The organism is Micromonospora sp. NPDC005197 (genome assembly GCF_040608295.1).
Taxonomy (GTDB): domain Bacteria; phylum Actinomycetota; class Actinomycetes; order Mycobacteriales; family Micromonosporaceae; genus Micromonospora.
The window spans coordinates 1-42260 of sequence record NZ_JBEXHY010000048.1 but is presented as its reverse complement, the minus strand read 5'-3'; the positions used below and the strand labels follow the sequence as shown (position 1 = coordinate 42260).

Genomic DNA, 42260 nt, shown 5'->3' with positions numbered 1-42260 from the left:
GCCGCTTCTTCCCCATGCTCTCCATGATGATGGACATCCTCCCGGAGACCCCAGGTCCCCTGTTCTCGGATGTCCGTCAAAACGGGGCAGGCCCAGTTCGGCGTAAGCCTGGGCGTCGTTGCCGCCACCATCGGCTGCGGAACCGCGCCGGAGGCGCAACAGCCACCAGCCCAAGCGTCCGCCAGCGCACTGAGCGAGCGGCCGACCTTCGACCCGCCGCGCACCTTCGACACGACTGATGCCATCTCGCTACCTGACAGCGCTTCGCTGTCGAAGATCAACCTGGGGGGAGAACGCGTCGAGCCGCTACCAGTGCTACTCGAAGGGAAGCGCGTCTGGATCTCATCAGTGGACCGGTTGGAAATCGTTGACGTCACCTCCGGCACGGTCACCGGCACGCTGCGACCCGCGCACGAGCCTGCGCTGTCGCCGTCGACGCAGAACCCGTTCGTCGGCGGCAACCCCGCCCAACCGCCGGTGCTGGCCGACCTCAATGCGCAGCGCCGTGTGGTGACGGCTTTCGCCACCACCGCGCCTGGTCAAGGCACGACACCGCCGCGCCCGGTTATCGAAGTCCTCGCTGCTGATGCCGGCACCGGGCATGAGGCTCAACGCATCGAGATCGAGCCCAGTGACGACGACCAGCACACGTTGACCCGGAAGCACCCGGTCGTCGTCGGCGCGTACGGCCCCGTGGTCGTCGCCCAGGTCGGCACCGACACCGTTGCCGTGAACCTTGATGATCGACGCGAGGTCTGGCGCCGTCCAGACTTCGCCCTCGGAGCCGTCGCTGGCGATGTGGCGGTCGGTACTGACGCCAAGAACGCGGTGGCACGTGCGCTCGCCATCGACAGCGGTGCCGAGCGCTGGCATACCGGGCCGGCGGAGACGATCACCATTAAGCCGGGCAGTCCGAAAATCGTGACCGCGACCGGAGCATCGCGAGGACGCAAGCAGCTCTTCCGCCTCCTCGACGCCGCGACCGGCCGACTGCTGGACGAGTCAGCAGCCACCAGCAGCACTGCCTACAACATCACCTGCCTGCACGACGGCCGCAGCGTCACGATCTGCCAGAACCAATGCCAGGACTGGGCGGGCGCCTTCGACGACGGCGGGAAGTGGCTCTGGGAACTACCCGACAAGAAGGCAAACCGCATCGCCCCCACCGTCACGACCGCCTGGCACGGAGCCGTCTACGGCCGTACGGCGAACGGCCCCGTCATCGTCGACTCCCGCACCGGTGAGGACCGGGAAACCGCTCCCGGCCTCACACCGTGGCTCGTCAACGAACACGCCGCAGTCGCCAGCCCCCCGGATGCCAGCGGCGGGGTGAAGCTCTACCGCGCCACCAGCTGACAGGTGTACGACCCGAGCCAGCCGTAGGTACTGCAGCCCTCGATGCCGTGGCTCAGCGATTGCCTTCGGTGGCCGTCAGTTCGTCTGTCCGGTCGGTAGATGCCGGCCGATGTAGCCGACATAGATCCGCCCGCTCTGCGCCGTATCGTCGTAATAGTGCATCCGGGGGCTGATCATCGCGAACTGAGCGATCTTGAAATGCGCACCCATGAAGACCTCGCCCGCCGCAATGACGGAGACCGGCACGGGTAGAACCCGCTTCCTCCAGAACGCCGGGTTGGTTCGAACCTCCTCACTCTCGTCACGGGCGTGTCGTCGCGTCGGCCACTCGTGGCAGCCATCTGGAGTGTTCTCCAGGAAGCCATGCACGTCCCGAGCCGAGCGCCCGTCTGCCTTCGCCGCTGCATAGTTCTGGAGCACCAACAACGCGTCCCAGGTCTTCGAAGCCCAGGCGCCCAGGGGGTCGTTGCTGTCGAGTTCCTCAGCGCAGTCAGGATTGCCCGTGAACACGACGTGCTGGAGCCTTGGCAGCCAACGGAGCAAATCGCCGAAGCTGTCCGGCCGGGAGACGTCCGCTTCCGATGGCTGCGTCGTCCAGGCCACCTCTGCTTGCCCCATAGAGGCGAGCCGGTGGCGCAGCGTCCGTTCAGTCTCCGCAGACCGGGTCAGGCGGTCGACGACGTCCCGGTTCTCGATCTGCTCATCATCCAGCTGCCATTTGACGTCGTGATACGCCTTCTGCGTCTCATCGAGTTCGGCCTGGAGCTGCGCGAGTCGGGATGCGATGTCTTTCTGCGCCTCCTGCGATGAACGACCGACCTCGATCAGGCGAACGATCTCGTCGATTCGGTCGACGGTCAGGTCATCGACCCCTACCTTGATCTTCAGGTAGTCCAGCAACATGCCTTGCTGCGCGCTGACGTCATCTTGTCGGCGATCGCTCTCTCGCGTCTCGACGGCCGACGCCTGGGGCTGCGACGGAACGAGCGCTGGCCGCTTCGAACCGACATCGCCGAGCCGGTGCACCAGGATGTCGTCGGCGAGACGTTCCAGCATCCGGTGTACCCGTGCCACCGATGCGGGTAGCGGCTGTTCGAGAGCCTGAAGTTGGGCGTTGGATGCGAGGACTCGCGCGAGCCGGGGCTGTTCGTTGTCGTCGGCGATCCGTTCGGCGCTCAGCACTCGGTGCCGCAGTCCGTCGACGGCGGAGTCCGGTTGCGCCTGAGAGCGATAGGTACGCAGCCGGCCGGGCAGTACGGCGTGGGCCTGGCCGAGCCGGGCGTTGAGTAACCGTGTGGCCTCCCCGTCCAGCACGTAGCACGAGGCCATGCCGATGGTGAACCGGGTCAGGTTGGCGATCCGGTTCGTCCATGGGACTGGAGGCAGCGAGTCGTCGTTGCCGGCGACGAAGACGACACCTCGTCGCTCGGTGTCGATGAGGGCTCGGTGGACCTCGTCGACTTCGTCTCCGCGGATGACGATTGGTCGCGTCGTGAGGCGTGCGGCACCGTCCCAGGCATCGATGATTTCGAGCATGGGCGCGAGAAAGCGGGGGGTGCCTGCGAGGCGGGGGCGGCTGCGTGAGTCCTCACTGTCGGGGTCGGGTGATTCGATGTCGATCCAGGCCCACGCCGCCCGCTCTCTCGCGTTGGGCGAGTGTACGGTCAGTTGGATGATCCACTGCCCGTCCGGCTTCGTTTCGACGATCCGTACGCGCGTTGATGTCGATCCATCCTGCCCCTCGTGCTGCAGCAGAAGGGCCCTGACGTTGTCGCCGATGGTCGCCCACCGATTCTCATGAAGCGCAGAAGGATCCCAGCCCTTGGGGCCCGCTATCCAACGGTCGAGTTGTTCCCGTACCAGTGGCTGCAGATGATTCCGTTCGTGCTGGGTCGTGAACACAGATCTGAAACCGAGCATTTGCGCCGTCCCGAGGGGTTACAGGCGAGAGGGCTGCGCCGAACGCGTCGCCGCACTCGCTCGATGCGGCCCCGCTGACCTCCGCCTGCTACTCCAGCACCTGGCCTTGGTTCGGAAGCTGGAGTAGCAGCGGCGGTGTCGAGGTCGACATCTGGACAGGGAGAGGTCAATCCGTTGGCTTGCTGGTTACCGAAATAGAATGTTGATCATGGTGCGGATTCCAGGTCATTGAGAAGCGCGTGCACAGGAGCCCAGCACATCCGCACTGTGTCCAGGTCGGGCACGAGCCCGTAGTCGATCTGGTGACGGGGGTGGACGAAGTTGCGGTAGTCCCGGACCTTCTCCATGAAGTCCTTGGCGTCGGTCTGGACCCAATCCTTCCGATGCGCGTACTCGAGGAGCAGGTGAAGACCCGCCCGTTCGGCCCGAACCCGTCGGCCGTTACGGTCGACCAGGCCGTTCCTTCGCACGGTCTCGTCGCGGTCAGTTACCACGACGTGCAGCAGCCCTTCGACGAAGCTGCCGATGCCGATGATCGCCAGCGCGTAGGCCCCGTTGTTCTGGCAGATCGACGCTTCGTCGGCGCGCGCCATAAGAACGTCGACCGCCTTGCTGTTCCCGGTTAGTCGTCGCACCCGCTCATGGAGATCTGGCGGCGGTCCGTACAGGGGAACGTCGCTGCTCTGGCTGAGCTGCCCGAGCACGGGACGCCCGCCGATGTAGGTGATGGTGAGCTGTTCGGGGGCCAGGATGCGGTTCAGCTCCTGCGCGATCGGTTCGGCGGCCTCGACGCCGCCGTCGTACTCCAGCGGATCACCGCTGCGACAGAGCAGCCGGTCGAGGGCGGCGGCATCGTTGGCATGGGAATTGAGTACTTCTGTCAGCCAGGGGATCCGCGGAGAGCCGTCGTATTGCGGATCGCCAGGCCACCGGACTCGGTGCAGGAATCGCTCGATCTGCGTACCGGTCCGCTCGTAGGGACCATCGACGTCGCAGATCAGGCGAGCGACGCGTTCCAAGGTGAGCGGGTCGAGGGCAATCATCGGGACACCTCCCGGTCGGCGCGCTGCTGCGCGATGTCGAGTGCTTCGGTCAGGCGCTGGAGGATGATTGAGCCCCGCTTACGGAAGCCGAGCTCGGTCATGGCCTCCTGGAGGCGCTCATCCCGATCACGCTGAAGCTGGTCGCTCACCAGCCAGGTGCAGATCTGTACCAGCTGTTCCCGCGTGTAGTCGGTGATCCGCAAACCGATCGGCACGTCGGGGCGTGGGCCACGGCGGGTCGCCGGCGGTGATGGTGGCTGAGCGGGCCGGCGGGCCGGCGGTACGGGGTGGCTCCTCGCGGCGTGGTTGGCGCGGTCGACCGCCTGCTTCCAGCGGGCGACGAGCCGCGCTGTCTGGCCGGCTGGATCCACGTACCAGTCGGTCGACCAGACCCGGTGGAACTCCCACCCGAGTCGCTCCAGGTGTTGCTGGCGTAGCCGGTCCCGGTCCCGGGCGCTGTGTGCCTGGTGGTACGAATGACCGTCGGTCTCCACAGCGAGGACCATGCGGCCGGGCTGGTCTGGGTGGGCGAGGGCCAGGTCGATGCGGTAGCCGGAGACGCCCCACTGCGGCACGGCGTTGATGCCCTGCTGCTGGAGAGCCTTCAGCACGCTGCGTTCGAGGCCGTTTAGCTCGACCCCGGTGTGCTGTCGCGCGCCGAGGTCGCCGCCGAGGTCGACGAACTCCAGGTAGCGGCGGAGCAGTTCGGGTCCGCGGTTCCGTGTCGCCGCGGTCTGGTTCGGGTCCATATCGTGATGGGAGAAGGCGCTCACCACGGTCATCCGACTCCGCGCTCGAGTGACCGCGACGTTGAGGCGCCGCTCACCGCCCTCCTGGTTGAGCGGTCCGAAGCGCAGCGGAAGTCGGCCGTCTCGAGTCTTGGCGTAGCCGATGCTCAGGATGATGGCGTCCCGCTCGTCGCCCTGGACGTTTTCCAGGCTCTTGATGAAGAACCGCTGGCTCGCGGCCTGGTCCTGCGAGAAGAAGTCGTCGAAGTGCTCGTGCTCGCGGCGTCGGCTGCGCAGGGTCGCTTCAATCCGCAGGGCGTGCTTCTGCCCCATGGTGATGACGCCGAGGCTCTCGTCTGGTCGCTGCTCGGCGTGCTCGAGAATCAACTCGACCGCTCTGTTGACCTCCTCGGTTGATGAACCGCCCTGCCCGGGGGCGACACGGCCGTCCACCGTCTCCAAGCGCAGCGGACTGCCAACCTGAACGCCAGGGAACGTGACGAGGGACCGGTTGTAGATCTCGACGTTCGAGAATGCGATCAGACGCTCGTCTCGACTGCGGTAGTGCCAGGTCAAGCGGAACCGGTCTGAGATAAGGCCACCGAGGACGTCAAGAATGGACTCGTAGTCCTCGAGACTCTCGTCGCCGAGATCATCGTCTTCGCCAGCCGGGCTCTGCTGAACGAGGCGCCGGAAGAACGGCGTGGGTGGGAGCTGCTTCGGGTCGCCGGCCACGACGAGTTGAGTGCCACGCATGATCGAGGCGACCGCGTCGTGCGGCTCGATCTGGCTCGCCTCGTCAAAGATCACCACGTCGAACGACCGCTCGGCCGGCAGGATGCGGCTGACCACCAGTGGTGACATGGCCCAGCACGGGAAGGCGGCGAGGAGCACCTCCGGTGCGCTGCTGAGCAGCTTCCGAAGAGAGAGGTGCCGGCTCTTCTTGGCCGCCTCCCGCCGGACGAGGCCGTTCTGGTCGGGATAGGCGTCTCGGGCCTTCCGGAGGTTCACTGCGACGTTGCGACGCACGTGCCGGGCGGCCATCTCAATGTGCCGGCTGTCCGCCACACGGAAGTCCTGAACCACCGCGGCATGCTGCTGCCCGACGAACTGACCGAGGTACGGGACCCGCATGCGCATCTCGTCGAGGACCACCTGCAACCAGGACCGCAGCAGGGTGTCGGCTGCCTCGTCGCTCGAGACCTGCCGGGTGGCCAGGTCATCGAGCATGTGGCTCAGCCCCAACGAGCGGAACAGCTGCTGCTGTTTGTTCAGGTCGGGCATCAGGAACAACGTCTCGCGGTCGGCGTTCAACTCGGCGAGAGTGTTGGTCGCGGTGGTGGTGGTTCCACGCTCAAGGCCGTCGATTCGGGCACATGCCGCCACCGCAGCGAGGTGGTTCCGCACCTGGGTGAAGGACGACATACACAGGTCGGCGCCGGTCAGAGCAGTGGGTGCGCTGTCCTGACGGCTGAGCTTCCGCCACCGCTCACGCTGGTCCAGTGCAGCGACGAGGCCCTGGTACATCTCGGATCGCTTCCGGGGAGCGGCCGGACAGGTTCGCCGCAGGTCGCGGCGCAGTTGGAATCGGCGGAAGATGCCGAGCGGTTCAGGCCGGCGCGGCCGGGATCGCCCTGGTGCTGTTGCGTAAACGAAGTCGTCCAGATCCGGGCCGAAGACCTGCTCGCCATAGCTGGCGATGGCGCGGTCGACCTCGCTGAGCAGGTCGAACAAATCTCTCCAGGCAGCGAGGTCGTCCGGTACGTCCAGCCCCGCCCGGTCTACCAAGTCTCGGATCTGGCGCTGAGCGCCCTGCAGGGCACCGGCCGCGAGTTCGTCGAGATGCACCAGCACCTTCCCGACATCGTCTGGGGTGCGGATGGCAGCCTTCGCCCACGGCGACTCCCCGCGCCAGATCCTCAGGCCGCCACGATCCACGAACGTCCGAAGGTCCTCCCGCGCGGACTCGAGCCTCGATCGGTCGAGGTTCCGCAGCTCGGATGCGCGCAGGTTGTAGCCGCTGACGTCGCAAGTCGGAAGCGCGAGGAGCTGCTCGATGACCTGAAAAGCACTCATGCCCCAGGGCTGCCGTACCTCGTGCAGCTCGGCCGGGTGCCGTCTTGCCGCGGCCCGGCGGCTGTGCAGGCGGCGATGCAGTTCGTTGGTGTCGACAGGTGGTTCGGCGCCGGCTTGGGTGAGGACGTCGGCGATGCGCCGGGCGACCTGCCGCTTATTAATCTTGCGGTCGTGCAGGTCGAACACCAGGTTGTCGAGCCCGACGTCGCCAAGGCGGTTCATCACCGCTTCAATCGCGGCCCGCTTCTCGGAGACGAAGAGCACGCTGCGTCCCATCGCGGCCATGTACGCGATGATGTTCGCGATCGTCTGACTCTTGCCCGTGCCGGGTGGACCCTCGATGACCACATGCCGGCCGGACAGCACCGCGTCGATCGCCGACTGCTGAGACGAGTCAGCGTCGTGGACCAGGAACTCCTTGGCCGGATCGATCCGATCGGCACTGGAGCTGGACCCCTGAGCTTGCTCGGTGCGCAGCTGTTGCCGAGCGTCGCGGTCGCCCGCCATTGCGCCGATCACTGGGTGTGATGCCAGCAGCTCGGCCGAGTTGCGCAGATCCTTGACCATGGCGAGCTTGTCGAAGCTGAAGACGCCGGCAACCACCGCGTGCTCGAGCCGGAGAGACAAGCCGCTGGGAGCGACTGCCTCGGCGATCAGTTCGTAGGCGGAACTCAACTGCTGGTCCGGGTCGGCGATCTCGGACAGCATCGCGCTCAGCTTCTCGCCGAGGGTGCTGATGTCCGCCTCCACGCCGTACTGCCGCTCCAGCGCGTACAGGAGGACGGGGTTGATCTCGGATGATTCCGGCAGCTCCAGCGTGAAGTCGTTCTCGGTCGCCGTTCTGCTGTCCAGCGCAAGCTGCTGCAGGATCAGTGGTGCCCGCAGCGGTTGCATCGGCACGGCGCCGCGGGTGTATGGACCGACCATGCAGAGCAGGCCGCGGGTTACCCAACCGGCCTGGATGCCCTGTTCCTCCTCCAGCTCGACCAGCTTCCGGCGGAGGCTGCGGGCAGTGTTGCAGGCGGTGGTGTGCCGGTCTTGGTCCGGGAACAGCGTCCGCAGGCGAACCTTCTGCCCCCGGAGCAGGTCAGCGACCACACTGGGAGCTGCGTCAGTGAGATCGAGGGTGGTGTTCTGTCGCTCCTTGAAGTAGAGCAGCGTGTTGCGTGGGCCGAAGTCGATCAGTTGGTCTGCCCACCGGCCGGCGGCCTGTTCAACGAGGTGAAGTACATCCGGTTGGGTCAACAGCATCTTGTCTCCAAGTCAGTCGACGTACACCAGTGCTGATCCGCCGGGCCGTCGGCCCGAGGCAAAGCCCTCCAGGATAGGGCGCATGACACGTTCATCTACGCATCGGATTTCTGACAGCGACGTCATCGGAGCGACCCCCATCAGCAACCTCCATAGTTCACTTGGACCCAGTGCCGTGTCGGCTCATCAAGCAGCAGGCCGGGATGCTGCCTGGCCGGTCGTGCGGCTTTGCGTCGGTGCAGGCCAACTCGCACAGGTGGTGGTGCCGGCACAAGGAGAGGCTGGATCAGGCGATCCTGGTGGAAACGGGCCGTCGAGACATAGGTGAGGTGGACAGGTTGTTCTCATCGGGAGGTGACGGCCGGCGGCTTCGGCGGCTCCTGTCCGCGAAGGAAGTTGGTGGCATCGACGGTGGCACTGACCAGAGCGCATGTAGTCGCGGTGAGGGCGAGCCAGAACGCCACGGTGCTCTTCCAGTCTTCGGCGATCTTCACCATCACCACCTCGGTGACCTCTGCAGCCTCAATGGACCGGTTCCGCCGATTGCTTGGGTCAGGCTGACGACGCCAGCCGAAGCGGGCGAAGAACTTGGCCCAGGTGTGGCTCGACCGGCCGCAGCCGAAGATCACCCCGTTGACCTTCCGTCCGCACCGGCCGCCGTTCTGGGTGGTCACGCCGCACGTCGTCGGCGCCTTCACGGCGAGCAGCCAGGCCGGGATGGCGATCGCGATCGACGCCGACCAGGCAAGGCTGATGAGGTCGAGCGTGACGAGGTAGTAGACGACGCCGACGATGGCCAGCGCCTCAACGCCGAGGATCAGCATGGCCTGATCTCGCTTCAGCATGTGGGGGCCTCCGAGTGGTCCAGGAGCGCGACGATGTCGAGGAGTTCGGCGCGGAGCCGGGTCAGCTCGGCTGCGGTGACGCCGAGTTCGTAGTGGTGGTGGTGCCCGGCGCGGGACAGCGCCCACCACAGGTAGCTGGCCCGGCGCCCGAGGTCGGGGCCGGCGTAGTGGGCGAGCAGCAGCAGCTTCGGCCGCTGCACCCGGGTCCGTCCGATCTCCGGACAGGCCCGGGCCCAGTACCGGTCCATCGCCGCTTCCAATTCGTGGCGCAGCAGCCACGCGCACGCACGGGGCCAGGCGCCGCGGGCGCCTCGGATGACGCTGGTGAGCATCAGGTCGGCGGTTGCGAGGTACAGGGACGTCGTCATCGCAACCGCCCCACGAGCGCAGCCGTGTTGGTGACCATCGCCCGGACGGGCATGCTCCGATGGCCGTGGACCGCCTCCGCCACCGCTTTAACCGTCCGGGTGGCCTGCGGGCCGTAGTCACGGTCGAGACGCGCGAAAAGCTCCGGACGGGGTACGACACGGCCGAAGAGCCCGAGACTGAGCCGGTCCTTGACGGTGTGCACCCGACTGAGCCCTTCCAGGATCTCCTGGTAGGGCGTGCCGCGCCGATGCTCGGCGGCCCGGTAGCGATCCATGCTCACCGACTCGATCGCGGACCGGCAGAACCCTGCCACCATCAGGTATTTCGCCTCGTCCGAGATCTCCGCGGCGACCAGGGCGCGGGCATCGTCGAGGTAGCGGTCCGCTGGGTCGCAGACCTTCCGGACCTCGACGATCGAGCCCTCGCGGCGAGTGACCTCCCGGACGTCGGCCTCGATGTCGAGGCGGCGGATCGCTTCCGGCAGCCGGTCGTCGTGCGTGAACACGATGACCTGCCGGGTCAGGGCGACCTCCCGCAACACCTCGGCCAAGCCGTCGATCTTGGCGGGGTCCATGCTCTGCACCGGGTCGTCGATGATCACGAACCGGTACGGGCTGGTCTCGGCGCAGGCACGGGGCAGGAAGACCGCCAGGCCGAGGGCGTGCAGCTCGCCCTGGCTCATCACCGCGAGCGCGTTGGTCTCGACACCGTCGGCGGCCACGGGGAACAGGACCCGGCGAGTGTTGTTCACTCCTTCCATCTGCAGCCGGTGCAGGTCGACGTTGCTCTCCTGCCGCAGCTTTTGCCACACCCGGTCCGACTGCGCGGCGAAGCTGCTCAGCCGGTCGGCCCGAATCGCCTTCTCGGCGGTGTCGAGAGCCGCACGAGCCTTGGTGAGCAGAGCCAGGGCCGGTGCCTCGGCACGGACTACGGTCGCGGCGTCGACCCACCGGCGGATCGCGGCGCCGGGCTCGCGCCAGGCGTCGTGACGCTGGGCGAGCCATTCGGACGCCGCCTTAACGAGGGTGGTGTGCGCCGCGACGACACTGTCCCAAGCGGCCCGATCGGGGCCGAGCCCGAAGAGAGCGTCGCGCATCGCCGCGCACTCCCCAGGGATCTGGGGCGCCAGCGCGGCGGCGGCCGGTTCCAGCAACCGGTGGATGTCACGGAGCAGCCCGTCAACCGTACGGCGGGCGTGCGCGTGAGACTGGTGGGCCGCGCGTGCCGCTGCGGCGACCGCGGCCGTTCTGGCGAGTTCCTCCTCGGCCTGCGTACGCCAGTCCTCGTCCAGGGTCCCGACTCGGCACACCGGGCAAGGGCCGTTCCCACGATCATGGTGCACGTCGAGCGCGGCTCGCAGCAGCCGAGCGCTCCGATCCGCGGCGCCGCTGTCGGTCGTAGTCGCCTCCCGCATCGCCGCGGCAGACTCGGCGAGGGCGACCAGCGCCCCTCCCAAGTCGGGCAAGTCCTGCTCGGCGAGCCGCCGGGCGGCTGCTGCTGCAGGTTCCTCCGACGTGGCAGTGTCGCTGCAAGCGAGGTCGGCCAGCAGAGTCAAGTTTGCGCGGAGCGGACGGGCGCCGAGCGCGCTCAAGGCGTCGCGGGCGCGGTCGTCGTCGATCTGGCCGAGCTGTTCGCGCAGCTCGGTGAAGGCCGCCTTGAGCGCCTTGGCCCGGTCGTCGTAGACCTTGCGCCGCTGCTGCAGCCGGGCGTCGGTGTCGCGCAGCGGGCCCAGACCTAGGATCGGCGCGATCGCGTCGTACAGTTCGGCCGGCTTCGCGGTCATGACCCGTTCGAGGTCGCGGGCAGACAGGAACGGCCGAAACCTGGCGGCCTGGCCAATCCACTGCGGCACCTGACCAGACGGCATGGCGGCGCCGCCCGTGGTCGTGGTGACCGTCGCGAAGGTCAGATCGGTGGCCCCGGCCGGCCAGGTGCGGTGGGTCGTCACCTGCTCGCCGGAGTCGAGCCGAAGGCTGAGGCGGATCTCCGATGCGCCGTCGTGGTGCAGGTTCCGCCAGCCCTCGCGGAAGGCCGGCGGGCGCTGCGCCCAGCGCAGGGAGTCCTCGGTCAGCGCATACTCGACGGCCTCGGCGATGCTGGACTTCCCGGAGCCGTTGCGGCCCACGAACACGGTCAGCCCGGTCTTGGGCAGCCGCCCGACCGTGACCTGCTGGCCGATCCCGCGGAAGCCGGCAAGTCGGACCTCTTCCAGGAATGCCTGCGGCGTTGCACCGCCCGCCTCACCCGGTTCGGGCGACGGCGGTAGGGCTTCACCTCGCAGTACGTCATTGAGAACCTGCTCGCCGTGGAAGGCGGCAAGAACCAGTTCGTTGACCGGGCCGGGCACCTGGGACCGCTGTAGGCGGTCCACAAGCTCCTGGTAGAGCGTAAGCGTGTCGTTCATCAGACCCCCTGATGTCGTTGGCGCATCGAGGGAACCGCAGATTGGCCGCTTACACTGCCCTACACAGTGTTATCCGGGGATAACAGATCTACGTTCGTCTTCGAAACTCCAGGACTCGTACCGTGACCGCCAGAGCGAGGAGGTGAGCCATGGAGGCGGAGTTGATGTCGCAGCGCGAGATCGCGCTGCTCGCGCGAGTCACAAAGCCTGCAGTCACGACTTGGCGCCGGCGGCACCCCGACTTCCCTGCGCCCGTGCCGGGCAACCATGGACAGCTCCTGTTTCCCGCAGACGCGGTCGTGGCTTGGCTACTCCGTAGCGGGCTTGGCCACGCCGACCCGGACACCCTGGGTGCCGAGCGGTCCATGCACACGCTGGCGGCGTACGCCCGGCGGCACGGCGGCCGACGCACGATCGTCGTCCTCGGCGCCGCGCTCTGCCTCCGCCACCTCACCGGCCAGGCACTGCCAGCCGATCCTCTGCCGCTGGCCCGCCGTCTCGATCCCGATGACGAGTTTCTGTTGCACGAGCTGGCTGACGCCCCGGAACCGACCGGGCTCGCCCAACTGGTCGAGCAACTGATCGAGGGAGCCTTCGACCCCTGGCACAGCTGTCAGTTCCTGCTCAACTCCGCCAACCGCCTCGGCTGGCCCGAGCTGACAGCGGACGCACTCACCCCGGAGACGGTGGCCCTAATCCGTCGGGTGGCCGACGTGCCGACCCAACTGCGCGCCCATCGCGCCGTAACCATCGCCGACGGCAACGCGGGCACAGGCGACCTACTGACAGCGCTGGTAAGCGACCAGGACCGCGACAGTCTGCGAGTCAACGCGGTCGTCGCCGACGAGGAACTCGCCCGCCTGGTGCGCAGGCAGCTACTCCTCGCCGAGTTGCCCGAGTTCCAGTTCGACGTGCGCGCCGATGAGTTGAACGAGGAGTTCGCTGAGCCGGACCTCATCGTCACCCGGCTGCCCTACCAGCCGGCGGAGAACCGGAACGCCCTCGCCGACCTCAACCGGGTCGAAGCGATCGCCGATCTGCTCGGTCCGGGCCGCACGGCCATCGTCGTCGGTCCCGCCAGCAGCCTCGTCGACCAACTACGGGACGGGCAGGCGGCGTTGCGCCGGTCGGCGCTGCTGAGCAGCGGCATCGTCGAGGCAATTGTGCAACTGCCGGGCGGCGTCTACCCGGCCAGGCCAGGCCATCCCGCCGCTCTGTGGCTGCTGACCAGGGACCCGATCCCCGCCGCCAAGGGCCGCGTGCTACTCGCCGACCTCAGCGGTCACGCGCTTGACCAACCTGCTGTCGAGTCGGCGGCCGAGGACATCCTCCTCTGGCGCGCCGAGGGTCACCGCAGCGACGGCCACGAACCGCGCACCGGCCGAATCGTCCCGCTGGAGAGCCTCGACCTACGCCGGGCTGCCGCGCTCCGGCCACCCGGTCCAGCGTCAGTCACCCTGCGTGCCCGCCTGGCCGCCGACCGCCCCGCACTCGTCGGCGAGGTCGAGGGTCGTCTCACCGACGCGGAGCAGGAGGCCGTCCGGTACGGGAAGGAGAACGGCTTCCTGAACACCGGAGCGGTACAGCGCGATGGGATCAGGCCGAAGGAGCTCTCTTGCGAGGCGCTCCGAACGGCTCGCCGGGTCCGCCCCCTCACCGGACACCGCCTGAACCCCGAGCATGTCGGACCGCGAGGTCACCACCGGGTTATCGGCGCTGCGGAGGTACTCGCGCAGTCGTCCAAGCGCTGGATGGACCGGCTCACCCTCGCCGCGCAGTATTCGCAGGTCGTCCTCACCGAACCTGGTGACATCGTGGTCACCAGCGTCCCCCGGTTCGGGGTCCTCCTCGACAACGACGGCTTCTCGGTGATCGAGTTCCCCGCCAGCGGCCTGCGCATCTCATTTGGCGACCCGCTCACTCCCCGAGTGCTGGCGGCACTCCTGGGTACCGCCCGCAACATGACACGCAGCCCTGGTGCAGTGCGGGGCCCGAGACTGATGGACGCCACGATTCCCGACCTGGCCCGGGGCGAGGCGGCCCGCCTGGACGACGTGCTGCGCCGTCTGGAGGAACGCGATGACCTGCTGCAGCGGCAGGCCGACCTCTTGGCCACGTTGCGCGAACTCATCGTGACCGGCTTCGCCGACGGCACCCTCACGACTCTGTACGGTACGAACTCCTGAACGAGAGAACGGAACACACAGTGCCCCCACGTAAACGCGCCAACGGCCAGGCCGAGCTGTTCGGCGTGTCCAGCACCAAGCAAATCCAGGACATCCTGTGGAAGGCCGCCGACAAGCTGCGCGGCTCCATGGACGCCGCACAGTACAAGGAGTTCGTCCTCGGCCTGGTCTTCCTCAAGTACGTCTCAGACGCGTTCGCCGAACGCCGCGACCAGATCGCCGACAGCCTCTCCGACATACCGGAGAACCGCCGCGCCCAGTTCCTCGACGATCGCGACGAGTACACCAGCGCCAACGTCTTCTGGGTCCCGGAGAACGCCCGCTGGGACTACCTGGTGGAGAACGCGCCCAGCGGCGTCGGCGAGCTGCTCGACAACGCCATGGACGCGATCATGCAGGAGAACCGGGCGCTGACCGGCGTCCTCCCGAAGATCTTCAACCGGGACAACGTCGACCAGAAGCGCTTAAAGGAACTCGTCGACCTGATCAGCGACGCACGCTTCACCGGCCACGGCGACCGCAAGGCGCAGGACGTCCTCGGCGAGACCTACGAGTACTTCCTGGAGCGCTTCGCCCGCGCCGAGGGCAAACGGGCCGGCGAGTTCTACACTCCGTCCAGCGTGGTGCGGGTCCTTGTCGAGGTGCTGGAGCCTTACGAGGGCCGGGTCTACGATCCGTGCTGCGGGTCCGGTGGCATGTTCGTACAGTCCAAGAAGTTCGTCGAGGCCCGCGCCGGCCGGGACCACACCCACGACATCGCCGTTTACGGGCAGGAAGCCAACGAGCGCACCTGGCGGCTGGCGAAGATGAACCTCGCCATCCACGGCATGGACCCGATCGGCATCGGCGACCGCTGGGCCGACACTTTCGCCGACGACAAGCACCCGGACCGGCGGGTCGACTTCGTCATGGCCAACCCGCCGTTCAACATGAGCGACTGGGCCCGCAGGGCGGGTGACCCGCGCTGGCGCTACGGGACGCCGCCGCAGAGCAACGCCAACTACGCCTGGCTCCAGCACATCCTCTTCAAGCTGGGCGACCGCGGCAGCGCGGGCGTCGTCCTCGCCAACGGCTCGATGTCCTCCAAGCAGTCCGGCGAAGGCGACATCCGCCGTGAAATGGTGGAGAGGGACTTGGTGGCCTGCATGGTCGCCCTCCCGCCGAACCTGTTCCGCACCACCGCGATCCCCGCCTGCCTGTGGTTCCTGACCAAGGACAAGACCCCGCAAGGTGCGAAGGCACTAACTGACCGGCGCGGCGAGATCCTCTTCATCGACGCCCGCGATCTCGGCACTATGGTCGACCGCGCCGAGCGCGTCTTCACTGACGATGACATCGCCAAGATCGCCGACATCTACCATGCCTGGCGCGGCACCAGGTCCGCCAAGACCAAGGGCCAGACGTACGAGGACATTCCCGGCTTCTGCTACTCCGCGAAGCTCGAAGAGGTGGCCGCCCACGACCACGTCCTCACCCCCGGCCGCTATGTCGGCGCAGCCGAAGCCGAAGAGGACCCGGACGCCGAGCCGCTCGCCGATCGCATCGAACGCCTCACCAAGGAGTTGTACGCCCACTTCGACGAGTCGTCCCGGCTCGACATTCTCGTTCGTAACCAACTGGGGAATATCGATGTCTAACGTCCGTGAAGCCGTCCTCCGAGACCTCCTTACCTCCTCGAAGGACGGTGATTGGGGGTCGGAGGGGCCACCGGGCATACCGACGCGCATCATCCGGGGTGCAGATTTCCCTACAGTGCGTCGCGGACAACTGGCAGGAGTTCCGCTCCGCTACTTGCCACAGAATTCACTGGATAGGCGAACCCTTCGCCCAAATGACATCCTGATTGAAACCGCTGGCGGCTCCAAAGATCGACCCACAGGAAGAACTCTGCTGGTCACCTCGGCAATCCTGTCTAAGTTTTCGGGGCCGGTGACGTGCGCCAGCTTTGCTAGATACCTCAGAATCGATCAGGCATCAGCCGACCCTCGATACATTTATTGGTATCTCCAATATCTGCACTCCTCTGGGGAAATGTGGAAGCATCAGATTCAACACACAGGTGTAGCTCGCTTCCACTTTACGAGGTTCGCCGAAACCGAACCTATTCCTTTACCGGATTTGCGGACCCAGAGAGCAGTATCCGAACTCTTAGGTGCGCTGGATGACAGGATTGCGGTCAACTACCGCATCGCCGTCACGGCCGACGCCCTTCGTTCATCGCTACTGCAGGACGCGCAAGAACAAAGGCCAAACGACTTCCTTGCCCAGCCGTTGTCGCAGGTTGCCGAGTTCATTAACGGCCGCGCCTTCACAAAAGATGCGACTGGGAACGGCCGCATGGTAGTCCGTATCGCGGAAATCAACTCCGGCCCGGGACCGTCAACGGTATACAACGACATAGCGGTGGACGAGAAGCACCTTGCCCGCCCCGGCGACATATTATTCTCTTGGTCCGGGTCTCTTGCGGTCGCGCGCTGGTTCAGGCCCGAGGCAATTATTAACCAGCACATCTTCAAGGTGATTCCGCGCGGCGACAATCCGAAGTGGCTTGCCTTCGAAGCGGTGAAATCAAAGCTAGCCGACTATCGTGCCATCGCCGCAGACAAGGCGACCACGATGGGGCATATTCAGCGACGCCACCTAGACGAAGAGGTGGTTGTGCTGATCCCCGATGCTATCGCCCGCCTCGACCGGCAGGCAGGGAGCCTGTGGCAACGCGCGTTAGTAGCAGAGCAAGAGTCTCTGACGCTGGCCGCGCTACGGGACAGGCTGCTGCCGGAGCTGATGTCGGGGCGTGTGCGGGTCAGGGACGCGGAGAAGATTCTCGAAGAAGCGGTTTAGGTAGGTAAAGGGTCCATGGGGAGGGGTGGGGATGGGTGCGGGCGGTTGGATGAGCGAGGCGGACTGGGAGGCGCTTGCGCTGGATCAGCTCGGTGAGCTCGGTTGGGAGCCGGGTGCCGGGAAGGATTTTGCGCCGGGGTCGGGGCAGCGGCAGACCTGGACCGATCTCGTGCTCGTCGAGGACCTGCGGGCCACGGTCGAGCGGCTCAACCCCGACCTGCCGCCCACGGCGGTCGCCGACGCGGTCCGGGCCGCCACCGACGTCGCCTCCCGGGAGGCGTTCGCCGAGAACCGCGCGGCCCACGAGCGGCTGGTCCACGGCATCCGCTCGGTTTCCTACACCGACGCGTTCGGTGCCGAGCACACCCCCACCATACGTCTGGCCGACCTGAACGACCCCGGCCGCAACGTCTACCGGGCGATCAACCAGGTCACTATCGTCGACGGCGATTTCCGGCGCCGGTTCGATATCGTGCTGTACCTCAACGGTCTGCCGGTCGCGATCGTCGAGCTGAAGAACGCCGCCGACGAGAACGCCACCCTGACGGGCGCGCACGCCCAGCTTCAGGCGTACCTAGCGGATTTCCCGCTCGCCTTCCGCCACGCCGTCCTGTGCTTGATCTCCGACGGGGTCACCGCGAAGTACGGCACCCCGTTCACCCCCTACGAGCACTTCGCGCCGTGGAACATCGACGACGAGGGCGAGCTCGTCGACACCGCGAGCTCTGACTACGACGGTCCGGAAGCGCTCATCGTCGCCCTCTACGGACTGTTCAACCAGCGGCGCTTCCTGGAACTCACCAGCGGCTTCGTCAACTTCACGTCGAAGGCGAAACGGATCGCGAAGGCGCATCAACACTTCGCGGTCGTCCGGGCCGTCGAGTGCATCGTGCGGGCATCGCAGAGCGACGGGAAGGCGGGCGTCGTCTGGCACACCCAGGGCTCCGGCAAGTCCGAGGAGATGGTGTGCACAGCGGCGTTGACCGCCCGGCACCCTGCCCTGAAGAACCCGACCATCGTGGTGCTCACCGACCGCACCGACCTCGACGACCAACTCTTCGACACGTTCCTGGACAGCCAGACTCTGCTGGGCCAGGAGCCGGAGCAGGCCGACACCCGCGCCGAACTGCGGGACACGCTCTCGAACCGGAACGCCGGCGGCATCATCTTCACCACGTTGCAGAAGTTCGGGCGTACGAAACAAGAGCGCGAGGCCGGGAGGCCGCATCCGCTCCTTTCCGACCGGCGCAACATCCTGGTGATCGTGGACGAGGCGCACCGCAGCCACTACGACAGCCTGGACGGCTACGCCCGGCATCTCCGTGACGCGCTGCCGCACGCTACGTTCATCGCCTTCACCGGCACCCCGATCGCCACCGTCGAGGTGAACACCCGCGCCGTCTTCGGCGACTACATCGACGTGTACGACCTGAAGCGTGCCGTCGACGACGAGGCGACCGTGCGGGTTTACCACGAGCCTCGGATCATTCCGGTGTCGCTGCCGCCGGACATCGACCCGGAGAGCATCGACGAGCAGGTGGAGAAACTCACCGCCAGCCTGGACGACGCGGAGCGGCGTAAGGCCGAGGCGTACGCGGCCACCATGAACACCGTCTACGGTGCCCCCGACCGGGTCGAGACCCTCGCGAAGGACCTCGTCGAGCACTGGGAGAAGCGGCGGGAGCTGATGCGCCCGCAGCTCGGCGGACCGGGCAAGGCCATGCTCGTCTGCGCGACCCGGGAGATCTGCGTCCGCGTCTTCGACGCCCTTAAGGAGCTGCGGCCCGACTGGGCGGACCCCGCCGTCGACAAGGGCAAGATGAAGATCGTCTTCCATGGGGTGCCCAGCGACGAGGAGGTGCTGCGCCCGCACCACGCGCGCCCGTCGCAGCAGAAGACCATCCAGGCTCGCGCCAAGGACCCGGACGACGAGCTGGAGCTGCTGATCGTGCACTCGATGCTGCTCACCGGCTACGACGCGCCGCCGATCCACACCATCTACATGGACCGGCCGATGAAGGGCGCCAACCTGATGCAGGCGCTCGCCCGGGTCAACCGCCGGTTCCGGGAGAAGCAGGACGGCCTGCTGGTCGGCTACGCCCCGCTGACCGAGAACCTGCGCAAGGCGCTCACCGAGTACACGCCCAGCGACCAGGAAGACCAGACCCTCGGCCGCGAGATCGAGCGTGCCATAAGTGAGGTGCACAACGAGATCTCCGTCCTCGAGGCCATTCTGGCGCCGGTCAAGTGGCGGGAGATCCTGGACGACGAGACGGACCCGACCCGCTGGCGCCGAGCAGTGAAGAAGGCCGCCAACTTCCTGCGCAACCCGCGTACCCCCGGCAACGACGTGGAGCCCGGCGCCAAGCCGCTGCACCGGCGTTTCCGCGAGGCAGCGGGCCGGCTGGAACGGTTCTACACGCTCTGCGCCACCAGCCGCGACTTCGCCGAACGCGCCGGCGACATCCAGCAGATGCGCCGCGACATCCACTACTTCCGCGACGTTCGGGTCTGGATCGTCAAGGAGGAGGCCGCCGACCGGGAGGCCAAAGGCCTGCCCAACACGGCCGAGGTCGAACGTTACCTGTCCCAGCTCGCCGCCGAGGTGGTAGACGCCGCCGACATCACCGACATCTACGAGGAGGCGGGCCTCGGCAAGCTCGACATCACCGAGCTCAACGGGGTGGCGTTGCAGCGCCTGCAGAACTCGGAGACCCCGCACCTCGCCGCCGCAGCGCTGCGCCGGCTGATCGAGCGAAAGATGCGCGAGGTCACCAAGCACAACGTAGTCCGTCAGGAACGCTTCTCCGCCCAGCTCGAAGACCTGATGAACCGCTACATGCGGCAGCAGCTGACCAGCGCGCAGCTGATCGTCGAGCTGGTTGAGCTGGCCAAGCAGGTGTCCGCGGACGCTCGGCGCGGCCAGCAGTTCGACCCCCCGCTCAACCACGCCGAACTGGCCTTCTACGACGCCGTCGCGCAGAACGGCGCGGCCACGGAGCTCATGGGCGTTGGCACCCTGGCGGAGATCGCCCGGCAGCTGGTCAAGTCGATCCAGTCGTCGATCACGGTGGACTGGTTCTCGCGCGAGCCGGTACGTGCCAAGCTCCGCAGCCACATCCGCCGTCTGCTGGCCCGCTTCGACTATCCGCCGGACCACGAGCGCGCGGCCGTCGACTTGGTCATTCGCCAGATGGAGACGTTCGCGAACGAGTGGGTTCCGGGAGGTCCGGCCTCACAACGGTGACAGGATCGGGCGGCGTACGCCCAGTCGAATGGTTGGGCTACGCGTCTCGGTGACGCGGAGTGGATTGTGGTCCGATCCGCATCTGGCGACGGTGGTTGTGGTGTGACTCACCTGTGTCCGTTCTGACGTTATTTATCCCGCTCTAAGCGTCAGTCGATCGGATGAATTCTGCAAGATCACAAAGTTGAGGCGTTCGTAGAATCTGACAGAAGCCGTTTTAGTTAGTGCAGAGACCTTCAGGTCGTTCGTGGCAGCGGCGGAGGCGAGGGCGGCAGTCAGCCCAACCGATCACGGATGGTGGCAGCGGCGGCGAGGAGTTCGTCGTCCGGGTGGTGGTGGGCGGCTGTGTCGAGGACGGCGTGGGCTTCTGCGGGGCGGTGGGCGAGTGCCTCGGCGAGGTTGACGGCCGCGGTCAGGAACTCGCGGGATACCGCTTGCTGGTGTCGGGCGAGCCATGGATATCCGGTGTCGGCGGCGAGGGGCCCGCGGTAGGCGGCGACGGCGTGGCGTAGGGCGGCGGTGGTGGCTTCGGTGCTGGTGGCATGTTGGGCTGCGGTGATGGCGTCGCGCATGGTCCACAGGTCGATGTCGAAGGCGTCTGTGTTGAGGGTGTAGTGGTGTCGGCGCAGCCGCAGGTAGGTGTTGTCTCCGCTGATGGAGCGGAACGTCTGGCGCAGGTTGTAGGTGTAGGTGTGCAGCCGCTGCGTGGCCAGGCGGTGGGGTGGCTCGGGGATGAGGTCGCCGAGGATGTCGTGCTGGTAGGCCGATCCTCCGCGCACGATCAGGTAGACGAGGAACTCCATCGCCTGTGGGCGGACGTGCTGACCGTCGGGGACGCCGAGGATTGTCGGTGTGCCGAGTACCTGGACCCGGATCGGGTTCGCTCCGACACCGGTCTGCCGGCCCACGGGGTGGGCGGGGACGTGAAGGCTCGGCGGTTCGGCGCTGTGACCGCCCTCGGAAGTGATAGCGGAAGGGTTCCCCGGTTGTGAGTCGTTCATGGCGGGGCGCCAGTGACCGCCCTCGAATCCGCTTGTGAGGACTCGGTGCTCATTGACGCAACGGTACAGATCCCGTCGGCCTGTCGGTCCGGTCGCACGCGCACCAACTGCTCGACGGATGGACACGTGACCGTCGGCGGTGCCGAAAGGTCTCAGTTCCCCGCCTGGCTGTGCTGCCGCTGGTTTTCCGCGGCATCGAACTCGATGTCGGGGTGGTTGTGTCCGCGGTCTGCGCAGTGCCGCCGCAGCTCGTTCAGGTGTTGAAGCATGCGGGCGGTGGCGGGGTGGTGGGGGTGGGCACGGCGGTGCGTGGTGATCGTGTCGGCGAGGAGGTGTCGGGCGGCGCCGCAGTGGCCGAGGTCGCGCAGGACAGAGCGAGGGTGGCCTGCGTGGCGAGGGTGGGGTGGGCACCCGGCCCGGCGGTGACGGTGAGTTGGTCGGCGAGGTGCCGGTAGGCGTAGTACGCGCGTTGGTGATGCCCCGCCTGCCGTTGGGCGGTGGCGAGGGTGTGCAGAGCGGCGAGGACGGGCCGGGCGGAGGGTCCGTGCAGGTGCGCGTGACTGTGGTGGGCGTAGCTGGCCCAACGGATCGCGGCGGCGGAGTTGCCGAGGCGGATGAGTAACTCGGCTTGCAGGTGCGCGGCGTCGGCGAGGGCGGGGTTCGCCTCGGCGGTGGCTGGGTCGACGCCGGCGAGGGCGTCACGCAGGACCTCGCGGGCGCGCACGGGGTCGGTGGCGGGCGAGAGTTCGGGCTGAGCGCAGCCGATCGGCGAGGGCAGGCGTGGCGTGTTTCTGCCGGGGCGAAGGCGACGCGCCAGGTGAAGCGCAGGTCGGCGGCGGTGTGCCCGGCGGTGATGCGGGCGAGGACCCGGCTGGCGTGCGCGGCGGCGAGGTTGGCGCTCTTGGGGTGGCCGGTGGCGGTGATGATGGCGGGTGTGTGGCGCAGGATCGCACGACCGACGGTGTCAGCGACAGCGGCGGCGTCGAGTCCGCGCGGCCGGCAGTTTCCCGGGCATTGGTAGACGAGCCGGTCGCCGTCAGGAGTGCTCGTCATGGGTTGTTCGCAGGTGCGGCAGAGCAGAAGTTCGGCTGGCAGAACAACCCGTGACGGGTCTTCGACCGGCTGGGCCTCGGGCAGCGGGGCGGGTGGGGCGGCGCTGGTGGTTCGGGTCCTGCTGACCCACTCCTGCACGAGACGCCGGTCGAGGTTCAGCTCGCGGGCGACCGCGGAGATCGGACCACGGTGCCCGTTGTCCCGTGCGGCGGCCACCCGTTGGACCGTGGCGTCGATGAAGCCGTGAGAGTACTTGCGGGGGTGGGCCATCGGCTCGACGTTCCTCGGACAGCTCGTTGATGCTCGGACGTGGGTGGCGTTGACCGCTTGGCCGGCGTGGCGGGAAGGCCCGGCCACGGCGACAGGCGTCGACAGCCGCGGTCAGCTCGGGCGAAATGCGGGCGTCATGCGCCGCGGCATCTCCTGCCGCTGAAACCTCAACGTCGTGCCGCTGAGGGGGCGGCGCTTGTCTGATCGGCTGCGGCGGGGCGGGCCCGGTTGGTGGGCGAGGTGTCGGAATTGCGGTCGGGATCGCGGCGCATCGGGCACAGCGTCGGCCCGTCGGGCAGCCTGATCGGTGGTCGTGGGGTGTAGCCGTGGCGGGTGTACAGGGTGTGGGCGTCGGTGGTGGTGTCGGTCCAGGAGGGCAGGTCGATGCGGTCGAGTCGGCTGCGGTGGTGGGTGAGTATCGCCGTGGCCCGCCCCGCGCCTCGGGCGTCGGGGTGTACGGCGAGGAACGCCAGGTGGTAATGCGGCTCGGTGGGCCGAGGCTCGGCCAGCAGGGTGTCGAGCTGGTCGAAACGGTCGGCGTGCGGACCGGCAGCGTCGAGCAGCCTGCTGCGGTAGTTGGCCGGTGGTGGGATGGGCCGGTAGCGGTGAAAGCCGACGGTGGCGGCGGTCAGGTCGTCGGTGACGTGGCTGTCGCCGTAGAACATGGCGTGTTCCACCCAGATCGCGAGGACATCGGTCAGTACCCGGCGCCGCCCGGCCGGGTCGGGTACGAGCCACGCGGCGAGCGGGGTCGGATGCAGGGCAGTGGCGATCAGCGCGGCGACGGGATCTTTGTCTGCCCAGCGGGCGGCGCGGATGCGCATGTCGGTGTCCATCGATTCGGTCTCCTTGTCCCTCGGGTGGCTAGCGGTAGGCGGCGGTGGCGAGGTCACCGACTGCGGCGTCGACGGCCGTGGTTATGTCTCGTACCTGCCGGTGGTGCTGTTCGGCGATGGCCCGCAGTTGAGCGGTGAGGGCGGCGGTGTCCTCGTCGAGGTAGAGGTGTTCGGTCAGGCCCAGGACGGCGACGAGCCCGGCGAGGGCGGCGGTGTGGTTGTCGGGTTGGTCCCGACCGACGGCGAGGTAACGCAGCCGAGCCCGGGCGACGACCGCCCATTTGGTGTCGGTGGCGAGGTAGCGGTCGCCGCGGGCCAGGCCGCCAAGGCGGCGATGCGTGGTGTGGCGCAGGATGCCGCCGGCGTGTAGGCCGGCGCGGGTGCGTTCGTACAGGTCGTCGGCGAACCAGGTCAGCCATCCCCGCAGGGGTGGGGCGGGGTTGGCGTAGCGGACGGAGGCGATGGCGGTGTCGGCGATCAAGTCGCCGACGGGTCGGTCCAGGTGCAACCACAGCCGCTGGTGCCCGCCCGGGCGGGCGTCGTCGAGGGCGATCCGTCCGGCGAGGAACAGGTCGATCAGGACCGCGCCGGCCATGCCGAGGGCGAGGGCCTGGCGGTGGACGTGAGGTTGGCCGGTGTCATCGTTATGGCCGAGCAGGAACAGCTCGTCGCGCAGCGGCAGTTGAGGAGTCGACGCGGTCATCGCCGGCTCCCTATCGCAGCCCGGCGGCGCGCTGCCGCAACCGGGCATGGACCCTGCCGTAGGCGGCGGTTGGGGCCGGGAGCAGCGTCTTGTCGACGGCGGCGAGGACCGTGTAATTCGGGTCGCACACATTCCCGATCGGCGCCCGTCCCGCCTGCGACATCAGCTGGTAGGCGTCGAGTTCATCCAGGCCGGTCAGCGTGCTCGTCCAACCGACCAGATCGCGCTGGGCGATCCGGTAGGCGTCCTCCAGGGGGCGGGCGCAGCCGACCGACATGATCTCCCGGTCGGTCTCCAGCCGGGGCCACACGGTGCTGGTCCCTTTGATGATCTCGATGATCATTGTGGTGGTCGTGGCGATCTCCACCCCGACCCCGCAGGCTTCGCCCTCGCCCTGGCGGGCGTGCCCGTCGCCGAGGGCGAGCATCGCCCCATGCACGTTCACCCCCAGGTAGAGGGTGCTCCCGGCGCGCAGCTCGGGGGTGTCAAGGTTGCCACCATGGGCGTCGGGGACGATCGTGGAGCGGGCCTCGAACCCGCCCGGGGCGACGCCGATCGTGCCGATCATCGGGTCCAGGGGCAGGTCGACGCTGTGGTCACTGCCTGTCGCGTGGAAGCGGACCGTCCCGGCCTGCCGGTCGATGTCGTAAACCCACACGCGCTCTTCGAGTGGCGGCTGCAGGGTGGCGGTGTGCGAGGTCGAGGTGAGCGCCCCGAAGTGCGGGAACGTCGACGAGACGCCCCAGTCCCGGGCGGGTTCGATGGTGGCGAGGTGGATCGCGAGGGTGTCGCCTGGCTCGGCGTCCTCGACGAAGAACGGCCCCGACACGGGGTTCAGGTACGGCATCCGGCACACCCGCGACGGCAAGTCCGCCGGTCCGCGCACGAGACCGCCGAAGCAGTCCTCAGTGAACACCCGCAGCACGTCGCCGGAGCGGATATGGGCCACCGGCATCCGGCCGCCAAAGGTGTAGGCCAACTCATCGCGAGCCGGACGGTAAGTAATCGTGTCCATGCCAGTCACACCCTCTCCACGTCACGGGCCTGCGGCTGCGCGGGTGCCAGACCCGACAGCGCGGGACGGCGGCCGGACAGGTACAGGCCGGCGAGCACGACCACCCCGAGGGCGAGCCACGCCAGGCCGAGGCGCTGCGCGGCGATGTTCGCATTGACCACGACATAGGCGAGGATCGCGAACCCGACGCCAGGCATGACCAGGTGCGCCCACCAGTTGCTACTGCGCCGGCGGATGAGGTGGTGCACGACCACGGAGACGTGCAGGACCAGGAACGCGACCATCGCCCCAAAGTTGATCAGCGACGACAGCACCGTGATCCCGTCCGCCCGCGTCGCCATGTACAGGCCGAGCACCAGGGACACGCCGCCGGTGAGCAGAGTCGCGTTGATCGGCACGTTCCGACGGATCGACACCTTCGCCAAGAAGGCGGGCAACTGCCGGTCCCGGGCCATCGCATACAGCAGGCGTGAGGTGGCGACCTGCGCGACCATCGAGTTCGGAAGGCCCCACGCGATCGCCGTCGCCACCGCGCACAGGGTGGCCAGCCAGCCGCCGCCGGCTGCGGCTGCGGCGTCGTAGAAGGCGGTCCCGTTCGGGTCGCCCTCCGCGAGAAGACCGGCGGGGTCCGGGACGAGCATCGCGGCCAGCCAGGTCTGCGCGATGAACAGCACGCCGGCCAGGATGAGCACGGCAGCCATGGCTCGGCCGATCTGCCGGGAACCGCCCTTGGTCTCCTCGGCCAGCATCGAGATGCCGTCGAAGCCGAGGAAGGACAGCACCGCGATCGACACCGCTCCGGCCACGAGGGACCAGGTGAACGTGTCGGAGTTGTAGAAGGCGTCCCAGCTGAACCGGCCCTTGCCAGAGGCAAGAGCCCAACCGGCGACAGCGAGGAAGACTGCCAGGACGATCAGCTCACCGACGAGCATCACCCGGGTCACCATCGCGGTCATCCGGATCCCGACCGAGTTGACGACCGTGTTGACCGCGACGAAGCCGAGCAACCACAACCAGACCGGCACCGCAGGCACGGTGGAGTGCATCGCCACCGACGCCACCAGATACAACAGCCCCGGCACCAGCACGTAGTCGAGCAGGATCACCCAGCCGGCCAGGAACCCGACCGGCGCACTGATACCCCGGCCCGCGTAGTTGTAGACGCTGCCCGACATCGGAAACGCCTTGACCATCTGCGCATATGAGAACGCGGTGAACACCAACGCCACCACGCCGATGGCGTACGCGAGAGCCACCATCCCACCGGAGCCGGCATAGACGCTGCCGAAGATCGCCATCGGCGCGATCGGCACCATGTACACCAACCCGTACGCGACCAGGTCCCGAAACCGAAGCCTCCGGGCCAACTCCTGGCGGTAGCCGTAGCGCGTCAATTCATCTTGTAGCTGCATCGCACCCTTCCGAAAGGCTCGTGTCGGCGGCGGCGAAACGTCCCAATGTTGGGGCCGCGCGTGAATTGCTTCACGCTCCGAATGGTCGCTCGATTCGAATGGCGTGGTCGATACCGGAAATGCGGACAAAGGATGTTGTCCGCATCGAATTTGTCGCTCCCGAACGCGAGTGGCTGGCGGCAGTTCGAACCGTGCCGTCCAGCAACAGGGACAAAGGCTTGCGCGTAGAGTCGGCCTTGTTTGAGGAGCACTCGCGCCGGCGGCGGCACGACCACTTCTGCCGCGCCGTCGCCAGCGCCCGGAGGCCCGTCGACGAAGGCTCGCTGGCGCCCAGTCGCGCAAGGAAGTTGTTCGAGGAGGACCTGTGAGGCTGGCGGACAGGATCGCTGCGATCTCGACGGAGGACGCGGTTCGCGCCTCAGTGAGCTACGACCAGCTGCGCGCCGGGGATGGCGCGCTGTACTGGTTGGAGACTCGACCCGAAGCCGGCGGGGTCGCGACGGTGACGTGTTGGCGACCCGGCGAGGGTGCGCGAGACGTCAGTCCGAAGGGCTTCGACGTCACCAGCGGCGTTCACGCGTACGGAGGCGGGGCGTTCGCTGTCACTGACGGGACGCTGTGGTGCGTCGGCGGAGACGGCCTTTACCGGAGCCGTCTTCACGACGATGAACTCGAGTTGGTCAGCCTGGGATCCTTCGGCGACCTGACGATCGGCGACGGCGAGTTACTGGCTGTGCGGGAGTCAGAGCATGGTGACGACCTCATCGCGGTGCCGCTCACCGGCGTCCCGGACATACGGGCTCTCGCATCATCCCGGGGATTTTTCGGCGCACCTCGGCCGGGTCCAGGCATGTTGGCCTGGACCACTTGGAGCGAGCGCGACATGCCCTGGGATGGGTGTGAGATATGGGTCGCCTCCTACTCGCCGCGTGGCCAGGTCGGGAACCCGGTAAAGCTCGCTGGCGGTTCGGAAGAGTCGGCGGTGGAGCCGAGGTGGGGACCCGACGGGGCGTTGTACTTCGTGACAGACCGCAGCGGCTGGTGGAACCTTTACCGGTGGGACGGCCACCAGGTGAAGCCGGTGGCACCGATCGCAGGTGAGTGCGCCGCAGAGCCGTGGGAGCTGGGCTACGCGTCGTACGACTTCCTTGACGACGGCCGGATCGTCGTGGCGGTGCAGGACGGGCCGCGCGGCACCGCCTCGTCGTCATCGACCCTGACGGCACTGTTCTTCCGGTCGACCTTCCCTATACGTCCATCAAGCCCTATCTGGCCGTTCAAGGAACGACGGTGGCGTTGATCGGGGCGTCGCCGACCGCCGCCCCACAGGTCGCGCTCGTGCATCTCACGGCCGCCGATCCTCAGGTGGAGGTGCTTGCCCGCTCGGAGCACGCCAAACTCGACGGGGCGCAAGTGTCGAAGCCGACGGAACTGCGGGTTAATGTCGCGGGTGATCGAGAGGTAGTTGCCCTGGTGTATCCGCCGACGGCCTCTGCAGCAGACTGGCGGGCACCGGTGATCGTGAGGGCACACCCGGGGCCAACCGCCTCGTGCCTTCTGCGTCTGGACTGGCAGGCGCAGTTCTTCACCAGTCGGGGGTTCGCCGTCGTGGACGTCGACTATCTCGGCAGCACCGGGTACGGCCGGGTCTTCCGGGAAGCGCTGTACGGCCGGTGGGGCCTCGACGACGTTGATGACTGCGCGGCGGTGGCGGACCATCTGCTCGCAACAGGACGAGCCGTGCCGGGCCAAGTCTTCATCCGCGGAGCCAGCGCCGGCGGATACACAGCCTTGCACGCGGTGGCGCAGAACGGTCCATTCGCCGCCGCCACCGCCGTATCAGCGATCGTGGATCCCGACCGTTGGGTGGAATCCGTGCCTCGGTTTCAGCGCGCGCACGCCAGACGGCTGCGAGGCGGTGCCGGGCGGGTCGATGCCGCAACCGTTCAGCGGCCGGTGCTGCTCGTTCACGGCACCGCCGATGACGTGGCGGTGGTCGAGGATGTGCGAGAGCTCGCAGAACAACTGACAGCTCACGGCGTGCCCCACGACATGCTGCTCCTTCCCGACGTCGGCCACTACGTGGCGACCTCCGCCCGGGCCGGCACGGCGCTGGAAGCGGAACTCGCGCACTACCGTCTCGTGATGACGGCTGCGGCTGCCGAGTGCGGGGACTACACGGCGGCCAGCGGTAGCTGAGAACGCACATACTCGCCGAACTCACGGACCTCCGACTCGTACCGGTAGGGCTCAAGGTCGGCTTGCACCTCAACGATGCGCTCCAAGCAGCGGTGCGAAGTGGTCCGCGCGGCGTGATCCACCGCCACTCGGGCGGCGGCGCAGGCTTCGTCGATGCGGCCAGCGGCAGCCAACGACGAGGCCAGGAGCGCGGTGTCGATGGCCAGTCGGCGGACATGTGTGGGACTCAGCGCGGCAAGGGCATCGCCCAGGTGCCGTTGGGTCTGCTGCGGCCGGCCCAGATCATGGAAACAGTGGGCAAGCTCGTCGGCGAGATAGGCCGGATCGAAGTACTGGATCCACAGCGGCTCGTCCTCGGCCCTGCTGCGAGTCAGTTGCCGCTCTGCGATGTCGAGGTGGACCAAGCAGTCGCTTTCCCGTCCGAGGCGGGCGTACGTCCGCGCCACCACGGCGTGTAGGGCGGCTTCCACGGCGGGCGTCACCTGAGTCTCACTACCCCTCACCGCCGTGAGCGCCATCCGCAGCGCCGGCTCGGGATGGCCGCAGTGCAGCGCCAGGTGGCCGATGTTCACGGCGAGCAGGTAGCTGCCGTAGAGGCGGTCGTCGGCGGCCTGCGTCAGCCGCAGAGCGCGCAAATAGCGGCGCTGCGCAAGACCGTGGGCACCGGTGTCGACTGCCTGATACCCACACAGTTCGAAGAAGCCCGCCGCCAGCCTGTACAGGCGCCGACCGATCGCTTCCGAGACGGGGGTGTTTGCCAGCAATCGGTTTAGCTCGCCTTCGACGTACCGCTGCACCTGGGCATGGACACGTCCGGCACCGTGGGTGTGGTCCAGCTGACGGAACATCGCCAGAGCGGTCTCAGCGGAGCTGAGGTCCTCCTCGCGAACCTGATCAGGTGAACCGGGCCGGCCGGCCGCAGACAGTCGGGGTCCCGCAGCAGCGTTCAGCCAGTCCAGAGCGGCGCGATCGAGGACACCTGGCTGGAACGGAACCCGAACAACCATGTCGGCCAATCCCGAGGTCTCAGCCGACTGACTGGAGAGCAGGGTGATGACGCCCGTCGGCGCCGTCGCTAGCTTGCCCGCGTTGACCCGATTCTTCTCGAGCAGCGGTAGCAGGCGCATCAAGGCGCCACCGGTCGTCAGCGCCTTGTCGCATGCCTCGACGAAGTCCCGCGAGGGGAACCGGTCCGCCGTCTCGACTCGACGCACAAGGTCGGCACTGAATCGGATCATGGTACCCAGCCGCGCCTGCGAAAAGCCGGCGTGCTCCCGCAGCCGACGCAACTCAGCACCGAAGAAGTGGCGCTCAGACATGGACGGTTGAAGCGCCCGCGGGGTCTGGCCCATGACACCGCCTTTCAGACTGCCCACTTCGAGATGGCATTGAGCAGCGTGGACATCGCGCACATAGGGTCACTCACCGTTCAGCGCGGCGCAACCAGGAACGACGAAAGGGTGTCAATCCGAACCGGCTCACCGGGCGAGCGCCATGCGGACAACCACTCCGTCCGCATGCTCGGTGGTCACGACCGCGGCCCGAAGGGCGAGGGTGTGGAGGACGAGATACCGACCTCTCGTCAATCCGCTCCGGATCTTGAGAAAACCACGGAGGTGGTGATGAAGCACGAAACGAGGCCATCCTCCGTGGTCGTGACGGGTGCTGGGATTGGGATAGAGCCCGCAGCTCGGGCATCAGGCGATGAGCCCAGTGCAACGCCCCTGCTGATGCACCACTTGGCTCCTCGTGACGTTCGGTCACCGGACCTAGACTCAAGGTCGTTTGCCCAGCGGTCGGCGGGCGCCGCTCAATACCGCATGCGGTTCCGTTGATACCCGTGGGCCTGCGAGCTTCTGAAGTCAACGAATGAAAAGGGGTTCTCCCATGCCGGAGCGGATCACCAAGGAAAAGGTTCTCTGCTACGTCGTACGTGACGGCAAACTGCTGGTCTTCCGGCACACCGATTACAGCTACGAGGAAGTCGGCATCCAGGTTCCGGCCGGCAGCGTCCGCGCCGGCGAGACGCCGGAGGCGGCGGCGCTACGCGAGGCCCGCGAGGAGACCGGCCTGAAGGACTTCAAAGTCGTGCGGAAGCTCGGCGAGGCCGAGTACGACATCAGCCCATACCGGTTCGAGCTCCAGCGCCGCCACGTATTCCACCTGGAACTGACCGAGCCGACGTCGGAGCGGTGGATGAGCCAGGAGGACCACGACGGGGAGCAGGAGCCGACGCACTTCGAATGCTTCTGGATTCCGCTGGAGGCCGCCCACATCCTCCAGTCCGGCCAGGGCGCCCTGCTGGGACGCCTCTACGACTGATCCCCGCCCGGTTCGGCCCACGCCTGGGAGGCAGCCGATGCACGCCACCACCGATCAGCACGACCCGATGGCCCACCTGTACCGCGGCCTCGACGTCGAAGACGCCGACAGTGCCGTTTCGGTGATCCTCAAGCTACGGGGTGAGACCTGCGACATCGACTGCCTGTACTGCTACGAGAAACGCAAGGAGGTCCCGGGGGGAGCCCGGATCGACGCGAGTCAAGTGCGTCGACTCACCGAGCTCTTCTCGGGGCGTCCGCTCGCCGTGGAACTGCATGGCGGCGAGCCGCTGACGGCCGGACGCGACCACGTCGCCGAGGTACTGCGTGAACTCGCGTCCCAGCCCAGCGTGGTGCGGGTGTCGATGCAAACCAACGGCGTGTTGCTCAATGAGCAGTGGCTGGATTTGATCGATGCCCTGTACCCGCGCCTTCAGATCGGCATCTCCCTCGACGGAGACGAGGCGGGCAACGCCTGGCGGGTTGGATACGACGGCCGGCCTGTCTACCCCCGCGTGGCCACCGCCCTGCGGCTGCTGGCTGAGCGCGGGCGAAAGGTGGGCGTGATCGCCGCGGTCACTCCGACCGTGCTCGGCCGTGCCGAGGCCGTCCTGGACCACCTCGCCGGCTTCGAGGCGGTCAACGCCGTCAGCTTCGTGCCCTGCTTTGATGCCTCCGTTCAAGGCCCTACCGCTGCCCAAGGGCAGCGCCTTACCGCGAGCCGGCTCCTTCAACGCGCGGCTCTGCGCGGCCCGCAAGGGCCCGGGTGGGCGACCACCCCGGACCAGTACGCCGAGTTCGTACTCACCGCCACCGTTCGCTGGATCGGCGCTGGCCACTTCGCCCGGCTGAAACTGGAACCGTCCGTATCCACCATCCGCCGGCTGCGCGGGCTGGACACCGGCTTCTGCCACTTCTCCAACCTGAAGTGCGACCACGTCTTCACGCTCTATCCGGACGGACGACTCGGCAGTTGCGACGAACTGCCATGGCCGCAGGCCCAGCTCACCCTCTTGGACCAGCCTTTCGAGCAGAAGGCGGTCGTCGCGGCTCAGCGGCGGCTGCCGCTGCTGAACCAGGGCAAGGCCCTGATGGAGCGGTGCACCACCTGCGAGTACCGGTCAACGTGCGGCGGCGGCTGCGTGGCCACCCGCTGGCGTCAGGACCAGGACGGCGACCAGGACGCCTACTGCGACTACCGGATGCGGATGATCGACGGCATCGCTGCACTCCTCGCCCAGCCCGCCGACCCGGCAGGCGCCTGGTGCCGCAGGGTGCGCCCGCGCCCCCGTACTCCGAACAGCATGCGTGACGTCGCCTCCTTCCTCGCCCGCTGGGACCACGCCGACGCGAACCGTCCGCGTATGCGGCTGCGCACCAGCTCGCACGGCAACATAAACACCGTCGGCCTGCCCGGCGTGCACGAGGCCGACGACCTCGATCCGGCCCACCCGCAGTGGCGAGAAGCGATCGAGCCCGGCGTTCGCCCTCTGGTTGACGCTGTCACCCAGGACTGGCGCATGATCACATACGACAGCTGCCAGGGACATCCCTATCCGGGGCTTGACCTGCCGCCCGCCGAGCGCCGGGTCGGCATCCTTCCACGCAACCGAACCGAGTACGCGCGAACCGCTGCTGCCCTATGCCGCGCCGTCACCGCTGTGACTACCGACCTGCCCGCCACGGTGCTGGTGGCCATCGGACGGGCGGAGCTGACGTGCGAGACCACCGGACGGACGAGCCCCGTACTCGACTTGGCTCTGCGCCCGCGTCCCGGGCACGGCTGGCCGGCGTACTTCGACGCCGTTGACGTCGCCACCCGTGCCGTCGCCGACGTGCTGCGCGGCGAGCGACCAACCGAGGACGGCTGCCGCTGCCCAGCGCCTCAGAGCGCTCCGATCGATGAGGAGGCGGCATGGGTAGCGTCGCAGCCTCGCTGACGATCCATCAGTTGCTGGGGCGGATCGTGTACTTCCACGCCCTGTTCATCGAGCCCTCGCTCCTTCCCAGCGCCCCGCGCCGGCCTGGTCCGGTGTGCTGCAACCATGGCCCGGAACCGGACCGCGGCACCATCGGCGAGTTGTTGACGGACTCCGCCTGGGCGGCTCTCGTCGAGGTCGCCACAACCCTCCCCGCCCACGATCACCAGTGCCCGAAGGCCAAAGACGCGTGCTGTGCCACCTGCCGCGTTGTGGCCGCCGCCGCAGCGGTCGGGGCTGGATGGGCACTTACCGAGCACCGCAGCTACCAGCGGGCTGAGCCTGCCGAAACGCTCCTGCGGTCCTGCGAACTGGCAACGGCAGCACGGCTGGGGCGGGCCTTCGCCACACAGCACGCGGCCCGATGCCCGGCACTGGACCGGCTGACCGAGTCAGAGGCGCTGCCCGGCGCGGAGGAACTGCCGCTGACGGGAGAACTGCTGGCCCTATGGGCCAGCCCGATCACTGACGTCCACCACCCTGTGGCCAATTGGCTCAATCACTGCACTGGCCTGGACGACGTCCGCCGGGTGCTCGAAACGAGGAGGACCGACTCGTGATCCACATCGCCGAGACCGTCGCGGTCGGCAGCGTCGAGGGATTCGTCGACACCGAGGAGCGAGACCAACTCGCCGCCACGATGAACGACTTCCTCAGCGACGAGGCCCGGCTCCGCTTCGGCGCGAGGCGGGCCACCTCGATCCATGAGATCCCCGGTCGCTCCAACGAGCAGGCCATGGCCGTCTACGAGCCGGCCGGACGGATCGAGGTCCCACAGATCCCGGACAGAGCCGAGGCCATGCTTCAGCAGGCCTTCGACCGCGCCCGCCCCGCTCTGTCCCGCGTCATGCCGTCGATCACGACTTGTCGGCCGTGGACCTACGTCGAGTACGGCCCCGGCCAGCACATCACCGGCCACCTCGACGGCATCGCCCCCGACCCGCGGGCTTGGCCGCGACAAATCGCCGGCATCAGCGTCGTGATCCGTGAGGCCGAGGTCGGCGGCGCGTTCTACGTCGAAAGCACGTCTAGCGACCGCCTGTGGAACACCCGCCTAGACCACGACGCCCAGGAACAGGGCTACGCGGGCGGTATGTGGCTGGCCCACGACGGCGCCGACCACTCCGCCGACTGGTATGCGGCCATGCCCCGAACCCGATGGAGCGTGAGCCCCGCCCCTGGCACCGCCCTGCTCTACGGCTCCCAGCTCACCCACGGCACCGAACCTGTCACCGCCGGCCGCGTCGCGAAGTTCATCAGCTGGCTGATCGCCGAAAAGAATTAGGAGCGAGGCATGCTGCTGGCCTTGGAGGGAATCGCTGGAGCCGGGAAGAGCACGCTACGCGACCGGATCCTGGCCAACGCCGCTTGCGAGGACGTTCACCTCGGGCATATCGGCCAGTTCTCCTGGCTGTCGCTGGAAGCTACCCGCTCCATCATCAGCCTGCGGGCTGGCCGTCCGGCAGCAAACGGCGTGCGGATCTTGGCCGCGGTCCGCCACGACCTGGAACTCCATGCCCGCCATAACCTCGTCCCCGCCCTGTCCCTCGGACCGGTCATCGCTGACCGGCTCACCTTGTCGACCGCCTGCCTGATCGCCCTGCTTCACGACCGTCCTGTCGCCCACTACGTTCAGCAGCTCGCCGAGGTCACGGCCGCACGGGCGGACCTGATCGTCCTGCTCACCACCGAGCCCGCGCTGTGCCATGCCCGGCTGTCCAGGCGGCCTACAACGCGTCGCTTCGGGGAGGACCGCCAGACCGCCGCTCGGTATGCCGACCTGTACGAGCAGGCGGTCAACGCATGGACCGAGGCAACCGGCCTGCCCGTGCTGCGCCACCCGTGCGCCACCAAAACCGACCTCGACCGGCTGGCCGCCACCTGCCTGGACCGGCTGCGCCACTCCGCACCGGCTGCGGCGCGATCATGAGGAGGCAGCCCATGCACCTGCACCCGATGCACCCCGCCGCCTGGGTCGTTGACCAGCTTCGCTACGCCGGCTGGCACGTCCACGACCTCCTCTGCTTCACCCGCGCCAGCACCCTGGTGCTCGCCAGCCGCAACGGGACGCCTCCGGTGGTTCTCAAGGCCGGCTTCGGCAGCAACCACGTCCTGGCCGAGCTCGACGAGGCCACCCGCAAGGCCGCCTACGGCTTCTACTGGTACGCGGAGATGACCGAGGCCGAAAGGGCCTTGACCCGTGAGGACTTCCGCCACGAGATCGCCGTAACCCGCGTCGCCCAGAGCGCCGAGCACGTCGTGCCGCTGCTGGAGCAGGGCAGCACCGACCGGTTCGACTGGTACACGATGCCCCACTGCGTCGGCGGCAACTTCCGGCCCCACCTCGCCGCCAACCTCAGCCGAGACGACACGACGGCCGGGCTAAGCATCTTGGCCGACGTCGCCGAGGGTCTGCGCACCCTGCACGAACGCGGGATCGTGCACCGCGACGTCTACCAGGAGAACATCCTTATCCACGACGGCAACGGACTGATCACCGACCTTGGCGCCGCGCGTCGCACCGAAACCCCGCGCGGCCCCACCGCTCGGGGCCCGGAGGTGCACTGGCCCCCGGAGTACGCCACCTCCTACGACCGCGCCACCCCAGCCGCTGATGCCTTCAGCCTCGGAGTCCTGACCTACCGCTACCTGTGCGCCGACATCCCCCGCCACGGCCCCTCCCGGCTGCACACCGCGCCCGCCGGACTCCGCCCGATCATCACTGCGGCGCTCGCCCCGGCACCCGAGGACCGGCCCGCCATGAGAGAGCTGCGCGATGCCCTGCGCCAAGCGGCCACCACCGCCGCCACGCCGGCCCAGCGCAGCAGCTGACCCACCATCAACCGGAAGGAGACGGGGTGCCCACCGCCCGCTCGCCGCCGCAGGAATCGGCTCCAAAAGGTGCACGACCTAGACCCCTTTTCGGAAAGGACGAGCGCACTCATGGACAACGACCGGATCAGCGACTTCCTCGCCGCAGTGGACGACCTTCGCGGCGACGACGAGACCGTCCGCAGCACCCGTCACACCTCCAGCGTCTCGGCCGAGGGCTGGCCGACCGCTGAGGCCCCGGCGAGCACCGCGGCAACCGACGGCACCGACGCCTGAACGCCCCGCACCTCACCGGCGGCACGCCGTCGGTAAGTACCTCCTGGGGCCGGACCCTCACGGGGCCGGCCCCAGGCCCAGCCCGTCGGAAGGACCCGCTCCCGTGGACGCGCCCACCATCTCCTTCTCGTTCGCCCCCATCCAGGCCCACCACCGCGACCGCACTCGCCGGATACGCGCCGTCCTCAAGCCCGCCGTCCAGCCGACCGCCAACATCCCCGACTTTTCGGGGTCGGACGCCTTCGACTACTGCCTGGCCCACCACGTCCTCGAAGGCGCCGAGGCCGCCGCCCGCTCCCGCGAGACCGCCACCTTCAACTGGTATGGCGCCCACCCGGACGCGAACGCCTCAGCGCTATCGACCCCCACCGCCGTCGGTCCGCGCATCGTCCTCGCCCCCGAACTTGACAGCCTGCCCCGCTCGGAGATCTCCGAGACCCCTTACTACGTACTGGGCCCGGACACCACCGCTGCCCCGCCGGGCCTGCGGGACCTGGCCGCCACCGCGTACGCCACCGGCGCGAAGAACGGTTTCGCTGACCTTCTCGCCGGCCACGCAGTCGTCGTCTGCCTGCTGCGCCACAAGCAGCTCGGCGACACCCTCGACAGCTGGACCATCACCCGGCTGCCCGGCACCATCTACTGCGACCACGTCAACGAGCCCGTCGTCCTGACTCGCGACCTGATCCACGAGGCGGGCCACAACTGGCTCAACGACGCCCTTGGCGCCACCGCCTGCAAGATCAGCGACGATGTCAGGTTCTACTCCCCCTGGAAGAAGACGAACAGGCCCGCCTTCGGCTTCCTGCACGCCTGCTTCGCCTTTCCTCTCACCATGATCTACACCGCTCGGGTCCTGCCCGGAACCAGCGGCGACCTGTACCGATTCCTGACCGCCTACTTGGAGCAGCAGCGCGGACTGCTTGCCACCACCGCCGCCGACCACGACCGAGCACTCACCCTGATCAATGACCCCACCTTGCGGGAACGCCTGCGCTCTGTCCACCGCGAAGCTCTCAGTCTGTGAACTCCACCGACACCTCGGTTCCCGCTACCGAGACCGCCCTCGCGGTCCGGCTGGGCGAGCCCGGCGTCATCCTGCGCGTCGGCCAGGCCGGCCATCCGACGGCGCAGGCGCACACCGGATTGGCCAGTCTCGAACTCGCCGCGCCTATCGGGGAGAACACCGCCTTCAACATCGGCTCCGTCGCCAAACAGATCACCGCGTACCTGTGCATCCGCGCCGCCCGCGACCGCCTCCTCACCTTTGACCGGCCCGTCGGCGACATCCTGCCCCGCTTCCGCATCCCCGACGTCACCATCGGCGACCTCATCAACCACCAGGGCGGCATCCGGGACGCCGAATCCCTCCTGTCCCTGGCCGGCTTCCGCGAACTCGACCACTACACCGACGCCGACCTGCTTCAACTCGCCTACCGCCAGCGACACCGAGCTGTCGAGCCGGGCCGCTTCCTCTACAGCAACACCGGTTATCTCCTCCTCGCTGAAGTCCTCACGCACGCGTATAGGGCGGGACTCCACGAGATCGCGGACCGGCACGTCTTCACCCCGCTCGGCATGACCTCGGCCCGCTTCAAGGCTGATCCACGCGAGGTGATCCCCGGCGCCGCCGCCAGCTACCAGGCCGTCGCCAGCGGATGGCAGCACCAACAGCGCCCCGTCACCCTGCCCGGCCCCGGCTCCCTGTGGTGCACCGCCGCTGACCTGGACAGATGGCTCACCCACCTCTGGCACGAATGGCACCCCTCGGTCGACGATGCGCTCCCGTTCGACCAGCACCTCGGCTATCAGCCCAGCGACCATGCGCCGTTCACATACGGTCCCGGGCTGTACGCCGATCCTCGCCCCGGCCGTACCGCCGTTTTCCACTACGGCCACGAACAGGGGTTCTCCGCAGCCGTCCATCTCACCAACTCAGGGCTCCGCGTTATCTGCCTGTCAAACCACGCCGGAATCGCCGCCGACTACGTGCTCGCTGCGGCCCTCGCCGACCCCACCCACGAATCTGGCGCTGATCCGGGCGGACTGCTGTCTCGCGCGTTGGGAAGCCTTCCTGCGCACGAGACCACCACCTCCACGGGCAGCGCCGACACCGAGGCAACACACACCTCGCTCGGCACGTACGTCTGCGACGAGGTTCCCGGCACCGTACGCCTGACCCGCAGTGCAGGCTCGCTGTACTTGTGGCGTCGGGGAACCCTCAACCATCTCACCTGCAATGGGTCCACGTACGCCGCGGACGGCTACACGCTCACACTCGACACCTCTTCGACGGCGAATGAGGTTATGCCGACGCCGAACGGCTTCGTTCTTGATCTCGACCGCGCACCAGGGCTGCGCTATCAACGACGTTCCGACCGACCGATGGCCACCCAACACAACGTCACGTGAGTATTGGGCCACCTGCCGTTACGGGTAGTGGCTATTTGCGCCACCAGGTGGCTCGTCCGCGCATGCCGTGATGCCAGATATCGGCTTGGAGTCGGGCGTTCTCGATGGCCTGCTGGTCACGTTCGGAGCGGTATTCACGGCGGGGCTCAGTGGGGCTCCAATCGCCGATGAAAGGCCGTAGGTCGCCGGGCTTGGGTTCGATGTCGAAGCCGATCCCGGAAAGAGCCCGATCTCCTTGAGTGGGGTCGAGACGGTCAGCGGCGGCTCTCGCCCAGTTAATCCATCGGTTGCGGTTCTCCGACTCGGCCGGCTCGTCGGGCGCGGTTTGCTCGAGAGCTTCGCAGAAGGCGCGGATCTCGTTGGCGGAGGTCCAGGAGTCGTAGGCCCGCCGGAACGCCTTCTTGCGGAGGAGTTCGGCGGCCTGAGGGCGGGCGTCGGCGAGCGCCGCCTGCCAGCGGCGACGCTCTTCGGCCTCCTGCCGCTTCATCTCGGCGACGCGTTCGTCGTGAGCTCGCTGGGCGGCCAGTTTCGCTTCCTCATCGGCGGCGATGCCGGCTTCGACGTCCCGGATGATGCGGGGAAGGCGCTTCTCCAAGGGGGTGCGCTTGTCGTCGGTCCAGGTGTCCTTCTCGTCCCAGCCGGTGCGGGCGATCTCTATCCGCAGCCGGCCGGAGGCGACCCGGTCGGTCTTGGGGAGCACCATCCACCGATTGCGCCGCAGTTGTCGGGCCTCCTCCTCGGTGGGGACGTGGGGGATGTCGTCGTACTCCTCGATCAGCCTGACCTTGCGACGGGTCTTGTCGATTTGAAGGTAGACCGACGGGGTCTTGGTCTTGGTATTCACACCGACCCGATGGCCTCGCCGTCGGGCTTCGGCGGCGAGGCCGCGGATCAGGTCCAGCGCCCGGGGGACGGATGCTCTCGTGACTTCCAGCCCGGCGGGGTTCTTTTCGAGGGCGGCGAACACGAGGTCAGGGTCGGTGGTGACGCGGCGGGTGTTGAGTCGGATCCGGTTCCAGTCCGTCTCGTCCGGGTCGTCGTCGTTGGACAGGCGGATGATGAGGTCTCCGGCGGCGCGTCCGGTGTGCTTGAGGTGGAACCCGGCGGGTACGAGGCCGTGCTGCTTGGCGGCATGAATGACCCGCCGATACCGGGCGCGTTCCCCGGGGTCGGGGCTGTCGACTCGCACGGTCCCATCCTCGGCTCGAAGACGTTCCAAGAGTTGTCTGGCTTGCTCGACCGTCGAGGCGGCTGGGGAACGCGTCGAGCCGGATGTCGTGGTCGTCTCGCCGGCTCGCGGCTGCGCTGGGGCTGTCTTACCTTGCGTGGCGGTAACGGCAGCCCGAACGCGCTGGCGGGGTGCCGTCCTGCTGCCCGAGAGGCGGTCCGGGTGGTCGGGGTGGATGCCATTGTCGAGGTAGAAGCGGCCGGCCTCGGTGATCTGAGCCCGCCACACACCGCCTCGACGGCTGACGTCGACAAGCCGACGGGCCTGCAGCGCCCGGGCCGAGAGACGCTGGTCAACCCCGTCGGGGCCACTGAGGTCGTCCCCGTCACCGATCCGCCGCAGCAACAGTAATTGGTGTTCCTTCAGCGGGTCCCATTTCTGCACGCTCTCGACCTTCGACGGCCACGAGCTGATCCGCAAGCAACGACACCCGCCTTCCCGTAGACGCAGGCGGACTCAGACGCACGAAGCGGCATTACGCCACTTCCGCGACCTCAACATCCCTTCATCACTTTGGAGTACACCCTGTTCATGCATCGATTCTCATCGACGCCTACCGCATCCTCGATATCTTGCGTTGACAGCGGCGGGCTTGACCTCCCGTTGCGGGTCCCGCCGGGTCTCCTACTTGGCGTCCCGCTTCAGCAGGACCCCCGAACGGACCCTCTGGTATGGCTCACAGCCCAGGTCGGGGCGGCTGTCAGCACTGTCTGTCGTGCTGCGACAGACCCTCTGACTGGGTCTCTCCCCCTGGGGATGGTGGTGGCGTATGCCTGATCCGCTGCTTCGGGTGCAGGCCCAGCTCACCGATCGCGACCTCGTGCTGCTCGGCTGGCTGGCCGACCACGGGGTTCTCACCTCCTTCCAAATCGCCGAAGCCCTCTACCCGTCGATCGACTACGCCCAAGAGCGCCTGCGTGCCCTCATGAAGAAGTTGGGGGTGGTGGACCGGTTCCGGCCGCAGAAGCCCGACGGCGGCTCCTACCCGTTCCACTACGTCCTGGCGCAGCTCGGCGTTGAGGTCGTCGCCGCGCAGCGCGGCGACGACCTGCCGCGTAGGGATCAAGCCCGGCGCAGGCGGTGGCATCTGACGCGGCGGGCGAACCTGCCGCACCTGCTCGGGGTCAACGGCTTCTTCGCCGCCCTGGCCGGACACGCCCGTACCCATCCTGGCAGCGAGTTGGCGCGCTGGTGGCCAGCGGCCCGTTGCCAGCAGACGGGTGCCTTCGCCGAACCCGGCGACGACGTCTCGGCCCTCGCCTATACACCCAGTTCACGGCCGGATGGGCACGGCATTTGGATCGACGGCGACCGCAGGGTGCCGTTCTTCCTGGAGTACGACCTCGGCACCGAACGGCCGCTGTCCCGACTGGTCGACAAGATCGACGGCTACCGGGACCTCGCGCACGTCACCGGCCGGATCTGGCCGGTGCTGTTCTGGCTGCACTCCCCAGCACGCGAACGGCACCTGCACCAGGAACTCACCGCCGCCGGGGCCATGTATCCGGTGGCTACCGCCGTGCACGCCAAGGTCACCGGCATCAACCCGGCCGAAGCGGTGTGGTGGCTGCACCGCCACCACGGGGCGCCGATGCGCCTGGCCGACCTTCCCGCCGCCGACAGCCGCACCGACCGGGCCACCTGACCCATAGCGCCGAACCATCCCCGGTGACCGGACACGCGCCCACACGGGCGGCGACAAGGGCCGTCCAGCCGTTGGCCCGACGGCACCCGCAGCGGTAGGCGTGCACACCCTTCCCAGCAAGGGAGGGAGGGCGGACAGTACCTCTGGGCTCGCCGTGACAGCAAGCCTTTGAAACTGTCAGCCGCTCTCCGGCGGCCTCCGTGAGTATCCGTGAGTCGCTGACAGCCCGAATCGCTTCCCGGTGACAGCGCTCCGAGGTATCGTCCCCGCCCCTCGGGAGGTAAGGCGACCTGCCACGAGTCGGCTCTTCCGCATCAGTTGGATCGATCGCGCGATTCCGCGCAGGAAAGGAAACCGCATGAACGAAGGACTCCGACCCCCGCAGCTTCACACGCTTTTCGGAGGACCGTGGCCACCGCGCCGTATGACGACGAAAACGCCGTCCGGAGCTATCCTGACGAACCGCATCCTGGTACCGCCACCAATAACGGCGGTGCGACACACATCCCGACCAAGAAAAGAGAAACCACAATTCCGATGCGTATCGCACGCGTCGACACCATTCCCATGACCGCCGAAGACCTCGACAACGCCGCCGAAGCCCTCGCCGTCCTACTCAACCACTTCCGGCGCGAACACCCCAACCTCGCCGCCTGAACCCCCTCGCCCAACGCCGGTGGGCGGCCCACCCGCGCGGGGGCCCCCCCCCCGCCCGCCCCCCCCCAACACCCACCGAAGATAGGAAAAGCAAACCACTGAAAAACAATAAAAAAAAAAACCAAAGAGGATTGCCGTTTATTGTTGTTAAATTT

Annotated in this window: 33 protein-coding genes; 19 read left to right on the top strand and 14 right to left on the bottom strand. The window is 67.7% G+C overall.

The features are described from left to right. Nucleotides 1-69 precede the first annotated feature (69 nt). Nucleotides 70-1356 (top strand): hypothetical protein, encoded by a 1287-nt coding sequence (locus ABZU46_RS17635; RefSeq protein ID WP_354858911.1) that lies wholly within the window; start codon nt 70-72, stop codon nt 1354-1356. Nucleotides 1357-1431: 75 nt separating this feature from the next. On the opposite strand, the gene ABZU46_RS17630 is transcribed toward ABZU46_RS17635, so the two are convergent. The 6 genes from ABZU46_RS17630 to ABZU46_RS17605 all read right to left on the bottom strand — a co-directional run bounded on the left by ABZU46_RS17630 (nt 1432) and on the right by ABZU46_RS17605 (nt 11992). Further along, entirely contained in the window at nt 1432-3258 is a 1827-nt protein-coding gene (locus ABZU46_RS17630; RefSeq protein ID WP_354858908.1) for a hypothetical protein, read from the bottom strand. A 224-nt stretch (nt 3259-3482) separates the two neighbouring features. Then, entirely contained in the window at nt 3483-4319 is an 837-nt protein-coding gene (locus ABZU46_RS17625) for a hypothetical protein (RefSeq protein WP_354858905.1), read from the bottom strand. Continuing rightward, complete coding sequence (locus ABZU46_RS17620; RefSeq protein WP_354858903.1) at nt 4316-8374, bottom strand: AAA domain-containing protein; 4059 nt, start codon at nt 8372-8374, stop codon at nt 4316-4318. Before ABZU46_RS17620 ends, ABZU46_RS17625 begins: the two co-directional genes overlap by 4 nt. Nucleotides 8375-8718: 344 nt before the next feature. Next, nucleotides 8719-9219, bottom strand: a complete 501-nt coding sequence (locus ABZU46_RS17615; RefSeq protein ID WP_354858900.1) for a hypothetical protein — start codon at nt 9217-9219, stop codon at nt 8719-8721. Further along, nucleotides 9213-9587, bottom strand: coding sequence for a hypothetical protein (locus ABZU46_RS17610; RefSeq protein WP_354858897.1), 375 nt, complete (start codon nt 9585-9587; stop codon nt 9213-9215). The genes ABZU46_RS17615 and ABZU46_RS17610 overlap by 7 nt, the downstream gene beginning before the upstream one ends. Continuing rightward, entirely contained in the window at nt 9584-11992 is a 2409-nt protein-coding gene (locus ABZU46_RS17605) for an AAA family ATPase (RefSeq protein ID WP_354858895.1), read from the bottom strand. The genes ABZU46_RS17610 and ABZU46_RS17605 overlap by 4 nt, the downstream gene beginning before the upstream one ends. A 365-nt stretch (nt 11993-12357) precedes the next feature. Here ABZU46_RS17605 and ABZU46_RS17600 point away from each other — a divergent pair, with 365 nt between their 5' ends. The 4 genes from ABZU46_RS17600 (at nt 12358) to ABZU46_RS17585 (ending at nt 20266) form a co-directional block, all read left to right on the top strand. Further along, complete coding sequence (locus ABZU46_RS17600; protein WP_354858893.1) at nt 12358-14178, top strand: SAM-dependent DNA methyltransferase; 1821 nt, start codon at nt 12358-12360, stop codon at nt 14176-14178. 20 nt (nt 14179-14198) lie between these two features. Then, on the top strand, nt 14199-15815 hold the full coding sequence (locus ABZU46_RS17595) for a class I SAM-dependent DNA methyltransferase (protein WP_354858891.1): 1617 nt from the start codon (nt 14199-14201) through the stop codon (nt 15813-15815). Between the two features lie 394 nt (nt 15816-16209). Further along, entirely contained in the window at nt 16210-17019 is an 810-nt protein-coding gene (locus tag ABZU46_RS17590) for a hypothetical protein (protein WP_354858888.1), read from the top strand. A gap of 49 nt (nt 17020-17068) precedes the next feature. Further along, complete coding sequence (locus ABZU46_RS17585; protein ID WP_354858886.1) at nt 17069-20266, top strand: type I restriction endonuclease subunit R; 3198 nt, start codon at nt 17069-17071, stop codon at nt 20264-20266. Between the two features lie 275 nt (nt 20267-20541). Here the strand turns inward: ABZU46_RS17585 and ABZU46_RS17580 are convergent, their stop codons facing one another. Together ABZU46_RS17580 and ABZU46_RS17575 are read right to left on the bottom strand one after the other, a co-directional pair. After that, nucleotides 20542-21174 (bottom strand): BTAD domain-containing putative transcriptional regulator, encoded by a 633-nt coding sequence (locus ABZU46_RS17580; RefSeq protein WP_354858882.1) that lies wholly within the window; start codon nt 21172-21174, stop codon nt 20542-20544. A 346-nt stretch (nt 21175-21520) separates the two neighbouring features. Next, complete coding sequence (locus ABZU46_RS17575; RefSeq protein ID WP_354858880.1) at nt 21521-21991, bottom strand: hypothetical protein; 471 nt, start codon at nt 21989-21991, stop codon at nt 21521-21523. 56 nt (nt 21992-22047) lie between these two features. Between ABZU46_RS17575 and ABZU46_RS17570 the strand changes: the two genes are divergently transcribed. Next, nucleotides 22048-22374 carry a hypothetical protein gene (locus ABZU46_RS17570; RefSeq protein ID WP_354858878.1) on the top strand — a complete coding sequence of 109 codons (327 nt, stop codon included), beginning with the start codon at nt 22048-22050 and terminating at the stop codon, nt 22372-22374. Between the two features lie 383 nt (nt 22375-22757). On the opposite strand, the gene ABZU46_RS17565 is transcribed toward ABZU46_RS17570, so the two are convergent. Genes ABZU46_RS17565 through ABZU46_RS17550 form a run of 4 tightly spaced genes read right to left on the bottom strand, consistent with a single transcriptional unit; the run spans nt 22758 to nt 26556 of the window. After that, nucleotides 22758-23426, bottom strand: a complete 669-nt coding sequence (locus ABZU46_RS17565) for a GNAT family N-acetyltransferase (protein ID WP_354858875.1) — start codon at nt 23424-23426, stop codon at nt 22758-22760. Between the two features lie 28 nt (nt 23427-23454). Further along, complete coding sequence (locus ABZU46_RS17560) at nt 23455-24129, bottom strand: GPP34 family phosphoprotein (protein WP_354858872.1); 675 nt, start codon at nt 24127-24129, stop codon at nt 23455-23457. 10 nt (nt 24130-24139) lie between these two features. Beyond that, entirely contained in the window at nt 24140-25153 is a 1014-nt protein-coding gene (locus ABZU46_RS17555) for an acetamidase/formamidase family protein (RefSeq protein WP_354858870.1), read from the bottom strand. Then, the gene (locus ABZU46_RS17550) at nt 25150-26556 is read right to left on the bottom strand and encodes an APC family permease (RefSeq protein ID WP_354858868.1); all 1407 of its coding nucleotides are present in this window, start codon (nt 26554-26556) and stop codon (nt 25150-25152) included. The genes ABZU46_RS17555 and ABZU46_RS17550 overlap by 4 nt, the downstream gene beginning before the upstream one ends. A gap of 364 nt (nt 26557-26920) precedes the next feature. Between ABZU46_RS17550 and ABZU46_RS17545 the strand changes: the two genes are divergently transcribed. After that, nucleotides 26921-27856 (top strand): hypothetical protein, encoded by a 936-nt coding sequence (locus ABZU46_RS17545; RefSeq protein ID WP_354858866.1) that lies wholly within the window; start codon nt 26921-26923, stop codon nt 27854-27856. Beyond that, on the top strand, nt 27847-28755 hold the full coding sequence (locus tag ABZU46_RS17540) for a prolyl oligopeptidase family serine peptidase (protein ID WP_354858863.1): 909 nt from the start codon (nt 27847-27849) through the stop codon (nt 28753-28755). Before ABZU46_RS17545 ends, ABZU46_RS17540 begins: the two co-directional genes overlap by 10 nt. On the opposite strand, the gene ABZU46_RS17535 is transcribed toward ABZU46_RS17540, so the two are convergent. After that, entirely contained in the window at nt 28731-30107 is a 1377-nt protein-coding gene (locus ABZU46_RS17535) for a helix-turn-helix transcriptional regulator (protein ID WP_354858914.1), read from the bottom strand. The genes ABZU46_RS17540 and ABZU46_RS17535 overlap by 25 nt on opposite strands. A 535-nt stretch (nt 30108-30642) precedes the next feature. Here ABZU46_RS17535 and ABZU46_RS17530 point away from each other — a divergent pair. From ABZU46_RS17530 to ABZU46_RS17490, 9 genes are all read left to right on the top strand, one after another. Beyond that, nucleotides 30643-31077, top strand: coding sequence for an NUDIX domain-containing protein (locus ABZU46_RS17530; protein WP_354858861.1), 435 nt, complete (start codon nt 30643-30645; stop codon nt 31075-31077). A gap of 37 nt (nt 31078-31114) precedes the next feature. Further along, nucleotides 31115-33016, top strand: a complete 1902-nt coding sequence (locus tag ABZU46_RS17525; protein WP_354858859.1) for a radical SAM protein — start codon at nt 31115-31117, stop codon at nt 33014-33016. Next, entirely contained in the window at nt 32992-33615 is a 624-nt protein-coding gene (locus ABZU46_RS17520) for a hypothetical protein (RefSeq protein ID WP_354858856.1), read from the top strand. The genes ABZU46_RS17525 and ABZU46_RS17520 overlap by 25 nt, the downstream gene beginning before the upstream one ends. Further along, the gene (locus ABZU46_RS17515) at nt 33612-34340 is read left to right on the top strand and encodes a hypothetical protein (protein ID WP_354858853.1); all 729 of its coding nucleotides are present in this window, start codon (nt 33612-33614) and stop codon (nt 34338-34340) included. The genes ABZU46_RS17520 and ABZU46_RS17515 overlap by 4 nt, the downstream gene beginning before the upstream one ends. 9 nt (nt 34341-34349) lie before the next feature. Next, nucleotides 34350-34985: a hypothetical protein gene (locus tag ABZU46_RS17510; protein WP_354858851.1), complete on the top strand. Its 636-nt coding sequence runs from the start codon at nt 34350-34352 to the stop codon at nt 34983-34985. Between the two features lie 11 nt (nt 34986-34996). Next, the gene (locus ABZU46_RS17505) at nt 34997-35887 is read left to right on the top strand and encodes a protein kinase (RefSeq protein ID WP_354858848.1); all 891 of its coding nucleotides are present in this window, start codon (nt 34997-34999) and stop codon (nt 35885-35887) included. A gap of 111 nt (nt 35888-35998) precedes the next feature. Further along, nucleotides 35999-36163, top strand: a complete 165-nt coding sequence (locus ABZU46_RS17500) for a hypothetical protein (RefSeq protein WP_354858845.1) — start codon at nt 35999-36001, stop codon at nt 36161-36163. Between the two features lie 103 nt (nt 36164-36266). Further along, the gene (locus ABZU46_RS17495) at nt 36267-37190 is read left to right on the top strand and encodes an HEXXH motif-containing putative peptide modification protein (protein WP_354858842.1); all 924 of its coding nucleotides are present in this window, start codon (nt 36267-36269) and stop codon (nt 37188-37190) included. Then, a complete protein-coding gene (locus tag ABZU46_RS17490; RefSeq protein WP_354858840.1) occupies nt 37187-38575 on the top strand; it encodes a serine hydrolase domain-containing protein in 1389 nt (462 codons plus the stop codon). The genes ABZU46_RS17495 and ABZU46_RS17490 overlap by 4 nt, the downstream gene beginning before the upstream one ends. A 31-nt stretch (nt 38576-38606) precedes the next feature. On the opposite strand, the gene ABZU46_RS17485 is transcribed toward ABZU46_RS17490, so the two are convergent. Next, nucleotides 38607-40187 (bottom strand): hypothetical protein, encoded by a 1581-nt coding sequence (locus tag ABZU46_RS17485; RefSeq protein ID WP_354858838.1) that lies wholly within the window; start codon nt 40185-40187, stop codon nt 38607-38609. Nucleotides 40188-40572: 385 nt separating this feature from the next. Between ABZU46_RS17485 and ABZU46_RS17480 the strand changes: the two genes are divergently transcribed. Both ABZU46_RS17480 and ABZU46_RS17475 read left to right on the top strand, forming a co-directional pair. After that, the gene (locus ABZU46_RS17480; RefSeq protein ID WP_354858837.1) at nt 40573-41448 is read left to right on the top strand and encodes a replication-relaxation family protein; all 876 of its coding nucleotides are present in this window, start codon (nt 40573-40575) and stop codon (nt 41446-41448) included. A 408-nt stretch (nt 41449-41856) separates the two neighbouring features. Further along, nucleotides 41857-42105 carry a hypothetical protein gene (locus ABZU46_RS17475; RefSeq protein WP_354858836.1) on the top strand — a complete coding sequence of 83 codons (249 nt, stop codon included), beginning with the start codon at nt 41857-41859 and terminating at the stop codon, nt 42103-42105. Nucleotides 42106-42260: the final 155 nt, after the last annotated feature.

Excerpts from the sequence above, each read along its gene's own strand:
- ABZU46_RS17590 (WP_354858888.1), top strand. The coding sequence starts at position 16,210 with ATGTGGAAGCATCAGATTCAACACACAGGTGTAGCTCGCTTCCACTTT.
- ABZU46_RS17625 (WP_354858905.1), bottom strand. The coding sequence starts at position 4,319 with ATGATTGCCCTCGACCCGCTCACCTTGGAACGCGTCGCTCGCCTGATC.
- ABZU46_RS17520 (WP_354858856.1), top strand. The coding sequence starts at position 32,992 with ATGGGTAGCGTCGCAGCCTCGCTGACGATCCATCAGTTGCTGGGGCGG.
- ABZU46_RS17525 (WP_354858859.1), top strand. The coding sequence starts at position 31,115 with ATGCACGCCACCACCGATCAGCACGACCCGATGGCCCACCTGTACCGC.
- ABZU46_RS17510 (WP_354858851.1), top strand. The coding sequence starts at position 34,350 with ATGCTGCTGGCCTTGGAGGGAATCGCTGGAGCCGGGAAGAGCACGCTA.
- ABZU46_RS17535 (WP_354858914.1), bottom strand. The coding sequence starts at position 30,107 with ATGGGCCAGACCCCGCGGGCGCTTCAACCGTCCATGTCTGAGCGCCAC.
- ABZU46_RS17560 (WP_354858872.1), bottom strand. The coding sequence starts at position 24,129 with ATGACCGCGTCGACTCCTCAACTGCCGCTGCGCGACGAGCTGTTCCTG.
- ABZU46_RS17565 (WP_354858875.1), bottom strand. The coding sequence starts at position 23,426 with ATGGACACCGACATGCGCATCCGCGCCGCCCGCTGGGCAGACAAAGAT.
- ABZU46_RS17550 (WP_354858868.1), bottom strand. The coding sequence starts at position 26,556 with ATGCAGCTACAAGATGAATTGACGCGCTACGGCTACCGCCAGGAGTTG.
- ABZU46_RS17500 (WP_354858845.1), top strand. The coding sequence starts at position 35,999 with ATGGACAACGACCGGATCAGCGACTTCCTCGCCGCAGTGGACGACCTT.
- ABZU46_RS17615 (WP_354858900.1), bottom strand. The coding sequence starts at position 9,219 with ATGCTGAAGCGAGATCAGGCCATGCTGATCCTCGGCGTTGAGGCGCTG.
- ABZU46_RS17505 (WP_354858848.1), top strand. The coding sequence starts at position 34,997 with ATGCACCTGCACCCGATGCACCCCGCCGCCTGGGTCGTTGACCAGCTT.
- ABZU46_RS17620 (WP_354858903.1), bottom strand. The coding sequence starts at position 8,374 with ATGCTGTTGACCCAACCGGATGTACTTCACCTCGTTGAACAGGCCGCC.
- ABZU46_RS17530 (WP_354858861.1), top strand. The coding sequence starts at position 30,643 with ATGCCGGAGCGGATCACCAAGGAAAAGGTTCTCTGCTACGTCGTACGT.
- ABZU46_RS17635 (WP_354858911.1), top strand. The coding sequence starts at position 70 with ATGTCCGTCAAAACGGGGCAGGCCCAGTTCGGCGTAAGCCTGGGCGTC.
- ABZU46_RS17585 (WP_354858886.1), top strand. The coding sequence starts at position 17,069 with ATGAGCGAGGCGGACTGGGAGGCGCTTGCGCTGGATCAGCTCGGTGAG.
- ABZU46_RS17610 (WP_354858897.1), bottom strand. The coding sequence starts at position 9,587 with ATGACGACGTCCCTGTACCTCGCAACCGCCGACCTGATGCTCACCAGC.
- ABZU46_RS17600 (WP_354858893.1), top strand. The coding sequence starts at position 12,358 with ATGCACACGCTGGCGGCGTACGCCCGGCGGCACGGCGGCCGACGCACG.
- ABZU46_RS17480 (WP_354858837.1), top strand. The coding sequence starts at position 40,573 with ATGCCTGATCCGCTGCTTCGGGTGCAGGCCCAGCTCACCGATCGCGAC.
- ABZU46_RS17605 (WP_354858895.1), bottom strand. The coding sequence starts at position 11,992 with ATGAACGACACGCTTACGCTCTACCAGGAGCTTGTGGACCGCCTACAG.